43 protein-coding genes (2 of these 43 cut by a window edge) are annotated in these 57,671 nt (G+C 44.2%); 32 read left to right on the plus strand and 11 right to left on the minus strand.

The window, feature by feature from the left end:
- Positions 1 to 2,185, minus strand: partial view of a tetratricopeptide repeat protein gene (locus DV872_RS12405; protein ID WP_114630257.1) — the 5' portion only. Its footprint begins 1,574 nt before the window's first position; only the first 2,185 of its 3,759 coding nucleotides appear in the window; its start codon is at positions 2,183 to 2,185; its stop codon lies beyond the left edge, outside the window.
- 182 nt (positions 2,186 to 2,367) lie between these two features.
- On the opposite strand from DV872_RS12405, the gene DV872_RS12410 reads away from it, so the two are divergent.
- From DV872_RS12410 to DV872_RS12460, 11 genes are all read left to right on the plus strand, one after another.
- Positions 2,368 to 3,621, plus strand: a complete 1,254-nt coding sequence (locus DV872_RS12410) for a GAF domain-containing protein (RefSeq protein ID WP_147283162.1) — start codon at positions 2,368 to 2,370, stop codon at positions 3,619 to 3,621.
- On the plus strand, positions 3,618 to 4,352 hold the full coding sequence (locus DV872_RS12415; protein ID WP_114630259.1) for a hypothetical protein: 735 nt from the start codon (positions 3,618 to 3,620) through the stop codon (positions 4,350 to 4,352). Before DV872_RS12410 ends, DV872_RS12415 begins: the two co-directional genes overlap by 4 nt.
- Complete coding sequence (pelF, locus tag DV872_RS12420) at positions 4,345 to 5,763, plus strand: GT4 family glycosyltransferase PelF (protein ID WP_114630260.1); 1,419 nt, start codon at positions 4,345 to 4,347, stop codon at positions 5,761 to 5,763. Before DV872_RS12415 ends, pelF begins: the two co-directional genes overlap by 8 nt.
- A gap of 2 nt (positions 5,764 to 5,765) precedes the next feature.
- On the plus strand, positions 5,766 to 7,178 hold the full coding sequence (gene pelG, locus DV872_RS12425) for an exopolysaccharide Pel transporter PelG (RefSeq protein ID WP_114630261.1): 1,413 nt from the start codon (positions 5,766 to 5,768) through the stop codon (positions 7,176 to 7,178).
- Between the two features lie 139 nt (positions 7,179 to 7,317).
- Positions 7,318 to 8,349, plus strand: a complete 1,032-nt coding sequence (locus DV872_RS12430) for a hypothetical protein (protein ID WP_114630262.1) — start codon at positions 7,318 to 7,320, stop codon at positions 8,347 to 8,349.
- A 10-nt stretch (positions 8,350 to 8,359) separates the two neighbouring features.
- A complete protein-coding gene (locus tag DV872_RS12435) occupies positions 8,360 to 9,307 on the plus strand; it encodes a nitrilase-related carbon-nitrogen hydrolase (RefSeq protein ID WP_114630263.1) in 948 nt (315 codons plus the stop codon).
- Positions 9,308 to 9,325: 18 nt separating this feature from the next.
- Positions 9,326 to 10,387: a GGDEF domain-containing protein gene (locus tag DV872_RS12440; RefSeq protein WP_114630264.1), complete on the plus strand. Its 1,062-nt coding sequence runs from the start codon at positions 9,326 to 9,328 to the stop codon at positions 10,385 to 10,387.
- A gap of 43 nt (positions 10,388 to 10,430) precedes the next feature.
- The gene (gene prfA, locus DV872_RS12445; RefSeq protein ID WP_114630265.1) at positions 10,431 to 11,501 is read left to right on the plus strand and encodes a peptide chain release factor 1; all 1,071 of its coding nucleotides are present in this window, start codon (positions 10,431 to 10,433) and stop codon (positions 11,499 to 11,501) included.
- Positions 11,498 to 12,346, plus strand: a complete 849-nt coding sequence (gene prmC, locus DV872_RS12450; RefSeq protein ID WP_114630266.1) for a peptide chain release factor N(5)-glutamine methyltransferase — start codon at positions 11,498 to 11,500, stop codon at positions 12,344 to 12,346. Before prfA ends, prmC begins: the two co-directional genes overlap by 4 nt.
- The gene (locus tag DV872_RS12455) at positions 12,343 to 14,376 is read left to right on the plus strand and encodes a bifunctional (p)ppGpp synthetase/guanosine-3',5'-bis(diphosphate) 3'-pyrophosphohydrolase (RefSeq protein WP_230391546.1); all 2,034 of its coding nucleotides are present in this window, start codon (positions 12,343 to 12,345) and stop codon (positions 14,374 to 14,376) included. Before prmC ends, DV872_RS12455 begins: the two co-directional genes overlap by 4 nt.
- Before the next feature lie 67 nt (positions 14,377 to 14,443).
- The gene (locus DV872_RS12460) at positions 14,444 to 14,977 is read left to right on the plus strand and encodes a tRNA (cytidine(34)-2'-O)-methyltransferase (protein ID WP_114630268.1); all 534 of its coding nucleotides are present in this window, start codon (positions 14,444 to 14,446) and stop codon (positions 14,975 to 14,977) included.
- A 20-nt stretch (positions 14,978 to 14,997) separates the two neighbouring features.
- Here DV872_RS12460 and DV872_RS12465 read toward each other — a convergent pair whose 3' ends face one another.
- Complete coding sequence (locus tag DV872_RS12465) at positions 14,998 to 16,761, minus strand: formate--tetrahydrofolate ligase (RefSeq protein ID WP_114630269.1); 1,764 nt, start codon at positions 16,759 to 16,761, stop codon at positions 14,998 to 15,000.
- 163 nt (positions 16,762 to 16,924) lie between these two features.
- Positions 16,925 to 17,377, minus strand: coding sequence for an SRPBCC family protein (locus tag DV872_RS12470; protein ID WP_158546952.1), 453 nt, complete (start codon positions 17,375 to 17,377; stop codon positions 16,925 to 16,927).
- 274 nt (positions 17,378 to 17,651) lie between these two features.
- Between DV872_RS12470 and DV872_RS12475 the strand changes: the two genes are divergently transcribed.
- A complete protein-coding gene (locus DV872_RS12475) occupies positions 17,652 to 19,175 on the plus strand; it encodes a DUF1846 domain-containing protein (protein WP_114630271.1) in 1,524 nt (507 codons plus the stop codon).
- 48 nt (positions 19,176 to 19,223) lie between these two features.
- Here the strand turns inward: DV872_RS12475 and DV872_RS12480 are convergent, their stop codons facing one another.
- Both DV872_RS12480 and metG read right to left on the minus strand, forming a co-directional pair.
- Positions 19,224 to 20,261: a peptidoglycan bridge formation glycyltransferase FemA/FemB family protein gene (locus tag DV872_RS12480; RefSeq protein WP_114630272.1), complete on the minus strand. Its 1,038-nt coding sequence runs from the start codon at positions 20,259 to 20,261 to the stop codon at positions 19,224 to 19,226.
- A 3-nt stretch (positions 20,262 to 20,264) separates the two neighbouring features.
- A complete protein-coding gene (gene metG / locus DV872_RS12485) occupies positions 20,265 to 22,427 on the minus strand; it encodes a methionine--tRNA ligase (RefSeq protein ID WP_233516423.1) in 2,163 nt (720 codons plus the stop codon).
- 170 nt (positions 22,428 to 22,597) lie between these two features.
- Here metG and DV872_RS12490 point away from each other — a divergent pair, with 170 nt between their 5' ends.
- The 3 genes from DV872_RS12490 (at position 22,598) to hflC (ending at position 25,539) form a co-directional block, all read left to right on the plus strand.
- The gene (locus DV872_RS12490; protein WP_114630274.1) at positions 22,598 to 23,356 is read left to right on the plus strand and encodes a Fic family protein; all 759 of its coding nucleotides are present in this window, start codon (positions 22,598 to 22,600) and stop codon (positions 23,354 to 23,356) included.
- Positions 23,357 to 23,566: 210 nt separating this feature from the next.
- Positions 23,567 to 24,559: an FtsH protease activity modulator HflK gene (gene hflK / locus DV872_RS12495; protein WP_114630275.1), complete on the plus strand. Its 993-nt coding sequence runs from the start codon at positions 23,567 to 23,569 to the stop codon at positions 24,557 to 24,559.
- Complete coding sequence (gene hflC, locus DV872_RS12500) at positions 24,556 to 25,539, plus strand: protease modulator HflC (RefSeq protein ID WP_114630276.1); 984 nt, start codon at positions 24,556 to 24,558, stop codon at positions 25,537 to 25,539. Before hflK ends, hflC begins: the two co-directional genes overlap by 4 nt.
- A 593-nt stretch (positions 25,540 to 26,132) precedes the next feature.
- On the opposite strand, the gene DV872_RS12505 is transcribed toward hflC, so the two are convergent.
- On the minus strand, positions 26,133 to 27,572 hold the full coding sequence (locus tag DV872_RS12505) for a sodium:glutamate symporter (RefSeq protein ID WP_114630277.1): 1,440 nt from the start codon (positions 27,570 to 27,572) through the stop codon (positions 26,133 to 26,135).
- Positions 27,573 to 27,786: 214 nt separating this feature from the next.
- Here DV872_RS12505 and DV872_RS12510 point away from each other — a divergent pair, with 214 nt between their 5' ends.
- From DV872_RS12510 to DV872_RS12520, 3 genes are read left to right on the plus strand one after another with little or no spacing between them, the layout of a single operon-like run.
- Positions 27,787 to 28,164, plus strand: a complete 378-nt coding sequence (locus tag DV872_RS12510) for a response regulator (protein WP_114630278.1) — start codon at positions 27,787 to 27,789, stop codon at positions 28,162 to 28,164.
- Positions 28,161 to 28,775, plus strand: coding sequence for a hypothetical protein (locus DV872_RS12515; RefSeq protein ID WP_114630279.1), 615 nt, complete (start codon positions 28,161 to 28,163; stop codon positions 28,773 to 28,775). Before DV872_RS12510 ends, DV872_RS12515 begins: the two co-directional genes overlap by 4 nt.
- Complete coding sequence (locus tag DV872_RS12520) at positions 28,772 to 29,764, plus strand: GGDEF domain-containing protein (RefSeq protein WP_114630280.1); 993 nt, start codon at positions 28,772 to 28,774, stop codon at positions 29,762 to 29,764. The genes DV872_RS12515 and DV872_RS12520 overlap by 4 nt, the downstream gene beginning before the upstream one ends.
- On the opposite strand, the gene DV872_RS12525 is transcribed toward DV872_RS12520, so the two are convergent.
- The 3 genes from DV872_RS12525 to topA form a co-directional block, all read right to left on the minus strand.
- Positions 29,735 to 31,291, minus strand: coding sequence for a chemotaxis protein CheA (locus tag DV872_RS12525; RefSeq protein ID WP_114630281.1), 1,557 nt, complete (start codon positions 31,289 to 31,291; stop codon positions 29,735 to 29,737). The two genes, DV872_RS12520 and DV872_RS12525, sit on opposite strands and share 30 nt — an antisense overlap.
- 152 nt (positions 31,292 to 31,443) lie before the next feature.
- Positions 31,444 to 33,684: an ATP-dependent zinc metalloprotease FtsH gene (ftsH, locus tag DV872_RS12530; RefSeq protein WP_370446656.1), complete on the minus strand. Its 2,241-nt coding sequence runs from the start codon at positions 33,682 to 33,684 to the stop codon at positions 31,444 to 31,446.
- Positions 33,685 to 33,854: 170 nt separating this feature from the next.
- Positions 33,855 to 36,398, minus strand: a complete 2,544-nt coding sequence (topA, locus tag DV872_RS12535) for a type I DNA topoisomerase (protein WP_114630282.1) — start codon at positions 36,396 to 36,398, stop codon at positions 33,855 to 33,857.
- A gap of 135 nt (positions 36,399 to 36,533) precedes the next feature.
- Between topA and DV872_RS12540 the strand changes: the two genes are divergently transcribed.
- Together DV872_RS12540 and DV872_RS12545 are read left to right on the plus strand one after the other, a co-directional pair.
- On the plus strand, positions 36,534 to 38,081 hold the full coding sequence (locus DV872_RS12540; RefSeq protein ID WP_114630283.1) for an NAD(P)/FAD-dependent oxidoreductase: 1,548 nt from the start codon (positions 36,534 to 36,536) through the stop codon (positions 38,079 to 38,081).
- A 67-nt stretch (positions 38,082 to 38,148) separates the two neighbouring features.
- Positions 38,149 to 39,663 (plus strand): UDP-N-acetylmuramoyl-L-alanyl-D-glutamate--2,6-diaminopimelate ligase, encoded by a 1,515-nt coding sequence (locus DV872_RS12545; RefSeq protein ID WP_114630284.1) that lies wholly within the window; start codon positions 38,149 to 38,151, stop codon positions 39,661 to 39,663.
- A gap of 172 nt (positions 39,664 to 39,835) precedes the next feature.
- Here DV872_RS12545 and DV872_RS12550 read toward each other — a convergent pair whose 3' ends face one another.
- Positions 39,836 to 40,285 (minus strand): divergent PAP2 family protein, encoded by a 450-nt coding sequence (locus tag DV872_RS12550; protein ID WP_114630285.1) that lies wholly within the window; start codon positions 40,283 to 40,285, stop codon positions 39,836 to 39,838.
- A 100-nt stretch (positions 40,286 to 40,385) separates the two neighbouring features.
- Between DV872_RS12550 and DV872_RS12555 the strand changes: the two genes are divergently transcribed.
- From DV872_RS12555 to DV872_RS12600, 10 genes are all read left to right on the plus strand, one after another.
- A complete protein-coding gene (locus tag DV872_RS12555; protein WP_216664388.1) occupies positions 40,386 to 41,474 on the plus strand; it encodes a D-alanine--D-alanine ligase family protein in 1,089 nt (362 codons plus the stop codon).
- A gap of 47 nt (positions 41,475 to 41,521) precedes the next feature.
- A complete protein-coding gene (locus DV872_RS12560) occupies positions 41,522 to 42,583 on the plus strand; it encodes a 6-phosphofructokinase (protein ID WP_114630286.1) in 1,062 nt (353 codons plus the stop codon).
- A 51-nt stretch (positions 42,584 to 42,634) separates the two neighbouring features.
- On the plus strand, positions 42,635 to 44,725 hold the full coding sequence (ppk1, locus tag DV872_RS12565; protein ID WP_114630287.1) for a polyphosphate kinase 1: 2,091 nt from the start codon (positions 42,635 to 42,637) through the stop codon (positions 44,723 to 44,725).
- Between the two features lies 1 nt (position 44,726).
- A complete protein-coding gene (locus DV872_RS12570) occupies positions 44,727 to 46,100 on the plus strand; it encodes an HAD-IG family 5'-nucleotidase (RefSeq protein WP_114630288.1) in 1,374 nt (457 codons plus the stop codon).
- Positions 46,101 to 46,315: 215 nt separating this feature from the next.
- A complete protein-coding gene (locus DV872_RS12575; protein ID WP_114630289.1) occupies positions 46,316 to 47,491 on the plus strand; it encodes an ROK family protein in 1,176 nt (391 codons plus the stop codon).
- Positions 47,492 to 47,615: 124 nt separating this feature from the next.
- The gene (locus tag DV872_RS12580; protein ID WP_114630290.1) at positions 47,616 to 48,914 is read left to right on the plus strand and encodes an ABC transporter substrate-binding protein; all 1,299 of its coding nucleotides are present in this window, start codon (positions 47,616 to 47,618) and stop codon (positions 48,912 to 48,914) included.
- A gap of 154 nt (positions 48,915 to 49,068) precedes the next feature.
- Positions 49,069 to 49,989, plus strand: coding sequence for a carbohydrate ABC transporter permease (locus DV872_RS12585; RefSeq protein ID WP_171832096.1), 921 nt, complete (start codon positions 49,069 to 49,071; stop codon positions 49,987 to 49,989).
- Complete coding sequence (locus tag DV872_RS12590; RefSeq protein ID WP_114630291.1) at positions 49,986 to 51,095, plus strand: carbohydrate ABC transporter permease; 1,110 nt, start codon at positions 49,986 to 49,988, stop codon at positions 51,093 to 51,095. Before DV872_RS12585 ends, DV872_RS12590 begins: the two co-directional genes overlap by 4 nt.
- Positions 51,096 to 51,235: 140 nt before the next feature.
- Positions 51,236 to 53,662, plus strand: a complete 2,427-nt coding sequence (locus DV872_RS12595) for a glycoside hydrolase family 2 protein (RefSeq protein ID WP_114630292.1) — start codon at positions 51,236 to 51,238, stop codon at positions 53,660 to 53,662.
- Between the two features lie 158 nt (positions 53,663 to 53,820).
- Positions 53,821 to 54,777 (plus strand): chemotaxis protein CheX, encoded by a 957-nt coding sequence (locus DV872_RS12600; protein WP_114630293.1) that lies wholly within the window; start codon positions 53,821 to 53,823, stop codon positions 54,775 to 54,777.
- On the opposite strand, the gene DV872_RS12605 is transcribed toward DV872_RS12600, so the two are convergent.
- A complete protein-coding gene (locus DV872_RS12605; RefSeq protein WP_114630294.1) occupies positions 54,774 to 55,472 on the minus strand; it encodes an HAD family phosphatase in 699 nt (232 codons plus the stop codon). The two genes, DV872_RS12600 and DV872_RS12605, sit on opposite strands and share 4 nt — an antisense overlap.
- Before the next feature lie 98 nt (positions 55,473 to 55,570).
- On the opposite strand from DV872_RS12605, the gene DV872_RS12610 reads away from it, so the two are divergent.
- Positions 55,571 to 57,145 (plus strand): NAD(P)/FAD-dependent oxidoreductase, encoded by a 1,575-nt coding sequence (locus DV872_RS12610; RefSeq protein WP_158546953.1) that lies wholly within the window; start codon positions 55,571 to 55,573, stop codon positions 57,143 to 57,145.
- A 108-nt stretch (positions 57,146 to 57,253) separates the two neighbouring features.
- On the plus strand, positions 57,254 to 57,671 hold the 5' portion of the coding sequence (locus DV872_RS12615) for a glycosyltransferase family 4 protein (protein WP_114630296.1). Its footprint extends 860 nt past the window's final position; 418 of the gene's 1,278 nt are visible here — the first part of the coding sequence; the start codon lies at positions 57,254 to 57,256; its stop codon lies beyond the right edge, outside the window.

Raw genomic sequence — 57,671 nt, forward strand, 5'->3', positions numbered from 1 at the left:
GTTTCTCTTTATTCATGCTCCAGAGATAACTCTCAAAAAGACCGTAGCTCGCTGCCGGATCATCTTTAAAAAGATTACTCTCCAGATAGCGTCCGGCTTCTCCTGTCTTCCTTGAAAATAGAGCCAGCCTGGATAAAATATATCCAGCCAGGAAGGGTTCATCCCTATGAACCTGTCGAAGTTCACTCTGAGTAAAATATCTATCCCAGCTCCACTCGGATTCACCCAGAAGCTGTCTGAAGATATCCTCATCTCCCTTTTCTTTATCAAGAATAAGAGACAACTCCTCCATTAGATCCTGTTTATCAGAATCCAGGCCCATCATTCTGAAACTCCAGGTACTGTAATTATCAAAGGCATCAATATAGGCCTTGGTTGCAGCATCGGCCTTTTCCATCAAAAGAGGATCATCAGCTTTCTTTTCCTGTGCGGCAATGGCTTTTTCATATGTGGATTTGGCCAGGGTCAGTTCTTTCCCGCCCAGCAGGTAGGCTTCCTGGATCTGCTGAAACTGTTCCCGGAACTGTGACATTCTGTCCATAAGTGAAAGAAGTTCCATAGACTTGCTGTCAAATTCCTTCATACTCACATAGAGCTTGTTGATAAGAATTCGCAGAGAATGGTCTACAGCTTCTTCCCTGAGGCCATTCCAGAAATAGGTTTGAGAAAGGAGCTGTCGCAGAGGAATATTGTCAGGCTGTTCTGCAAGAGCATCAATATAGTCCTGCAGAATACCGTCTTTCATGTTGATCTTTTCATCATGAACCTTCATGTACTCGCTCAGTTCAGGGCTTTCCTCAAAAGTTTCATAAATTCGGGCTATTATCTGTTCCGCTTTTTTTGTATCTCCCATCTGCCTGTATGAGCTTTCAAGGGCCAGATAGGTTTCAAGATATTCGGGAGAAGACTCTATCTCATTCAGATAGATATTCTCAGCATACTGGGGATATCCGTTGACCGAGTGTATTCCCCCAAGATCCATGACCTTGTCATGAGTACCGGCACTCTCTTCTGCTTCCTTGAAAACAGTATCCGCATCATCACTCCGGGCCATCCAGAGGTATGTAAGCCCCAGGTTGACCTGAAGGTTCAAATCATCTGGAAACTGTTCCAGTCCCTGAGTGAAAAACTCGATTGACTCTCTGTAATTCCCTGTCCAGGCGGCTACCTTACCGGCTTCTGCCCAGTAAGCCGCATTATCGGGAGCAATGTTCAGGAGCTGTCTATATACGGTCAGTCCTTCTGTGACTTCACCGTTCCAGATCCTGTTCTTGGCTGTAAGCAGCAGAGGATAGGGATCTTCAGGATCAAGACTCACCGCCTTGTTGAGATTTTTAATTGAATTGATATAATCCCCAAGCAGGGAATACACCATGGATAAAATAATATAGGCATTTTTATTACCAGGGTCCTCCTTTATTGCCTTCTCATAATATGAGATTGACTGAAAGGGATTATCAATGGAACGGTCGGTTCTATTTTTAGGAAATACCGCAGGAACCAGGGTCAGCTCCTCTTCCATCAGATCCTGTCTGAGAAAAAAGAATGCATCTATAAAAAAGTAATAACGTCCGTCATAACGGCGCTTATCGGGTACTTCAAATCTGATACGGTGCACACCCTTTGTCAGATGCAGCTCCTCCACTTCCATCCAGTAATAGGAAGGGGTGTAGGCTTCAACAACGGCGACATCTTCCCTGAAGACAGGTACGGCTTCAGCGCCGTCCAGAACATAACGGAATGTACTTGAAAATGATGGAAAGACAGTATCTTCAGGTCCCGGAGGAGTTCCTCCATACCAGAAAGCATAATCTCCCTCTTCTTCAACATAAAATGCATATTCAGCAAAATAAGCCTGACCGCCATAGGGGGCATTCTGTTGAATAAGCTGCAGAGACTTATAACCTGAAGCTCCGTAGTTATAAACTGCAGAGGTTGCGAAGTTAGTGGAGACAGCCGATTCTCCTTCAAGGAATATCAGGCCCTCTTCACTGTTGGGATAAACAGGTGTCAATTTGATATCCTCAGGCCTCTTTTCTGCCGTTGAATCTACTTCACCCGTATCTTCTGCTCCCTCTATGGCTGTTCCGGGATCTTCCTGAGAAGTGACCAGCTGAGGCTGAAATAGATATAGAAACGTAATAAAAGTGATACACAGTCCGCTTTTAGAACAAAGAAATTTCATAACAACTTTATCTCCTGATTATTTTACAGTATAATCTACTTACTAATATGCACCTAAAGAAACGAAATTTCCTGCCGGAAACATTAATAACAGCTATCATTATCGGCGGCTTGTCTATATTTCCAATACTTGATTTTGGAATTAGCTCAGGCTTAATGCTGATAATTACCGTGTCTATCCTCATGTCCTTTTGGCATGGAAGGCTTGCGGGGCTCCTGACTCTGGGTATATCTCTTCTGATGTATTGCGGGGGGCAGATATTTTTATTTAATGAGATCCCCGAGCTGCTTCAAATATTCAATGTATTAAGCCTGGGAATACTACTGATTTATCTGGGCGGAGCTTTAAGAAAACTCCGTGAATATAAAATGACTAAAATCATGCGCAGATTCCGGCGGAACTCAGAAGAAAGGAATCAGCTCAGCAAAATATCACATGCCCAGCAGGATATTATTCAGGAACTGGAAGAGCGTGTTACACGTCAGAAAGACGCCATCAACCTCCTTTATGACAGGATTCATGAGATAGATTGTCTGGATACCAATCTAAGTATCTCCAAACTTCTTGATACTCTGACTCATTTCACTGAAGCAGAAGCACTCTCACTATGGGTTTATGATCCGTCTCTCAACAAGCTCCGTCTGAGAATGAGAAAAGGTGATGAACAGGAAGGCGAACAGCCGATCCTGGATCTTAAGGAATCCATCGAAGGTTGGGTATTCAGAAATAACCAGCTTTTTTCCATGAGAATGACCCTGGATTACGACAATCTCAATCAACTCAACAGCAAGAACAGCATCATGTGTTTTCCTGTTGTTCTTGATAATAAAACATGGGGAGTTGTCAATATTGAGTCCCTCCCCTTTATTAAATACAGTGAGTATACGGAAAACCTGGTACAGATTATCATCAGTCTGGCTCAGCCGGCCCTGAAAAAGGCTCTGGATTTTGAGAATCTGCTCATGGGAGAAGAGCAGCATGATATAACAGGTCTACCCCAGTTTACTCAGCTGTACCGTATTCTAGATAAGAATCGCTATGATGAATCAGGAACAATCAACTCCTCAAGCCTTATTTTAATAGAATTTCAGGAGTATCCGGAACTTATAGATGAATATGGTACTGAAAGGATTATTAAACTCCAGGCTGAGCTTTCCAAGAGTCTTGCGGATAAACAGATCAACAGTCCTGAACTGTTCCATTACAGGGATGATTCAAAAATGGCTCTGTATGTACCTCATATGGACTTTGACGGATGTTCACTCTTCTGTCTTGAGGCTCTTGAGAGTATCAATTCAAAGAGCTGGGATCTGGACGGCAAAAAGATATCTCCTGATGTAAACCTGGGCTATGCTTCGAGCGGTACGGGTGAAAAAATGGACCCCGATGATCTGATAAAAAGAGCAGAATTCCTTCTGGAGATTCAGAAGATATGAGCCGCCAGGACTCATATAGTTATATTCATAAACTACACACACTCTTTATTCCCCGGACTCCCAGTGCTGCACTGCAGGCGGCAAGAGCCGACATACTGCCCATAGAGGCATTTATTTACAAATCCACGGCTCTGAATCCCATACTTAAAAAACCCTATAACCTGGATGAAATTGAGTGGCTTTTATCCAAGAGGAACAGAGACCTTGAAACAAATCTCATACTTAAAACGGTCTTAAGTGAAATATCACGGTATGAAGATAAGGAAATTGCTCTATTTGCCGCCGAAAGTCTCAATGCAATTGAAAAAGACTACAACAGCAAGCTTATGGATCTGAAAGATAAAATAAAAGAAAAGAATAAAGCTGCAGATAAGGCAAAGGCTGCGGAAATATATTATCAGATGGCACTATTGAACTCCGATGAAAGTACCTTGAGTAATTTTTATATGAAAGAAGCCTACCTGATGCTTACAGGTATGGAGAATGATGATATTGAAAATGCAGATAACAGAATCCTTTTAATAAAGGTTCTGCTTAATCTGAAACTCTATGACCAGGCGGAACAATTACTCCCTGAGCATAAGGAGAGCCGTCTTCTAAGACTTGAAATTGCCTACAGTAAAAAGAGTCTGGCCAAAGTACAGAATATTCTGGAAGATATGAGAGAAGATTCTGAGCGAAGTGAAGAAGAACAGAAAGTTCTGAATTTCTGGTCGGGCAGCCATGACTGAAAGCACTGATAAAAGAATCTGCATTTGCATTGTTCTTGAAGGTTCCTATCCCTATATAACGGGAGGAGTCTCCGCCTGGGTTCATGACCTTATCAAGAATCTGCCTGAATTGGATTTCAAACTCTTTACCATCTCTCCTGAAGCAAATCAGCCCCTACGCTATGAACTGCCTCCCAATGTAATTGAGAGCAGAGATATCCTTATCGGAGAACCCGCAGGAACTGTGTTCAAATCTCCCCGCAGAGGAGCCAGGCTGATGAAGGAAATTTTTAAGTTTCATCAGATTATGGCGGAACACAAAGATCCCGATGTGAAGAAAATGTTCAGCATGATGCCGGAAAAGAGATTTCTATACCATCTGGCGGTTAAGTCTAAACTCGGCTGGAAAATGATCACCAACGGGAACAGAAAAAACAATCCTCTCTACCCTTTTTCTGATTATTACTGGGCCTGGAAGTCATCACACGACATGCTCTTCAGCATTCTGGGAGCAGAGGCCCCCGAAGCAGATATCTATCATGCCGTATCAACCGGATTTGCCGGACTGGCGGCTCTGGCAGCAAGACTGCGTCATAAAAAGCCTTTTCTCTTAACAGAACACGGCCTTTACCACAAAGAAAGAGAGATGGAGATCCGCAAGACAAGTATTGTCCGGGGATACCAGAGAGATATGTGGACTAAGGTCTACAACAAGATCAGCCGTATATGCTACAGCCATGCCGACCATATAACGGCCCTCTTTGAAGAGAACAGACAGAAACAGCTGGAGCTGGGTGCCCCTGCAGAAAGGACAGAGGTTATCCCCAATGGAATAGATGTTGAACGTTTTACCATAGACAGAGAACCCAAAGAGGGATTTCATGTTGGCCTGGTAGGACGGGTTGTTCCTATAAAAGATATTAAAACCTTTATCTCAACCTGCAAGATAGTCGCAGACAGGGTTCCTGAAGCCCGTTTTTACTGCATAGGCCCCACCGATGAAGATGAAGGTTACTACGAAGACTGTAAACTGCTGGTTGAAAACCTGAAGCTTCAGGATGTATTTGAGTTTACAGGGCGTCAGGATGTAAGAGATTATTACAAATTCCTGGACGTTCTGCTTCTGACAAGTGTACGTGAAGCTCAGCCCCTGGTTTTCCTGGAAGGCTACTGTGCAGGAGTTCCCGCCGTTTCCACCATTGTAGGAAATGTTCCGGAACTGCTCAACTTTGATGAACGATTTCTTGCCCCCTCCAAGGATGCAAGTAAACTGGCCGAGGGTATATTGCTTCTGCATAATAACCCAACGGAGGTAGAAAAACTCAGAGTCAAAAATTACCAGAGAGTACTGAATTTTTATGATAAAAAAGATCTCCATAAACGATACAGGGTCATGTACAGGGAACTTGCAGATATGGAGATAACAGAATAGTTATGGCCGGAATAGGATTTGAACTAAGGAAAGTAGCCTCTCTTGGAAATGCCAGAGGAATATTCCAGGCTTCCCTTTCGGGGATAATGATCGTTGCAGGTCCCTGGCTGATCTCCATACTGACAATTCTGATATTTCAGCAGCCGGTGATGGGGATACCCGAAGACTTCCGCAACCTGTTCACAGCCTCAACAGTCTATATATACTCCTCCACCCTGGTAATTAATGGAGGATTTCACTATATATTTACAAGGATTCTCTCGGATTATCTCTACAGAAATGAAAACCCCAAAGCCTTTGCCTACACACTGAGCTATATGCTTAAGTCAAGCCTTATTCTTATCCCTCTGGCCTTTTTTATGGTTGCAGTATTCTTTCAGGAAATCTCTATTCTTCACAAGACGGGATTTATCATTCTCTTTGTAACAATCAATCATATCTGGATACTGATGCTGACAGCCAGTGCCATGAAGCGGTTCAATCAGCTCCTCTTCGGCTATATTGTGGGAATGTCCAGCTCACTCCTTCTAATGCAGCTGGCAATGCACTTTCTGGGCAGTGAAGCTCTCCTTCTGGCCTATGCTATTGGTCAGGTGATCCTTTTCCTTATAGTTCTTTTTTATCTATGGGGTGATATGGGATGGGAACGAGTAACAAATAAGGGTGACTTTCTTAAATATGCAAGGCGCTATTACTATCTGTTTATCACAGGATTCGTATACTACGGAGCCCTCTGGGTGGATAAGTTTATCTACTGGTATAAACGGGGTGAGTCCATAGAATTTACATCCATGCGCCTGTATCCTGAATACGATATCATTGTCTATCTCACCAACCTGATGATGATCCCGGGAATGGTTTTTTTCGTAATCTATTCAGAAACTGAATTTTTCGTGACACTTAAGAAGTTTCTGGACAGTATGTCCAATAAGCCCTACCACGAAATGCATGCCAATCAGCATATTCTGGTCAGAGCCAACAAAAAAATTGTGACGGAGCAACTGGGTATTCAGGCAATCTTCACTCTGCTTTTCCTCACCTGGTCCGTAAATGATCCTTCAATGAGCCAGCAGCTTAGAATCATCATCCCCACAGCACTTGGAATCATGGTTCTGGGGCTCTTTGTCTGTCTGATAAATTTTCTTTTCTATATTGAGCAATACAAATTTGTACTGATCAGCTGCCTTATCTTTTTCTTTACAAATGTCGCACTGGCATGGTTCGGAGAGAGTGGAGATTTGATAACACCGGGAATATCCTCACTTGTAGGCTGTATTCTGGGTACAATAAGTGCGGCATTGTTCCTTTCCTACTCTCTGCACAATCTGGATAGAATCATCTATACAGCAATAACCAAGGGCAGATTGCGTGAAATCAAGGAAGCCCACCAGAAACTTTTGGCTAAAAGTCAATAAAATCACTGAAAATCATCAATAAAAGCATAAAAAAGTGGATTTTTTGTGTTTTTCACATTCTCAGATGTATAATTAAGTAAGTTCTTTATATAGAAAGAACTGTATTTAAAAAATGTAATACTGAAACACGGAGGTGTTTATGAACAAATTTACAAGTTTAATATTTATTACCTTATCCGCATTATTGCTTTTTGCAGGATGTTCTACTGAAGTGGAAGACACAGTGGGAACCGACTACCTTCTGGCCGGTTACTATATGATTGCCGGAGATGCAATTCCTCTAGAAGATGACGCTGTAGGTGCTTCCAGAGCAACAGCTCCTGTCCATCAAGCAGCATGGGAAACTATGTCATTTGCTCAATGGATCGCAGACAGTCCAGTAAAAATTAATAATTACCCAGAACGGGGACAGAAAACATATGTAACTGTAAAAGAAACAGGAACAGCAGATGTTTATTCTGTCTCTTCCAGAACTGAATACCCAAAGAAAGAAGATCTATTTGATCACTATCTTGAAGAATACTTTGTCAAAAACGAAGCTGATCTTAATTTATGGGATAATGATGATCCGATTGTGAATGCTGATGGTAGTACTGATTTTTATAATAGAGAAACAATGGAAGTCGTTTTCAAAGATGGAAGCGTACGGACTGAGTGGATAGCAGATTTACCGGCATTTGCAGGTGGATCAGTAGATTATGCTCCCTTCCCTTTGGATGGTGACTTAATTATTCCTGCAGAAGGTTGGACTCCTCCTGTTGCTGAAACATCGGATAATATTGAATATGGTTCTAAAGTCTATTATTACCAGAAAATTGAAACACATATTAGTTGGTTTTATAAAGAAAATAAAGAAATATTCGGTGTAAGGTATTATACCGAGGCGCAAAACCCTGATAATGATAAAATAAGCAGTTCAACTCTTACATTTGAAAATACCCTATCCAGAAAAGTTTCTTCCTGGGGAGACAGTGACTGGGGCGAAATTCTTGATTGGATATTCGGCGGCAGCAGCGGCGGAACAAGCGGAGAGACACTTGCAGAAACTGTTATCAGAGAACAGATTGCTGAAAATGGTAACAAAAGTGTAAAATCTCAAACCCGTGTTGTACCCACATTCGGAGATGCTTTTACAATTGATAAAGCCATCGAATACAATCTCTTAGACTAAGATATTGAATATGATATTCATGAGACCTTCCTCCTACAGGGGGAAGGTTTTTATTTCCCTTTTATTATTACTCTCCTCTTTGAATCTTTCTGCCCTGACTCCCGGTGATGAACTGGAAGTAGTTATTGTGCAGTTTGAGATGTCGGCGGAGATCGTCCAGTCCGAAGAGGCCTATACCTCTGCCATGCAGAAGGCTATGGATGCAGCCATGAAGGACGGTGATGCCGATCTGGTGATCTTTCCTGAGTATATAGGAGTGTTCGCCTCTCTTATCCCCTGGTTTAACTATCTTGAAGCAGACAGACCTTTTGAAGAGGTATGGTTTTCCATTCAGCAGACCAATCCTGAAATCCGTAATATCAAAGAACTCTTTATGAGGGAAGCGGCCCCTACTGATAGATATCTGAACACTATCTGGGGAAATCTTGCAAAAGAGCATGATGTGTATATTCTCAGCGGTTCCAGATTTAACAATGAGGGAAATCATCTTTTGAACCAGGCTGTGGTCTACTCCCCTTCTGGCAAGGCTGTCTACAGACAGAACAAATTCTTTCTTACAGACTTTGAGGTGGATATTGTGGGACTCAGTTCCGGTGATATCAGAAAAACCGGAGGGTTTGAAGTAAAAAATCATCATATCAATCTGACAATATGCCGGGATACTTTTTTGAAAGAGTGGGAATCCATTCATGATAATGGTGAGCTCTGGATAGATATCAAAGCCAACGGAGTTGAATATACGGAGGATCAGGTAGCCCTATTTTCCCGTGCTCTTCCTGCCAGACTGGTCAAAACTGATGTTCCCTATGGCATTACAACCTGTCTTACCGGTGATTTTCTTAATCTATTCTGGGAAGGTGAATCCAGTATCATCTATAATGATAAGGGTAAGGTCAGATATCTTGCAGTAAGCAGTAAAGATAACAGCTTTGAGATTATGAGGGAAACTTTTCCCTGAATCTGATCCGGAGGATATATGTACTCTGCCCCGGGAACTATAAAAAAAGCTTTTTTTCCTCTTTTGCTTCTCTCCACTCAATATCTTTCTGCCCATGAAGGGGATCGCTTTTTTATCTCCCCACAGATGAGACTCCCCTTATTGCTGGGATCTGTCTTCATAGTTTTAGTGATTATACTGCTCACATCCATGGCAACTCTTTTAAAGAGGCGTAATCGGAATTATAAGCTTCTTAGCAATGCCAACGAAACCATACTGATCTGTGATCCAGAGGGAAATATCAAAGAATGTATTACGGAACTGACTTGTGCTGAAAATCTGAAGGAGATATTCGGGGATAATAATGTATGGGAAATCAATCAGGCTCTGAAATCTGTATGCAGAATGGATGCGGATAGGATCATAAAACTTGTTATCAGTTATCAGGAAGATAACGGAGGTGACTGTTTTTCACAAATTGTGATGCAGAATATGCTCAGTAGCAAGGAGATAAAGGGCATTTCTGTTATCATAGAAGATATTACCGAATCAAAACTTCTTGAAAACAGATTGATCCGTTCAAGAGAGATGGCTTTTCATGAAGCCAGGCATGATCCTCTGACTTCCATCCCGAACCGCCTGTATTTTAATGAGGCCGTAAAAAAGAGATTTGCACGGCTTGAACGTCATAGTGATGAGACCCTCTGTCTTCTGATGCTTGATCTGGATCATTTTAAAGATGTCAATGACAACTGGGGTCATGATGTGGGTGATGAGGTTCTTATAAAACTAACCGAAATATGCAGTGAACTGATCCGTGCCAGTGATGTATTTGCCCGTTTTGGAGGGGAAGAGTTTATCTGTTATCTGGATGATCTGCCAGAAAATGCGGGTCTTGATGTTGCTGAACGTATGCGCCAGAGTGTTGAAGAGTATAAGGACTGGCCTAAGGGTGTACATTTGACAACCAGCATCGGTCTTGCAGAATACAACGGGGATATTCGCCCTGAGGATCTTATTAAGAAAGCCGATATCGCCCTCTATAATGCCAAGGCAATGGGGAGAAACAGGGTGTCCGTCTACCTTGCGACTGAGGACTAAATCTGATATAAAAGATGGTTACACTGTCAGGAGTTAAGACTATATGCTGAAAAAACTGGAAGGCCTTAAAGGCCGATATAATGAATTGACCAAACTGATCTCAGATCCAGACCTGGTAAAGGATCAGAAAAAATATAAAACCGTAATGCAGGACTACACCCATCTGTCAGAAATAATGGAAGCTGGCAAGGAATATGAAGAGATGCTGAACGGCCTCTCGGATGCCCGTGAAATGCTTTCTGATGAGAGCGATCCGGAAATGAAAGAGATGGCTAAAGAAGAAGTGGCTTCTCTTGAGAAAGACGTTGAAGAGATGAAAGCTAAGATTACACTCCTTATGGTTCCCAAAGATCCTCTGGACGGTAAAAATATAATTATGGAGCTCCGTGCCGGAACAGGCGGTGACGAGGCGGCTCTCTTTGCAGCGGATCTTTTCAGAGCCTACTCACGCTTTGCCGAATCCAGAAACTGGAAGGTTGAGATAATGTCAGCCAACGAGAGTGAACTGGGGGGCTTCAAAGAAGTTGTCTGCTCCATCAGCGGAAAGAGTGTTTATGCCGAACTTAGATATGAGTCGGGTGTACACAGAGTACAGAGAGTTCCCGCCACCGAATCAGGGGGCAGAATTCATACATCTGCTATTACTGTAGCCGTTCTCCCTGAAGCGGAAGAAGCAGATATCAATATCAAGACAGAAGATCTGAAGATCGATGTATTCCGCTCATCCGGTCCCGGTGGTCAGAGTGTAAATACCACTGACTCTGCGGTTCGTATCACATACCTTCCCACGGGAGTTGTTGTTATATGTCAGGATGAAAAGTCTCAGATCAAGAACAAGGCTAAAGCTATGAGAGTTCTCCGCTCCCGTCTTCTTGAAGCAGATGCTGCCAAGAAAAATGCCGCAAGATCGGAAGCCAGGCGAAGTCAGATCGGTTCAGGTGACCGCTCCGAGCGCATCAGAACTTATAACTTTCCCCAGAACAGACTAACCGACCATAGAATCAATCTGACTCTCTACAAACTGGATGCGGTGATGCAGGGTGATTTCACAGAAACATTCAATGCCCTGAAGATGAGTGCTCAGGAAGAGGCTCTTAAAAAAGAGGAACAATGACAGCTGTTCATGAAATCAGCATAAGGGAAGCTCTGATCGCAGGCTCACAGCGGCTGGAAGACTCTGAATCTCCCTGGCTGGATGCCTGTCTCCTTCTTGCACAGAGGCTGGGCTGGCGTAGAGAGAAGCTTCTTGCTTCTTATCCGGATTTTCTGGATCAGGCTGTCTATTCCGATTTCATGAAACTGATTGATAAAAGAAGCCAGGGATTTCCCGTGGCCTATATTACAGGAAATAAAGAATTTTACGGCCGTGATTTTTATGTAGAGCCAGGGATTTTATGTCCCCGTCCGGATACTGAGATTCTTATTGAAGAAGCCCTGCAGCAGATTGAATCACATCAGTATAAGAGAGTGCATGATCTTTGTACGGGCAGCGGCTGTATTGCCCTTACCCTCGCTCTGGAAAATAGAGAGCTTAGGGTCAGCGCCTCTGATATTTCTGAGACCTCAGAAAAAGTCTTTAATAAAAACAGAAAATCACTTCAGGCTGAATCAGTCAGTTTTAAACTCACATCACTTTTTGACGGCATTGAGGGTCCCATAGACCTGATTGTAACAAATCCACCCTATCTTACTACAAAAGAAACTACTGACCGGATGGATCAGAGATGGAAAGAACCTTCTCTGGCTTTGGATGGTGGTAATGATGGTCTCGATCTGATACGTATTATTATTGAACAGGCTCCATCTCTCCTCAGTGTAGAAGGTATGCTGATGATAGAAGCCGATCCCAGGCAGATGGACAGCATGGAAAGACTCCTTGAAGAAAACAGATTCACCTCGATAAAAAGAGTCTGTGATCTGGCCGGAGATGAGAGAGTCATCCTGGGAAACAGGTCATGACGATGTCCACCCTGATAACACCCGACAAAGTTGAACGGCTGATCCAGGAATTCACCGATGAGCTATGTCACTTTACAGAAGAGGAGCAGTCACAGATTCTCAAGGCCTGCCGCTGGGCACAGGAACTCCATTCCCAGCAGAAAAGAGCCAGCGGTGAACCATATATAATCCACCCTATACATGTGGCCAGGATTCTACTGAATCTGCAGATGGATGCAACCGCAGTAACTGCGGGGCTGCTTCATGATATTCTGGAAGATGCAGATGTAAGCAGGCAGGAGATTAAAGAGCGTTTCGGCCCGGAAGTTCTGCATCTGGTCAATGGTGTAACAAAAATAAATATTGTCAACGTAAAGAATAAGTCGGTACAGGAAAGAGAAACCATCCGTAAGATGATTCTCGCCATGGACAAGGATATCCGTGTAATTCTGATTAAACTTGCAGATAAACGTCATAATATGAACACCCTCCAGTATATGAGGGAAGACAAACAGAAGAGGATTGCCCGTGAGTGTCTTGATATATACGCTCCACTGGCAGGTAAACTTGGTATTTACTCAATTAAAACCGAGTTGGAGGATCTCTCCTTAAGATTCCTCAAACCCGAAGTGTACAAGGAGATCAAATTCTTTCTCAGTCAGAAGAAAGAGGAACGTTTCGAATTTCTTAAACAGATTCAGGACGATATTATTTCTGCAGCCGCTGAAGAAGAGATCCAAATCCAAATAAAAACCAGAGCCAAACATTTTTATTCCATCTATTTAAAGATGAAGAATAAGGGTAAAGAGCTCCATGAAATATATGACTTTCTGGGAATACGTATTCTGTGTAAGACTCAAACCCAGTGTTATACCCTTCTGGGACTGGTACATCACCTCTATAAACCTCTGCGAGGCCGATTCAAAGACTATATAGCCATGCCCAAAGAAAACGGTTACAGAAGTCTGCATACAACCGTAATGACCTCCTCCGGAAAGCCTCTTGAGGTACAGATCAGAACTGACAATATGAATAATACCGCCGAATACGGTGTTGCGGCTCACTGGGCCTATAAAGAGGGTAAAAAATCTTCCGAACTGGACAGCTTCAATTCAAATCTTTTAAAGAAACTTAGAGATATCAACAGTGAGGGCTACGGTTCAAGTGACTTTATGAACAGCCTTAAAGAGGATGTTTTAACAGACACCATTTTTGTGTTTACACCAAACGGAGATACCTTCGAACTGCCCAGAGGATCAACTGCAATTGACTTTGCCTACCATATCCATACGGATATCGGAGATCACTGTCTTAGTGCCAAAGCTGATGATAAGATTATTCCACTGAACAAGGCACTGAGAAATACACAGACCCTAACTATTCAGACCTCAGCCAATGCACACCCTCATTTGAACTGGCTCCGTTTCGTAAAAACCACCAGAGCCAAGTCTAAGATTAGAAACTGGCTGAACAAACATGACAGCAATATTGTTATCGACCGTCATATTGTTGCCAAAAAGACCCATACTCCGACACCTCCCCCCCCCCAGCCTAAAGCTGGTGGAGAGGAAAGACCTATTCAGAATAAGATGATGGACAGCAGCAAAGTCGGAGTAAGTATCAATAAAGAAAGAAATATCCTGATCCACCTGGCGGGTTGCTGCAATCCCACTCCCGGTGACAAAATTATCGGTTTTATCTCAAGAGGCCGGGGAATCATAGTTCACAGAGAAGATTGTGGTAACCTGAAGGGTATCAATGACTTTGAAGAGCGTAAAATCGATGTCGAGTGGGAAAATTACTCAGATAAAGCCACCCAGAGATTCAAGGTCAATGCCCGCTATGTGGCAGATCTCTTCTCAGAAATTGAGGGAGCCATCCGGAAATATAGCGGTCACCTTATATCAGGAAGTATCAATGAGACAGATCGTGGAGATCTGGAAGGTTTTTTTACAGTAGAGATGAACAACTCAGATGATTACAAAAAAATAGCCAAGAGCATACGTACAATTCCGTCTGTTCTGAATATACAAAAAGTCAGTCAGTTTTAGCTCCTCCAGCTCTTTATGAGACTGTAGTGCCCGGCAGATAGAACTTAAACTTTAAGAGGATGAATAAATGAGTCTAAATATCGTTTTACTGGAACCAGAAATACCCCAGAATACTGGAAACATTGCCAGAACCTGTGCCGCCAGCGGTGCTGCACTCCATCTGATTGAACCTCTTGGATTTTCGGTGGATGAAAAAGCAGTGCGCAGAGCAGGACTGGATTACTGGACAAAGCTCTCCCTGTTTGTCTATGCCAGTCTTGAAGATTTCTTTGAACAGAATCCGGCGGGTCCCTATTTCTACTGTACTACAAAGGCTCAGCAGACCTATGCCGAAGTTGAATACCCTTCAGGTTCCTACCTGATATTCGGTAAGGAGTCTGCAGGAATTCCAGAAAAAATACTTATGGAACATCCTGAAAGGGCTATTCGTATACCAATGAAACCGGAAATGCGCTCACTGAACCTTTCAAACGCCGTCGCCATAGTAGCCTATGAGGCTCTGAAACAGCATGAATTCAAAGGTATGGAGACTGAGGGTGAACTGCACCGCCATAAGTGGGACGAAGCAGTTCAGCCTGAGGGAACAGAAGTTAAGAACTGATTCTGATCCTATGATTCTGGTCAGAAAAGCCCTATTACCCTACCCGTTTTAGTATCAATATCTATCCCCATAAAGGCAGGCTTACTTCCCAGTCCAGGCATGGTCAGGATATTTCCAGCCAGAGGATAGAGAAATCCCGCACCAGCAGAGAGTCTTATATCTTCGATGGGGAATACATAACCTGCAGGGGGAACATTCTTCCAGTCCGGATTATGGGATAGGGAATATTGAGTCTTGGCCATACATATAGGCAGCTCTCCATAACCCATATCCGTATAGGTCTGAATCTTTCTGTCAGCCTCGGCTGAGTATTCCACCCTGGCAGCATGGTAGACCTCTTTGGCAAGTATTCCGATTTTCTCTTTTACAGGGGTCTTAAGCTCATACAGAGGATGAAAACGTGCAGGTGCTTCACAAGACTTGATAACAGCTCTGGCAAGATCTGCAGCCCCTTCACCACCCAGTTCCCAATGCTTTGAGACAACCGCATCATCGGCACCAACAGCCAGTGCTTCCTCCCTGATCAGTTTCCACTCTTCAGGATCATCTGTGGGGAATGCATTTATTGCCACAACAACGGGTACACCGAATTTTGCAGCCGTTCTGATATGGGCTTTCAGGTTTTCACATCCTACCCTCAGGAGCTCGGGATTCTTTTCCTTGTACACTGGATCAAGGGGCTTGCCCGGAGTAACCTTGGGACCGCCTCCATGCATCTTGAGAGCTCTTACAGTAGCTACCAGTACTACTGTATTGGGCTTCATGCCGCTGTTCCGGCATTTTATATGAAAGAATTTCTCCATTCCCACATCTGAACCGAAGCCGGACTCTGTTACAAGATAGTCAGCCATGCGGATTCCCATTTTATCGGCTATGACAGAGGAGTTTCCATGAGCGATATTGGCAAAGGGACCTGTATGGACCAGAGCCGCCTGCTCTTCCATGGTCTGCATCAGATTGGGCATGAGGGCATCCTTTAACAGGACTGTCATGGCACCGGCAACACCAAAGTGTTCAGAAGTAAGAGGATTACCCTTCTTATCCATGGCCATAACCACACGGCCGATCCTCTGTCTCATATCCTTCAGGTCTTTGGAGAGGGAAAGAATGGCCATCAGTTCGCTGGCCACAGTAATGTCAAAACCGCTCTGCCGGAGAGGCCCGTCCCCCTTTGCTCCCATTCCTACCATGATATTGCGCAGAGTTCTGTCATTGATATCAACGACACGCCGCCATAGTATGTTATAAATATCCGGATTTATCCGCTCAAGGCCCTGTTTAGCCAGAAAAGCATCGCCCCAGCGGCTTTCATGATAGATCCTGGCATCCACTGCCGCAGCTCCCAGATTATGGGCGGCTGTCACCGCATGTATATCACCGGTCATATGAAGGTTAAACTCTTCCATGGGGACAATTTGAGAATAACCGCCGCCGGCAGCTCCGCCTTTAATACCAAAGGTGGGACCCATTGAGGGCTGACGAATAGCACAGATTGCCTTATGTCCAAGATAAGCCAGACCTTCTGTCAGACCTATTGTTGTAGTTGTTTTACCTTCTCCCAGGGGAGTCGGAGTGATAGCTGTAACATCAATATACTTGCCTGCCGGTCTTTTGCTCAATTCCTTGATTGCATCAAGTTTAATTTTTCCTTTATCATCACCGTAGGGAATAAGTTTATCCCCGGGCAGGCCGTATTTTTCAGCAATTTCACGAATGGGTTTAATTTTTGCTGACTGTGCGATTTCAAGATCAGAACCGACGGGTGATTTGCGCTTTACAGACATGATAAAACTCCTTAATGACGTATTCAATAATCATAATACATATCATCAAGGCATAGAGAACTTATTTTATATTTGATCGAAGAAAGAGCCTATTTCCAATAGGTCAGAACCTGTGCCGCTATATTAAATGACACAATGGAATATCCAAGATTATTCATGGGATTCAATTGCCTTCAACTGCGTTTTTGATATCAGTCAAATCTTCCATTAAGGATTTTTTTGTAGCAGAGGCAAATATCCAACCTGTCAAGGCTGTCATTACTTTTGTAAAGAATTTGACAAGTTCAGCACCGAATGTCATGGTCAGTTCACATACATCATCCTTCTGGTTCAAATCAAACCTGGTAGTGTACACGGCTCCATGACTTTCGGCCCTGGTTGTATAGAAATTATTCTCTTCAGAATTTGTAATCCACATTACTTCTGTCGCAGTCTGACCGAACATGGTTCTCGTTTCTCTCCATTTCAACCCGGTAAACCCCTTCTCGGGTTTCTCCAGAATTTCAATTTTCTGAATGCCCTTTATATTGTTTACAGATCCCTCAATATCGCAAATAATTTTCCAGACATCTTCTTTAGTTCCATTGATTTCAATACTTAATGCTATTTTCTTCATATCCTGACTCTCCAGATTAAATATCTTATATATATTATAATACATTTTTTATAAGATTAGAAATTACATCTTATCGGGGTTACTATGTATTCTGGATTATTAAAACAACATGGGGATGGAGACTCCCCCTTCTCAATATTTCACCATGTTTTTATTTCATTTGCAGTTTTCCCTCACCCTGGATCGTGGTAGACTCGAGATTGGAATTGAAGGGAATACAGACTCCTTTTGTTCTCCCAATATGTGACAGTTTGAAATCTCGGAGGATCATTTTATGCCCAAAAAAATAGCTTTTGATACAGAAAAGTATCTGGAGGAGCAGACTGAAGCCATTTTGGAACGGATGAAGAAATTTGACAATAAACTCTACCTCGAATTCGGGGGTAAGCTTATTTTTGATTACCATGCCTCCAGAGTTTTACCCGGATTTGATCCCAATGTGAAGATGAAGCTTCTACAGAAACTGAAAGACCAGACAGAAATTATTCTATGCATATATGCAGGTGATATTGAACGGCGGAAGACCCGGGCGGATTTTGGGATTTCCTACGATGCAGACGCCATGAAGCTTATTGATAATCTTACCCAGGACTGGGGGTTGGAACTCAACTCCGTGGTGGTAACGCGCTATGAAGATCAGCCTTCTGTAAAACTGTTTATCAACCGTCTGAAGCGACGTGGAATAAAGGTAACCATCCATAGAGCCACCAGGGGATATCCCATGGATATTGATCTCATTGTCAGTGATGAGGGGTATGGTGCCAATCCTTATATAGAAACGACAAAACCCCTGGTGGTGATCACCGGTCCGGGACCAAACAGCGGTAAACTGGGCACATGTCTGTCTCAGCTCTATCATGAAAACCGGAAGGGGCTGAAGTCTGGTTACTCTAAGTTCGAAAGTTTCCCCATCTGGAATCTGCCTCTGAAGCATCCGGTTAATGTGGCTTATGAATCTGCCACAGCCGACCTTAAGGATGTAAATCTCATCGATCCCTTTCATCTTGAGGCCTATGGTGAAATTGCCATCAATTACAATCGCGATGTTGAGGCTTTTCCCCTTCTCAAACGAATTCTTGAAAAAATATCAGGTGCAGGCTCTCTTTATCTATCTCCAACTGATATGGGTGTAAACCGAATCGGTTTTGCCATTGTGGATGACGAGGCCGCTGTCATGGCGGCAAAACAGGAGATTATCCGTCGAACCCTTCGGTACTCATGCGAATATATGAAGGGGCTGGGAAAGAAGGAAACAGTAGAACGGGCGGAACTGATAATGCAGAAAGTGGGTGCCTCACTGGAGGATCGAAGGGTCGTTGGAGACGCCAGACAAACAGGCCTTGAGGCACAGGAAGATGAAAAAAAAGGGAATAATGGCACCTACTGCGGCGCCGCCCTGGAATTAGCCGATGGAACCATCATTACAGGTAAAAACTCTCCCCTTCTTCACGCTTCTTCGGCAGTAGTGTTAAATGCCATAAAAAATCTAGCCGGACTGCCCCGGAAGATCCATCTGATCTCTCCGGTTCTTATTCAGTCAATAAGTGATCTGAAAAGAGAAATAAAAGGGAGCTATGCCATAACTCTGGACCTGGAAGAGACTCTTATAGCGTTGGCGGCATCCATATCCACCAATAGCAGCGCTTTTCTTGCGGTGAAACAATTAAAGAAACTGAAAGGCTGTGAAATGCATCTTACTCACATTCCACCTTCAGGAGATGAAGCAGGTTTGAGAGACCTGGGCATAAACCTGACTTCTGATCCGATATTCTCTTCCGAACGTCTGTTCAGTCATTAGACTGAAATGGGAAGATAAAAATCTTTTTATACCCGCAAACCCGCAGGGCTAGCGTTTCTTCCAGACCTTATAATAATAGTGCCTCGCCTTTTCAAGCCATTGATACAGCAGATAGAGCAGGCGACTGTAGGGATAATCCCAGGCTCCGGGTCTGTGACGGACCTCGCCTCCGAAACCTGTTTTAAATCGGTAGAGTCCCGCCATGGGGTGTTCAGGGTCGTCAGTGGGGGGAATGCCGAACATATCATAGGCTTTTGCTCCGGCGGCACAGGCATCCTGAATGGCAATGGACTGCAGGGCATATGCCGGCATGAGGTTACGTTTTTCATTGGATGAAGCACCATAGAGATAGACTGCTTCAGCTCCATTTAAAAGAACGATTATCCCCGCAAGAAGCTCATCTTCTGTATAGGCCAGATAGAGAATAAGTTCTCTTCCCTTCTCTGCTTCAAGAAGTTCAAAAAGACGATCGTAGTACAAGAAGGGATGGATGGCGATCTTATCCCGCTGGGAGGTGATACGATAGAGTTCATACCAGTCTTTCAGCTTATTCCGGCCCGCTTTTTCTACGGTGACGCCCTTCTTTTCAGCAAGGCGTATATTATACCGTGTCTTTTTATGCATATCCGGCAGGAGGCTGTCATAGCCGCCGGTGAGATCCAGAACCACAGTATCAGGGGGCTGGATGTCCAGAGGAGCTTTTTTGAGGCTCTCAGGATATGCAGGGGCTGCTTCATCAATAGTGGAGAATTCGGGCAGATCATATCTGATAAAGAAACAGAACAGAGGCAGGATGCCTCTGAGTTCCCGGGAGAGCTCCACAAGAAACTGTTCCCTGTTATCTGCTCCCGAAGCGGCATCGGGTCCACCGGGGACATAGGCCAGAGCCAATCCGCCGGGGAGAGTTCGGATTAGAATAAGAAGGGTTCCCTTCTCTACTCCCCGCTGCCATTTTACAGCCTCGGCCTTCCATCCGAAACTTCCTTTCTGAGAGGCCCAGAAAGGGGTCTGAAGGAATCCATTATATTCTTCCCGGGGAGTAAGCTCCCTTATGGAGATGCGTTCTGCTATAAGAGTATCAGCCAAGGATCAACCAACCTCGCCGTCTACAACTTTTTCAGCCTTTACGGGCTGAGCCTTGATGCAGAGAGCAGTTTCACCGACCTGAACCGCATGGTCCTTAACGGTGATGGGAACTTCAAAGAATCGGTCAATCTTGATCTTCTTACCGGGAACTTCAAGAGATTCTGAATCTCCTTCAAGTAGAACACGATCACCGGGCTGTCCAGTTGTGGGGAAGAGAACTTCCATATGCTCTTTGTTCTCGGCTGCCAGAAGCATTCCGTTGGACTTGATTCCACGGAGTTTGGCTGGCTTGAGGTTGAAGGCAAGGATAATGTTCTTTCCTTCCAGATCTTCGATTGTGTAATGCCCTACAAGACCGGAACAGATGGTTCTGTTCTCCTCTTCTCCGGCATCCAGGGTAATAACGTATAGTTTCTCAGCATCGGGATGCTGTTCAGCTTTAACAATCCTGGCAACTCTCAGGTCAATTGTGCTTCTGAAGTCTGCTTCGGGGCCTGCCTGCTCTTCAGCGGCGGCTCTGTCGGCCTGTGACCCGGCAAAGCGGACCTTCTGCTCTTCAATAAAATCATCTTCCAGTTTCTTGAACAGGATCTCGGGTGTTCCGATGGTTCCGATTCCTTTTATCTCACAGAGGTGTTCCCACTGCAGATCGCTGAGTCCAAGCTGGGAAGCGATTCGGTCGGAGGTTTCTGGTAGATAGGGGTGAACCAGAATAGCCAGGTCACGAACAAGATAGAGGAGGTTCATCAGCAGGCTTGCAGCTGCCTCGGGATCATCGTTTCTGGTTCTCCAGGGTTCTCCTTCCTGGAAGGATTTGTTACCGAGGCTTGAGAGCTGAAGGATCTCTTTGAAAGTATCACGCAGTTCGGCACGGTTGAGTTTTTCTGTAATAACAGCTTCTCTTTCTTTAACTTCTTTCCAGAAGGCTTCATCAATCTTTCCTTCGGGGATTTTGCCGTCGAAGAAGCGATTTGTGAAAGTCAGAGTTCTGTTGACCAGGTTACCAAGGTTACCTATAAGCTCGGAGTTAACCTTTTCCTGGAAGTCCTTCCATGTAAACTGGGTATCAGATTTTTCGGGTCTGTTGTAGAAGATATAGAATCTCCAGACATCGGCGGGAATGCCGGTTTCCTGACAGTCTGTACCGAAGACTCCGATTCCCTTGCTCTTTGAGAACTTGGTGTTTTCGTAATTCAGATATTCACTGGAAGACATGTGGTGAAGCATGGTCCAGTTTTCCCCGGAGCCAAGAAGGGTTGAGGGGAAGATGACAGTATGGAAGGGAATATTGTCCTTTCCGATAAACTGAAAGAGTTTTACATTTTCGGGGTTCTGCCACCAATCTTTCCAGTCGGGAGTGTGACAGGCGGAGATGGAGATGTAACCGATGGGTGCATCAAACCATACATAGAATACCTTGTCTTCAAAACCCTCTTTTGGAACAGGAATTCCCCATTTAAGGTCACGGGTGATGGCTCTTTCTTTCAGACCGTCACGTATCCAGCTTTTGGTCATCTGAACGGCGTTTTTTGCCCAGAACCCGTCCACTGAGGCCTCTTCCATCCAGGCTTCCAGCTTGGGGAGAACCTTGGGCAGATCGATGTAGAGATGGTCTGTGCTTCTAAGCTCGGGGGTAGCACCGCAGGTTCCACAACGGGGTTCAATCAGTTCTGTAGGTTCCAGAAGTTTTCCACAGTCTTCACACTGATCTCCTCTGGCATTTATGGATTCACAATGGGGACAGACACCGTGTACATAACGGTCTGCAAGGAATCTGTCACAGCTATTGCAAAAGAGCTGTTCAATTGTTTTTTCGTTGATCAGACCGGCATCATCAACCTTCTTAAAGAGCCCCTGAACAATCTCAGTCTGCTGGGGAGTGGATGTTCTTCCAAAGTAGTCAAACTCAATGTTAAACCAGTCGTAGATATCGCTGTGAACCTTGTGAAAGCGGTCACAGAGTTCTCTTGGAGTAACCCCCTCTTCCAGTGCTTTAGTCTCTGTGGCAGTACCGTATTCGTCGGTACCGCATACATAGAGTGTTTCATAGCCGTACTGACGGCAGAAACGGGCAAAAACATCGGCAGAAAGAACCTGTATGAGATTTCCCAGATGGGGAATGTTATTAACGTAGGGAAGTGCTGAAGTAATGAGTCTTCTTTTCACGGTGCAAACCTCGCATGCATATATATTTATTCGGAAGTTCAGAATCGACTTACGATGAACTTTCATTCAATCGGATTATGATACGGATGGAGCAGGGAATTGTCAATGCTGTCATTTAATTGGCGTCTGCACTATTATTTATGGAATGAAGACCTTCGGAGTGAAAAATCATGTCTGAAAACTTCAAAGCTCCTCCCCTCACAGACACATTGCTGGAACTTGAAATCGAGATAAATCAATCCATTCAGATACTGAATGACAAACAGCAGTACCACGGTGATCATTTTCTCAAAATTAAAGATAAAATAGAGATAATGCAGGCCTCACTGGAGATTGAAGGGAGCAGTCTGACTGTGCAGCAGATAAAATCTATACTTGCGGGGGATGACGTAGAGGCTCCTGAAAATGAAGTAAGGGAGATTATCAATACGGTCATGGCCTATGAGGGAATGGATAGATGGTCGCCCTACAGCCAAAAGAATCTTCTGGAAGCCCATTGGATTCTTATGAATAATCTGCTGAACAGGCCCGGCTGTTTCAGAAGCAGTGCCTCTGGAATATCCCGGAATGGTCAGATACTGCATGTTGCACCTCCTGCGGGGATGGTACCCTTCCTTATAAAGGAACTTTTTGAATTTCTGAAAAATCTGGAATATTCGGAACTGATCAAGAGCTGCATTTTCCACTATGAGTTTGAATATATTCACCCCTTTTCTGACGGAAACGGGCGTCTGGGCAGGCTATGGCAGACCCTTTTTTTAAGCAGATGGAATGATCTGTTTCTTGAGGTCCATATTGAGAGCGCCATCAGGGACAGGCAGAAGGAGTACTATGAGGCCTTCAACCGCTGCGGCAGGGAGATCCATTCGGGAGTTTTTGTTGAGTTTATGCTGGAACGGATATTGGAGACATTACTCTCTTATATTTAAACGTAAACCCGGCGGCGTTGATGCGCCTGAAAGTTCAGCATGGGAAAACGATTATCCTTGACCTGAAGGGTCGGGTTATTTAAGTTTAAGGGGATGAGATTCGGTAATTATGTTGTCGGGGCTCTAATCAAATGAATCAAGGCCCTTCGGCCCTGAATAAAAAAAACACTGGAGCGGTAGTACCGTTCTGGAAGAAAAAGGAGATGAGCCATGCCTGAAAGAGATGTCTCTCCGGAAAAAGGAAAGATCAATCTGCCTATGAAACCCAAGTTCATCTGGATCATATTGATTGTTGTTATTGCTGCATTCAGTATTATGAGTGGTGTTTATGTTGTAGACCAGACAGAAGAGGCCGTTGTGCTGACACTGGGTAAATACAACCGCACCACAGGTCCAGGTTTGCAGTACAAGATTCCCCTGGGAATTGAGCGTGTCTATAAAGTACCTACGAAAGTAATACAGACAATGCAGTTCGGTTTCAGAACAGACAGCGCCGGTATCACGACTATTTATTCACAGAAAGACTACTCCAACGAGTCTGTTATGCTCACCGGAGACCTTAACATCGTCGATGTATCCTGGATTATCCAGTATAGAATCACCGATCCAAAAGCCTGGTTATTCAATGTAAACAACAGGGAAAAAACTATCCGTGATGTATCCCAGTCTGCAATCAACCAGCTGGTTGGTGACAGAGCTATTCTGAATGTTATCGGTTCTGAGCGAACTAACATTGAGGATGCTGGAATACAGATGATTCAGCGGATCATTGAATCCTATGGTATGGGAATACAGGTAACTACCGTTAAACTTCAAAATATCGTTCCTCCCGAGGGGGAAGTTCAGGATGCCTTTGAAGACGTCAACAAGGCCATTCAGGATATGAATCGTTTTATCAACGAAGGTAAAGAAGCATATAACAAGGAAATTCCCAAAGCCACAGGTCAGGCTCAACAGCTTATCCAGATTGCAGAAGGTTACGCTACTGAACGTGTAAATGAAGCAACCGGTGATACAGCCCGTTTTGTCGCTGTTCTTCAAGAATATAGAAAATATCCTGCCGTCACCCGTGACCGTCTCTATTACGAAATGATAGAAAAAGTCTTTATCCAGGGTAGTAACGCGGATATTGTTGATAAAAATCTTAAAAACTTTGTCCCCTTCAAATCAGTGGGCGGACAGACAACAGGAGGTGCACAGTGAATAAATCAATAAAGATCCTTATCACACTTCTTGTCCTGGTTATTCTGATTGCGTTTCTCGGACCCTTTTATATCGTTCCTGAAGGGGAACAGGCTCTTGTTACCCGTTTTGGTAAGATCGTTAAGGTTGAGACTGATGCCGGTATGAAGATCAGGGTTCCCTTTGTGGACAATGTATCCCGCTATTCCAATAGGATTTTAAGCTGGGACGGAGATCCTCAGAGACTCCCTACTTCTGAAAACCAGTTTATCTGGGTAGATACAACAGCACGCTGGAAAATCAGTGATCCTGCTAAATTCTACGAATCCGTAACTTCCATGAATCAGGCTTATGCCAGACTTGATGATGTTATCGACTCTGCCGTACGTACCATTATTGCCCAGAATCCTCTGGCAGAATCTGTACGTAGTTCAGACCAGATCATCAATTCTTCTGCAGCCAGTCAGGAAGCACAGCTGATTACTGACGAAGAGGGAAGCGGACCAAATTTCTCCATAACTACGGGAACAAACTTCCCCCGTATCAAGATGGGCCGTGAAGAGATTTCCAATCGGGTTCTGGCCAGGGCCAAGATTACAGTTCCTCAGTATGGAATTGAACTGATCGATATTGTTGTCCGTCAGATCCGTTACTCCGATGACCTGACTCTGTCGGTTTATGCAAGAATGATTACAGAGCGTAATCAGATTGCCCAGGCTTACCGTTCCTACGGTGAAGGTCAGAAGGCCGAATGGATGGGTAAACTTGAAAGAGAGCAGAAATCTATTATTTCCGGAGCCTATGCCAAGTCTGAAGAGATCAAGGGACGCGCCGATGCCGAGTCTACCAGAATCTACGGTGATGCATTCGGACAGGATGTGGATTTCTACAACTTCTGGAAGTCTATGGAATCTTATCAGAATACCCTGCCCTCTCTGAGCAAAACATTGACAACAGATTTGGATTATTTCCGCTATCTGTATAATTCTTCAGGCCGTTAGGCTGAAGATAGATTCCCCGGGACTTCTCATTGAAGTTTAGTAGGGAATGACTTTAAAACCGGGGTTAAAGCCCCGGTTTTTTTATTTGCAAAATATAAGGCCGCATGAATTGTTATTTTTTAACTACAAGGACAATAGCACTGCATACAGGACTGTGGATGCAGCCGAAAGTGATATTGTATGTGATATCACATTTCCGGTACTGCGGATGCTGCTGAAAGTGATATCGTATGTGATATCACATTTCCGGTACTGCGGATGCTGCTGAAAGTGATATCGTATGTGATATCACATTTCCGGTACTGCGGATGCTGCTTAAAGTGATATCGTATGTGATATCACATTTCCGGTACTGCGGATGCTGCTGAAAGTGATATCGTATGTGATATCACATTTCCGGTACTGCGGATGCTGCTGAAAGTGATATCGTATGTGATATCACTTTTAGAGCCTTATTGGCTCTTGGATGGCTGCGGGAGGAACTTTACATAAAAAAACCGGAACTGCCTGGTGGGCAACTCCGGTCAATCTTTATTCACATTATTTCTATTCTAACCATTCTATTCAGACTGACTTGATTAAATTTACAGTAATTATTTATTTTTCACCTTGAGGTGTTTCTGGTGAAGCCAGAGGTCTGCTGGTCTGTTGAAGCGGTTTTTGCCTGACAGGAAAAGATAGAGGACAAAACAAAACAGTACATAGAAGGCGTATATACCTAAAACTATATATGTCTGAACCAGAGAGCCTTTCAAGGCACCGTAGGCTGGCATATTGGCCGTAATGATAATGGGTATAACCATCAGGAAAACCATTCCTGAGGCATACATGTAGTCCTGTGAGGCGGGTGTTTCAAACTCGGGGTCGATAATTCTTAGCAATGCCAGGCCAGTGGGTAGTGTTCCTGTAACACATCCATAGATTAAAATGGCTCGATAGAAGCTATGATCTTCAAATATCCGGCTGGAGAGCCAGATATGGGTTACGATCGTGATAAAACCGGAAACTCCGGCAATTATGAGAATTGGAATCCAGTAATCACGGAGTACGGCTACAGAGATGGCTCCCACAGATGCGGCAACCATAAAGTCTACCGAAAAACCGGCAATACGGGTCATTCTCTTATCATCAATGACATATTCCATATTAAAAACCTGGATAAAGTGTTTTACGATCATTGCCGTAACGGCTGAAAAGATAAACATAATACCCCAGAGATTAACTGCCAGCTCTGCTCCAAGTGGTCCGGCAAAGGCTAGAAGCCAATTCAGAAGTCTGAGGAGAAGATAACTTAACAGGTATGTTCCGAGGATAATAGCAGCATTGAATGAGAGGGGATCTATGGCTTCTGATGAGGTCTTATTCTCAACAGTATCATCGGGAGCATCCTCCCCTCTTTTGATAACACCGGCCCGTACAGTTGCCTTTTCAAGTCCGGAAATATGATCAGGATAGATCCACTTCTTGCGAAGACCGAAATTGATCAGGAATATCCCGCCGAAACAGGCAAGAAGAAAGCCCAGAGCTCCGAAGGTTAATCCAACAGAAGCAAGTCCTTCAAATCCCATATCCTCCCAACCGCTGCCGATGGCAAAGGCCTGACCGGGTCCAAGAGAAAATCCTAAAGTAGCGAACAGGCCGAACCCCGGAAAGAGTGAGGGGAAAATTGTATGTATCATAATAAGGGTCAAGATGGTACCGACAAAGCACTGTAGACCGTACTGAGCCACAAGTGATGTTGCCATTGATAAAACGGCTTTTTTATCAGATTTCACCTTTTTACCAATCCTGAGGATCATTGAAATAAATGAAATATTCAAAAAATGAAAAACCATATTTTCAAGAGACACTGTTGTCCAGCCCCAGAGCGGGCCGATCCAGTTATAGAAAATAAGCAGGATAAAACCTGCAGTCAGAGAATTGGGAATCAAATATTTCTGAAAAAAACTGACCTTGGAACGTATTAATGTTCCCAGCAGCAGAGCAATTGAAATAATTCCGAGATCAATTAGAAAAGTCCAATGAAAGTTCAATGAGTGCCTCCAGCGGCAAAGGAGAACCGCTTAATATCAATTTACTACAATATAGGTTTTTTTGTCAAAATAATAGCATTGTCCTGATAAAATCAGCTTTGAGCTAATACAGCTGACAGGGATGATGATATAATCACAATGAGCTGCAGATTTTGAATTCAGGCAGCTGATCACTTAATATTAAATAAAAAGAAAAGATAAGGCCGGAGGAATTATGTCCCTTTCCAATAAAAAAAGAATACTGATTGTTGACGATACAAAGCTTGGAAGACTCAGTGTCAGAAAGATCCTGAATGAACTCGGGATTGAACAGATAGAAGAATGTTCCAATGGTGAAGAAACCCTTGAACTATTAAAAGAAAAAGATTTTGATCTGGTATTGATGGACATTTTGATGCCCGGAATCGGGGGGATAGAAACACTTAAACAGATAAAAGAATCAGGATATAAATCAAAGGTTTTAATGGTCTCTGCAGATATCCAGGATGCGACCAAAAAGAGATGTGAAGATTCTGGTGCAGCAGGCTTTATTAATAAACCTGTAAATGAAAAAAAATTAAAGCCGGTTCTTGAAGAGTTGAGTATTCTATGAGTTCAGAAAAAGTAGAAATGAAGGATGATCATCTTGATTTTCTAGTAGAGCTTCTGACCATAGGAGCAGGAAGAAGCTCCGAGATACTCAGTGAAATGCTTGATACCTATATCCAGCTCTCCATTCCGTCTATCAGGCAGATTGATGTTAAGGATTTAAGCAATACAATTCCTGAATATCTGAATCAGGAAGTTTCAGTCATAGACCTGATGTTCAAGGGTGATGTAAGTGGAGAAAGCAAGCTTATCTTTCCGGCCGAGAGTGCCAGGATACTTGGAAATCTACTCCTTGATGCTGATGAGGATGAAGATTTTGACAGTGCAAAAGTAGGTGTTCTCACAGAAGTAGGGAATATTGTTCTTAACTCAATTATGGGAACAATATCAAATTACCTCAAGATTAACTTTGATTATCAGATTCCTGTTTATCAGCATAATTTCACACGAAACAGTCTTGATGACCTGAGGAAATCAACAGATACCCTCCTCCTTGCGGATACACGTTTCATTGCTGAAAAGTACAGTATTCAAGGTGATATTGCACTCCTGTTTACTATGAAATCAATGGAAGATCTGACTAAGCTGATGGATAAATATCTGGAAGAACTATGATAACACAATATGAAATGCTTTATGCTCTTCCTCAGGGTATATTCTGTATGGATCAGAACTATAAGATTTTATTCTGGAATAAGCTGATTGAATTCTGGACCGATATACCAAGTGCTGAAGCCGAAAATAAAGATGCAAGAGATTTATTTCCTGATCTTAAAAAGAAGTTCTATACTCTTATGATTCATCAACTATTTGAAGTCGGCTCTACTGTTGTTTTCTCCTATCAGCTGCATAAGAACCTGTTTAGATTCCAGGAAGATTCAAAGAATATTCTCTGCATTCAAAGTCAGGTTGTTCGCAGTCACTCTCCTGAAAATCCAAATAACCTGATAGCTGTTTTTTCACTCCAGGATATCAGTGGTCTTATCACTCAAATCCAGCAGTATAAAGAGGTTAAAGATCAGGTTCTGGAACTTCTTGAAAAAATGAAAAAAACAGAAGAAGAGTTGCGCATTACTAATGATGAACTTCAAAAAGCTGCCAGTACAGATCCTCTTACAGGCCTGAAAAACAGACGATCAATGACAGAAGTTCTTGATGCTGAAAAGAGGCGCCACAGCCGTTACGGTGCCATATTTTCAGTTCTAATAGCAGATATAGATGATTTTAAAAAGTTCAATGATACATATGGTCACGCCTGTGGAGATTTTATACTTAAGTATCTTGGAGAGATATTTCACAGAATCGTCAGACCGACAGATTCAGTCTGTCGTTGGGGTGGTGAGGAATTCCTGTTCCTCCTGCCGGAAACAGATGTGAATGAAGCCGGCAAGATGGGAGAGCGCATTCGAAATGAAGTGGCAGCTGAAGTCTTTAATTTTGAAGGATACAAGCACAAGGTTACAATGACATTTGGAGTCAGCTGTATTGAACATGAAACAAGTGTGACCCGGATTATCGGCAATTCGGATGAAGCCCTCTACTATGGGAAAAATCATGGCAAGAACAGGGTTGTGCTATACCCTGAACTCATTGATAAGACCTGATATATTCAAAATAATAACAGGTTCACCTGATCCGAGAACTGAGCTGCCCTGCATCCAGACTTCCTTCTTTAACAGAGGATGGAGAGGTTTCACAACTGTCTGTAGAATATCGACGACCTTATCACAGAGAATTCCGCAGCTGCTGTTCAGATGTCTCACTATAACAATATTTCCAGCGTCCCCTTCCAGGTTCATGACTCGCTTTAAATTCACCAATGGTAGAACTTTTCCATTCCATTCAGTAGAACTTAGTTCCAGACTCTGATTGATGGATGCGGGGTCAATATGAATACATTCAATAACATCCTCGGAAGGAATTATATAATAATTGTCTTCCATCTTAATCAGAAGCCCTTCAACAAGAGCAAGAGAGAGGGGAAACTTCATGATAAAGCTTGACCCCTTACCCGGTTCAGACTTTATGACAAGACTGCCTCTGAGATTTTGGATGCTCTCTTTAACAGCAGCCATCCCCATTCCTCTGCCGCTAATATTCGAAACTTCACCGGCAGTTGAGAAACCGGGTTCAAAAATCAGCTCACCCAACTCTTTTTCTGATGTGATATGCTGCCATTCAGGATTACTTAGAGCACGTTTCCTGATTTTCCTATAATCCAGCCCTTTTCCATCATCAGAGATGGTTATGAATATTGCATCATTTTCATGATGAGCATTCAGTTTTATGACACCTTCAGGATCTTTACCGCATTTCTTTCTATCCTCTGGAAAGTCAATGCCATGGTCTATGCAATTACGAAGAAGGTGTGTGAGAGGATCTGAGATTCTCTCGGCAATTGTCTTATCCACTTCTGTCTGCTCGCCTGAAATTTCAAGGCGTATTTTTTTACCGGTATCTTCTGCAAGATCGCGTACAGTACGTTTAAATCTGTTCATAACAGAGGAAAGGGGAATCATGCGCATTTCAAGAGTTTTATTACTGAGCTGATCTATAAGTCCCAGTAAAAAGGAAGTCTTTGTGCTCAGCCGGCTGTCCTGCATTTCATTGCTCAGCTGCCGGAATGAATCACCCGAAGTCAACAGTTCACCAGTAAGATTCAGTAGTTCATCAAGCTTGGCTGAATCTACACGGAGAGTATTCTGATCATTAATCCATCGCTCTTTACTCTGATTAGTTGAAAAAACTTCTTCCTCAACAGCATAAAAATCATGATCCAGCAGCTCTTTGAAATCTGCGATAGTATTTATATCCAGGGATGATTCATTCTCCTGATTTATAACCTTACGGACCATATCCACCATTTCAAGAACTGCTCTGACAAATAGTTTTTTCTGAATAAATGGCCTTGTCATACAGGATTGAAAAAGTTCTTCACAGCTGTGAACCAGCTCTTCCAGCTTGTTGAATTCTATTATTCCCAGGCTTCCTTTAATAGAATGAGTCTGATGGTATGCCTGTTTAAGGACTTCAGATTCCCCATTTCTTTCATAGGAGAGGATCGATTCTTCAAGGGTATCTGCTAATTCCAATGTCTCTGATGTAAAAACATTCCAAATTTCATCATCCATTATTTATCATCCATTATTCATCATTCCCGTTTATATAATCAATTATAGTTGTTAATAAGTATAAATATAAAAAAAAGCAGAAATCATTTCTGATTTCTGCTCTTCAATATCTTAAGAATTTTCAGATTTGTCTGAGTATAATATAAAAGATTTTATTTATCTTTTTTATCATCCTCTATTGTTTTCTTTTTTTCTCCAGCCATCTTGAGAGGAACCTCACGGGTATAGGGATTTTCGGTTTTGTGCTCAGAGCTTACCGTGGGTGGCTCATTCATTTCAGCCAGTTCACGGGCCTTGTTTCTAGCAATGATTGCATCATTCCTTTTCTGTCCCTTTTCAGCAGCTCTTTCCGAGACCTTCATGTCTCTTTCTTTACGGCTGACCAACTCGGCGGTACCCTTCTCATTTTTCTCGATAAGGGCAAGGAATTCTTCTGTGGAAATCACTTCTTCATCCATCAGATGATCAGTAACGCCCTCAAGAAGATCTCTGTGTTTAGTCAGAAGATCAAAAACTATCTTGTAGCGTTCATTCATCAAACGGGAGATCTCCTCATCGATATACTGCTGAGTCTGCTCTGAATATTCCTTAACTGCTCCACCACCTTCAAGATAGGAACCGTTACGTTTAGTCAGGGCCATATTCTTAAACTTACCGCTCATACCATATTCGGTAATCATATTCCGGGCAATGTCTGTGCTCTTCATGATATCGTTGGAAGCACCAGTGGAGATTTTGTTAAATACAATCTCTTCGGCGGCACGTCCTCCCAGAAGAATATCAATCCTTCCTATCAGTTCATCCTGAGTCATCAGAAAACGGTCTTCTGTTGGTGTCTGCAGGGTATAACCCAAAGCACCCATACCGCGGGGAACTATTGAAATTTTCTGAACAGGGTCCGCATCGGGGGTAAAGGCAGCCACAAGAGCATGTCCTGTTTCATGGTATGCTACGATTTCCCTTTCTCGGGGGTTGATCAGTCTGTTTTTCTTTTCAAGACCGGCAATAGTCTTTTCTATAGCCTCATCCAGATCTTTATGAGTAACAGCATTTCTGCCGCCTCTTACAGCCAGAAGGGCCGCTTCATTGACGATATTTGCCAGGTCTGCACCTACAAATCCCGGAGTTGCCTTAGCTATTTCTTTCAAATCCAGATCAGGATCCAGTGTTACATCTGCAGAGTGAATCTTGAGAATTGCTTCTCTTCCCAAAAGGTCGGGTTTATCAACAAGAACCTGTCTGTCAAAACGACCGGGTCTGAGAAGAGCAGGGTCAAGAACTTCGGGTCTGTTGGTAGCTGCCAGGATAATAACACCTGATGTAGAGTCAAAACCATCCATCTCAACAAGCAACTGGTTCAATGTCTGTTCACGTTCATCGTTGGTACTCATGGCACCCGCACGACTCTTACCTATTGCATCCAGCTCATCAATAAAGATGATACAGGGAGCCTTTTCACGGGCCTGTTTAAAAAGATCACGTACACGGGCAGCACCTACACCGACAAACATTTCGACAAAGTCGGCTCCACTCATACGGAAGAAGGTAACCTCGGCTTCACCGGCAACGGCTCTGGCCATCAGGGTTTTACCTGTTCCCGGAGGTCCTACAAGGAGTACACCCTTGGGAATTTTACCTCCGATTGCGGTATATTTATCTGGGTTTTTGAGAAAATCCACGACTTCAACAAGTTCGTCTTTAGACTCCTCACAACCCGCAACATCTTTAAATCTTGTATTCAGATCCTCTTCGGCTACTATTTTAGAATTGTTTTGACCAAAGCTCATAACATTTGAGCCGCCCATTCCGCCGCCCATTTTTTTAAATATCAATCTCCATATCAAGAAGAGAAAGAGGAGTGGAACAACCCAGCTTACAAGAATTTCAAGGAAGTAATTCCTTTTCTCCTGCTCTGCATAATACTCAATATCCCGGCTCTCCATAAGAGGAACAAAGGTAGGATCATTAATGGGAACAGTTTTAAACATGTTTCCCTCAGCCTGGGCAGTCTTACTGCCATTCAGACGCTGAGTTAAAGAATCCATAACCTGGCTGGCATATTCATCTGCCGTATAGGTCATACCGTAATAAAAAGACGGGGTCATCTTAACCCTTTTAATATCACCGTTCTCTACTTTTTCCTTAAATACGGAAAACTCAATAACCTCATCGGGGGTCTTGAGAAACATGAAGTTCAGTACTGCAAGAACAACTATTACAAGGAGAAAATACCAGAAGGAAAAGCGGTATTTACCACCCTTTCCGGTTTTCATATCTTTAATTCGTTTTTCCATGTTTTCAGGCTTAAATTGCTCCTGGAGTTTTTTCTTCCAGTCGTCATTATTGTTATTGCCCTGGGCATTCGTTTTCTTATCATCAGGTTCATTACTCATCAATTACTCCTGCCCTTTGAAATAGGGCTAAGTTATTATGCAATACACTTACTGTATGCAGAAAAACCGATATCAATAAAATAAGTATTCCCTGCAGGGAAGTAAAGATAAAAAAAATCCTGCAAGCCAAATTAAACTGACTCTACAGGATATTCTTCCACCTCTGTGGCTTATTCTTTTTCAGAAGATTTATCTTCCTCTGATTTCTTCTTTGCCGGAGCCTTTTTGGCTGTGGCTTTCTTAGCTGGAGCCTTTTTAGCCGGAGCTTTCTTAGCCGGAGCTTTCTTGGCTGGAGCCTTTTTAGCCGGAGCTTTCTTGGCTGTGGCTTTTTTAGCTGGAGCTTTCTTCGCCGGAGCAGCCTTTTCGGCACCCGCGGCACTCTTATCCTCTTCTCCAGGAAGAGGTTTTGCATTCCGGCATTTCGGGTAACCAGTACAGGCCAGGAAGGGACCACGGCGTCCCATCTTTACTTCCATGGGCTTACCGCACTTCTCACAGACTTCACCTTCAACCTTGGGAAGGATGATAACTTTACCGTCCTTGTCGATGGGCATGGTATTTTTACAATCAGGATAGCCGGAACAAGCCAGAAAAGGCCCTCTACGTCCCATTTTAACTTCCATTGGCTTACCGCAGAGATCACAGTCTCTTTTTATCTTGGGCAGTTCAACGGGCTTTCCTTCCTTATCTACAGACATGGTTGTCTTGCATTCAGGATATTTGGAACAGGCCAGGAATTCCTTGCCGAAGCGGGACTTCTTCAGAATCATATTGCTGCCGCATTCAGGGCAGGGGACAATTTCTGCGGGTTCGGCGTTTTCATCTTGTTCATTTTCACCGGGCATAGGTATCAGACCCTTACACTCGGGATAGGTGGAACAACCCAGGAAAGCACCGTTAACAGAGTAACGCAATACCAGAGGACTTTCACAGAGAGGACATTTCTCATCTCCATCCCAGGGGCGTCCTTTGAGGGGTGCTGCATCTGTCATGGCTTTTTCAAGCTTGGCTTCAAAGGGCTTGTAGAAATTATCCACAAGTTCGACCCAGTTGGCCTTACCCTGCTCCACTTCATCCAGACTGCTCTCCATATTGGCAGTAAACTGAAGCTCCATAATGTCTTCAAAGTTACCGATCAGAATATCGACAACCGCCATTCCCAGCTCCGTAGCATGGAAGGCCCTGCTTTCCAGACGGACATAACCTCTGTCATTGATGGTCCTGATAATAGGAGCATATGTTGACGGACGTCCGATTCCTTCCTTCTCAAGAGCCTTGACCAGACTGGCCTCGGAAAAACGTGACGGCGGCTTTGTGAAGTTCTGGGTAACATCCAGTTTATCCATATCAAGAGGTTCATCGGCCTTAACATCAGGAAGATTCTGATACTTATTGTCTTCTTTCTTGTCGCTGTCGGGAATAAGAACTGTGTGTCCGGGAAAACGGACTATTCTACCCTTGGCTTCCAGTTCGGCCTCTCCTGCTCCGATGGTCACTGTTGTGATATCAAAGCGTGCGGGGGGCATCTGGGAAGCTACAAAGCGGCGCCAGATCAGTTCATAAAGACGATACTGTTCACGGGTAAGATAGGGTTTAACCCTTTCCGGTGTCAGTTCTGTTGAACTGGGACGGATAGCTTCATGCGCATCCTGTGCATTTTTTTTAGAACTGTATTCCTGAGGCTTTTCAGGCAGAAATTCGGGATCAAAATTATTTGCTATATAATTCCGGACATCTTCCATGGCCTCGGGGGCAATTCTTATAGAGTCGGTTCTCATATAGGTGATAAGACCCTGTGTCTCACCTTCAATCTCCATACCTTCATAAAGTTTCTGAGCCACAGACATGGTCTTTGTGGTACCGAATCCAAGGTATGTGCTCGCACCCTGCTGCAGAGTGGAAGTGATATAGGGAGGACTGGGACGGCCTTTGGCTTCCCTGGTCTCAATTTTCAGAATGCTGAGATCATTGCTTTTAATATGCTCTGCAACTACTGCAGAAGAAGCCTCATTTGAGGCGTCAGGATTTCCCAGTTCGAATTTTTTACCCTGCCAGCGGACAAGGGCTGCTTCAAACTGATCCTTTTTTGATTCAGGTGGGGAAACCAGAGCCTTGATTTTCCAGAACTCTTCGGGAATAAAGGCCTTGATCTCTCTCTCCCGCTCTACGACGATACGTACAGCAACAGACTGAACACGACCCGCACTGAGGTTCTTTGCGACTTTCTTCCAGAGGAAGGGAGAGAGGCTGAAACCTACAAGACGGTCCAGGACACGCCGTCCCTGCTGTGCGTTTACACGGTCCATATCGATCTTATGAGGATTCTCAAGAGCCTTGAGTACGGCACTCTTGGTAATTGATGAATAGGTAACCCGGTGAGCTTCTTCATCACTAAGATTCAGAGCTTCCTTGAGATGCCAGGCAATTGCCTCTCCCTCACGGTCGGGGTCAGGTGCCAGATAGATTTCGTCAGCCTTGGCTGCAGCATCCTGCAGTTCCTTAACTGTCTTTTCCTTACCCTTGATAATGATGTAATCGGGTTTGTAATCATGTTCTATATCAATTCCCAAAGCCTTCTTTCCACGGCCGCTGCTGCTCAGGTCGCGGATGTGTCCGACAGAGGCCTTGACTGTGAAATCTTTGCCGAGAATTTTCTTTATTGTTTTTGCTTTTGCGGGACTTTCCACGATCAAAAGCTTCTTTGTAGCTGCCAAAAGAGCCTCCAGATAAAGGGGAATTAAGTTTTACCTTTGGATACATACATAATCAAGGATTCCTATATTGTCAAGTTCTTCTAATAAACAGTTTTGCCCCCTTGCCCCTGTTGGAAGGGCAATTTATGATAAAATATGGGCAAAACAGAACTTAATATCAATATTTCCACCGATTACAAAGAAGAGGATCTTGACCGGCAGATCCGCCTTAAACTCCGCATTAATAATCTGCAATACAGAATTATAAAGAAGAGCCTGGACAGCCGCAGAAAAGACCGGATTCACTGGCAGATCAGAGTACTGGCTGAATCTCCTGAGATAAAAGAGAGCCCTCCATCAGGGACTACCGCAGCTTCAGCTCTGGAGATTCCAAAAGTACCTGGAAGTCCAGAAGTTGTTATTGCCGGTTCGGGTCCTGCGGGGATATTCCCGGCCCTCTTTCTGCAAAAGGCGGGCTTTAAAGTAACAATCCTTGAGAGGGGAAAAAACGTAGATGATCGTGCTGCAGATATCGAAAAGCTTGAAAAAGAGGCTCTTTTTACTGAAAACAGCAATTACAGCTTCGGTGAAGGGGGTGCAGGAACCTTTTCTGACGGTAAGCTCACCTCCCGAAGCAAACATATAAAGAAGGAGCGCCGTTATATTCTGGAGGAGTTTGTCCGCCACGGTGCCCCGGAAGAAATTCTATACCTGGCACATCCTCATATTGGAAGTGACAGACTTCTCCCGGTTGCCCGCAGTATGCGGCGTGAGCTGGAAAAGCTTGGGGGAAAGATCGAGTTCGACTCGTCAGTGAAAGATCTGGATATTAAGGACGGGAGAGTCAGAGCTGTCATTACTGATAACGGCAGTCTTGAGGCAGATTATTTTATTCTGGCCACGGGACATTCGGCATTGGATACATTCAGAATGCTAATTAACAGAGGAGTTCCTTATATATCAAAAAACTTTGCTCTGGGATTCCGGATGGAACACAGCCAGGAGAGTATTAACCGGATTCAGTGGGGCTGCCCCTCCCTTGAGGGCGTCAAAGCCGCCGAATACAGACTGACCTCGGGAAAGGCTGATCTTCCTGTATACAGCTTCTGCATGTGTCCAGGTGGAAAAGTGGTACCTGCAGCCACCTTTTCGAACACTAATATTGTTAACGGGATGAGCTATTACGACAGAAGCGGTGCCTTTGCCAATGCCGCCCTGGTTGCGGGAGTTCCGCCCCGGCTGATAAATGAGAATGAACCCGATGCTGCACAGAGTCTGAACTGGCTGGAGGCTCTGGAACAGAAATTTTATAGAGAGAGCAGTGGCTACAAGGCTCCATCCATGACAATAAAGGATTTTCTAAAAGGAGAATCCGGTTCGAAACTTCTCCCCACTTCCTATGAGCCGGGACTGTTGCCCGCTGATCTTGGAAAACTCCTTCCCTCCCCTGTAACAAATGCTCTGCGTCTTGGACTGGAGGATATCTGCCACCGGATGCCCGGTTGGGAGGAAGGACAACTCATAGGCCTCGAGAGTAAGACGTCCAGCCCTGTTCAGGTTCTTCGGAACAGAGACAGCGGTCTATGCGATGGTTTTGAGAATCTTTTTATTTGCGGAGAAGCCTCAGGATGGAGCGGCGGGATCATCAGTTCGGCCTCTGACGGGCTGAAAACAGCCCTTAGTATCAGCTGTTCACTGATTTAGGAACCAGAAGAGACGCTTTCCTCAGGTTTTACTTGATAAGCGTCACCCCTGCTGATACCATTAGCCTATGAAGACAATTCAAAGTATTTTTAACAAAGTAGACACAGTAGAAATAAACGGCAATCAGGAACTGATGGTCGATTCACTGGAGTATGATTCACGTAAAGTAAAAGAAGGGACTCTGTTTTTCGCATTGGAAGGAGTCCATACAGATGGTCATGAATATATTGAAATGGCCGTTCATCAGGGTGCTGCAGGGATTGTGCACTCCCGGGATCTGGATGAGTTCACAGAGGGCGTCTGTTATATAAAAGTAAAGAATACTAGAAAAGCCCTCTCTCCCGCATCCGCTGCCTATTACGACTTCCCTTCATCAAAACTGAAGGTGATCGGTGTTACAGGTACTGACGGAAAGAGCACAACCGTTTCCTTTATTCATCAGCTCCTTGAAGCTGAAGGAATGAAGGCTGGATTTCTCTCAACAGTTAATTACAAAACAGGGGATGTAGCCAAAGCCAACCCCTACAGACAGTCTACACCCGAAGCTCCCCATATCCACCAGCTGCTGAAAGAGATGGTGGACAACGGAATGCAGTATGCTGTTCTGGAAGCAACCTCTCACGGTCTCTCCCCTAAAAACTCCCGCCTGGCGGATGTAGAATTTGATGTGGCCGTTCTGACCAATGTGACCCACGAGCATCTTGAGTTCCACGGTTCCATTGAGCAGTACCGCCTGGATAAGGCCAATCTCTTCAAGATGATTGCAGAGTCCTCTTTTGCCGACTCCTTCGGTGTTGTCAACGACGATGATCAGTGGGCAGAAATCTATATGGATGCTGTCGGGGAGAAACCAGTTTTTCTCTACAGCCTGAAAGATAAGGATGCCGACCTGTGGTGCAGCGATTATAAGAGTGATGCCACAGGCATTGCTTTCTCCCTCAATGTTCCCAACGGTAAAAAAGAGAGCCGTCTGAATATGCCGGGGCTCTTCAATGTAGAAAACGCCATGGCAGCTCTTGTTGTGGTTTCCGAACTTATGGAAGAAGATATTCTGGAGCTTGTTGATCATCTGCCTTCATTGACCGGTGTGACCGGAAGGATGTCACCTGTTACGGGAGACATGCCCTTCTCCGCTCTGGTGGACTATGCCCACACACCCGGTTCCTTTGAGAAGCTTCTGCCCCTGATACGCAGCGATGTAAAGGGAAAACTGATTGTTCTTTTCGGCTCAGCCGGAGAGCGGGATGTGGAAAAGCGCTCGGAACAGGGTGAGATTGCCGATGAATATGCGGATATCATTATTCTGAGTAATGAAGACCCCCGGGGTGATGATCCGATGGATATCATAAATGATATTGCAGAAGGTATTACCTCAAAAGATCTGAATAAGAATCTATTTCTTATTCCCGACAGAAAAGAAGGGATGAAGAAAGCAGTTGAACTGGCTGAAGCCGGGGATATGATTCTTACTCTCGGCAAGGGACATGAGAGCTCAATAATCTATGATGACGGTCCCCGTCCCTGGAATGAGTCAGAAGTATTGAAAGAAGTGCTCACCGAGGCGGGCTATAAAGTAGATTGATACTAAGATCCGGTCTTCCGGGTTTGATTAGAATAGCCACACATTTGAATAGCCACTCATTAGAGTGGCTTTTTTATTTATGCATAGTGGAATGCGGGGGAAATTATTCTTTAGATCAAGTTGTTCAGGAGTTTGTTCAGAAGATTTACTGCTGTATTTCGCCTCTGTATTTTCAGATTTTCCCCATACAGGCAAATCCGATAAAAATACCAAGGAGGGTTCCCATAAATACCTGAGGATAGGTGTGACCCAGCAGAGTCTTCAGAGCCTTGGGTTTATCACCCTCTTCAAAAAGATGAGACATTTCCTGAATCAGACTATTGAGTATTTCAGCGTGCCGGCCTGCTGCCCGGCGAACACCCGTTGCGTCATAAATAACAATTGAGCCGAATACAATAGAAATGGCGAAGTAAGGGCTGTTTAATCCATACTGGATTCCGCATGAAGTTGCTAAAGCTGCAACTGCTGCCGAATGGGATGAAGGCATTCCACCGGTCTCTGTAAGACGGTCCCAGGCCATACGTCTCTCCATCACCAGAATAAGTATAACCTTGGCAAGCTGTGCCACAAGCATTCCCATAAATGCAGAAAAAATCAGGGGATTGTAAGTGAGAAAATTCATTTATCCTCCGAGGATCTGCTGTTAATAAAACAGCGCGTAACAACATTACCATGCCAGAGGTGACTTGAGAAGAGGAATTAATCATGTTAATCTGTGAAACATGAATAAAATATCCGTCGCTCTACTATACGGCGGCCGTTCAGGAGAACATGAAGTTTCCCTCCGATCTGCCGCATCTGTCTATAAACATCTAGACCGTGAAAAGTACTATATTCACCTTATCGGTATCAGCCGTGAGGGTGTCTGGTATCTACAGAACCCTCCGGGAGAAATTGAAGAGATCCTCTCGATTGAAGAAGATTCACAGCAAATGCTCAGCGTTGTACCAGGCAAAGGACTTAGCTCAAATAAAGGTCCCATAGCGGTAGATGCGGTTCTGCCCATTCTTCACGGTACTTTCGGTGAAGATGGAACCCTTCAGGGACTCCTTGAGATAGCCGACCTTCCCTATGCCGGGGCAGGTGTAGGTGGAAGCTACCTGAGCATGGATAAGGATATAGCAAAAATAATATGGGAACATCATAATCTGCCTGTTGTTCCCTTCAGAAGTGTCAGAAAAGCAGAGTGTGAGGCTGAAAATTTCAGCTGGACCGCCCTTCTGACTGAAATAAAAGAGAAGTTCGGCATGCCCCTTTTTGTTAAACCCTCCCAGTGCGGCTCCTCTGTAGGTGTCTCCCGTGTGGATAACGAAGATAAATTTCAGGCTGCCATGGAAGAAGCGCTGCGCTTTGATAACAAGGTGCTTGTGGAACCTGCTGTTAATGCCAGAGAAATTGAGTGCTCCATACTGGGAAACGAGAATCCCAGATCTTTCCCTCCCGGAGAACTGAAGCCCAGTCATGAGTTTTATGATTATGAAGCAAAATATTTAGATCCCGATGGAGCCGCACTTATCGTGCCGGCAGATCTTGAAAAAGAAGATGCCCGCAGGGTGCAGGAGATCGCTGTAAAAGCCTATGAAGTACTTGGCTGCAGCGGTATGTCCCGGGTGGACTTCTTTATGGATAAGAAAACAGGAGAGCTGTTTCTCAATGAGATTAACACCATACCCGGTTTTACGAGCATCAGTATGTTTCCTCTTCTCTGTGATGCGGGAGGACTTCCCTATCCCGCTCTACTGGATGAGATGATCAATCTGGCCCTGGACAGATTCAAAAAGAAAAGCGCTCTCAGTTTCACACTGATGTGATTTGCTAACTATATCCTAACTTTCTATACTTAAAATCTGGAGACATTATGTCACAAGGCACAAAAAAGATTGGAATACTTACAGCAGGAGGCGATTGCCCCGGTTTAAATGCTGCAATCAGAGGGGTTGGAAAGACTTCTATTCTCAAATACGGAATGGATGTCTACGGCTTTTCCTCCGGCTACCTCGGACTGATCAATAATGAGTACAGACATCTGGATGAGAAGTCGTTATCCGGAATATTGACAATGGGAGGGACCATTCTTGGAACCTCAAGGGAAAAACCGTTTAAACACGAAGAGTACGAAGAGTATGTTCAGAGCAAACCCGACCGTATTCTGGAGAACTGCGATAAACTGGGCCTTGATGCCCTTGTATGTATCGGCGGAAATGGAACCATGAAGACTGCAGGAAAACTGCAGGAATTGGGCCTCAATATAGTAGGCATTCCCAAGACCATCGACAACGATGTTTGGGGAACAGATATGACCTTCGGCTTTGATACGGCTGTAAATATCGCCACCGAAGCCATCGATAGAATGCATACCACAGCCAACTCTCATAAAAGAATTATGGTTGTAGAGGTTATGGGTCATCATACGGGCTGGCTGTCACTCTACTCCGGTGTTGCCGGAGGGGGAGATGCCATTCTTCTTCCTGAAATCCCCTGGAAAGCTGAAACACTGAAAGATTACCTTTTGAAACGTCTTGAAGCGGGAAAACCCTACTCTATCGTTGTTGTAGCAGAAGGTGTGAAGGTGCCGGGAGTGGGAATGAAGAAAAACAGAATTTCTGCAGGTGCTGCTGTGGCCCGTCTGATTCAGGATATGACAGGCATAGAAACCAGAGAGACGATTCTGGGGTATATTCAAAGAGGTGGAACCCCCTCTCCCAGAGACAGGGTGATTGCCACAGAACTCGGCTCATACGCAGCAGGTATGGCAGATTCCGGAGAATTCGGCCGAATGGCTGCGTATCATGGAAATGACCTGACATCAGTTCCCCTTGAAGAGGTAGCCGGAAAGACAAAATTTGTCCCTGCAGATCATCCTCTTATTAAACATGCCCGGACTATAGACACCTGTTTCGGTGACGGTCTTGGACGCTGATCAGATACATGTATGTATTATTTAGAAAATTAAATTGATAAAAGGAAAACTATGGCCCGCCCCTATACCGTAAAGAAAAGAGATTACCCTTTTTTTAATAAAGAGATCAGCTGGCTTTCCTTTAATGAGAGAGTTCTGCAGGAAGCCGAAGACAAAAGAAATCCTCTGGGTGATCGCTTCAAATTTCTGGGAATCTACTCTTCAAATCTTGATGAGTTTTTCAGGGTTCGTGTTGCCATGACCCGTCGGATGTGCCAGATGGGAAAAGAGGGAGCTATAATGCTTCGGGAAGACCCTGCCTCTGCCATGGCAAATATTCAGAAGGAAGTGGCCAGACAGAGAGAAAGCTTCAACACAATACTTCAGAATATGTATGCTGAGCTCGAGGTAATGGGAATAAGGCTTCTGAAATACAAACAGCTGAATAAAGAGCAGAGTTCTTTTATAAAAGAGTATTTTGAGAGAGAGGTCCGTCACAAGATCTTCCCCATAATGGTGGATGCACGTTACAAACTGCCCGAGCTGCAGGACAAAACACTATACCTTGCGGTGGAGATGAAAAAAACAATCGGCCAGGAAGATAAAATCCGCTACAGTATCGTTGAGATCCCGACAAAAGTTCTTCCCCGGTTTATCAAACTTCCCAGCAAGAAAGATGAACAGAATGTAATGCTTATTGATGAAGTGGTCCGTGCAGGACTTCCATCAATTTTCAGAGACAGCCATTATCACAGTTTCCATTCATGGAACTTCAAGGTTGTACGGGATGCGGAACTGGATATTGATGATGACGATATCTCACTCAGTTATATGAACAAAGTAAACCAGAGTGTCCAGAAGAGACATCTGGGAGCACCAATCTGGTTCCTCTATGATCAGACCATGAATCAGGATCTGCTGGATATGTTCCTCAGAAAAATGAAATTCAGAAAGTATGATACGGTTACCCCTGGAGGCAGGCATCACTACTTCAGCGACTTTATGAAGTTCCCCAAACTGGTGGGACTGCAATGTTGTGAAAAATATGAACCTCTGCAGCACAGACACTTTCCCAAGGGTGTAAAAATCTTCCAGGCGATCAAGGCTAAAGATACACTTCTCTATTTTCCGTATCACAGTTTTGATACGGTGATCGATCTACTGCGGGAGGCTTCCATCGATCCCCACGTGGAAAGCATTAAAGTAACACTCTACAGAGTGGCAAACTTTTCATCCGTTGTGAATGCCCTGATCAATGCCAGGAAGAATAGAAAAGAGATTCTGGTTATCCTGGAGCTGCAGGCCCGTTTTGATGAAGAGAATAATATTTTCTGGGCCAATGTACTTAAAGAAAACGATGTAAAAGTAATTTTTGGTGTGGAAGGTCTCAAGGTTCACTCCAAACTTCTCCTTATCAGCAGAAGGGAGAAGGGAAAAACCGTCCGCTACGGTGGTATAGGTACGGGTAACCTAAACGAGGATACCGCCGGCCTCTACACAGACTGTTTCCTTATGACTTCCCATAAGGAGATTCTCGAGGAGGTGGACGCCCTCTTCGATTTCTTCGAAAACAACTACCGCTACCGACGGAACAAGCACCTGATGATATCCCCCAACGGCCTCCGTTCAGGGATTACCGAGCTTATCGACAATGAAATTGAATTTGCCAAAAAAGGTGAGAAAGCAAGCATCAGGATAAAACTGAACAACCTCAGCGATGAAGGGATTATTCAAAAGCTTTATGAAGCCTCCCAGGCAGGAGTCAAAATCCGCCTGATCGTACGGGGCCGGTTTTCTCTGGTTCCCGGAGTTGAGGGATTCAGTGAAAATATCGAAGCCATAAGTATCCTGGATCAGTATCTGGAACATGCCCGTTTCTTTATTTTTAGAAACGGGGGAGACAACCGCTGCTATATCACTTCGGCAGACTGGCTGGGACGAAATTTAGACCGCCGGGTTGAAGTAACCTGCCCTGTATACCGTAAGAGTCTTAAGGCAGAACTTAAGAGTATCTTTGACATACAGTGGTCTGATAACAGAAAGGCCAGAATACTGGATAAAGATCTTAAAAATGAATATGTAGAAGCCGGGGATGGAGACGAAAAAATCCGCTCCCAGGAAGCCGTGTACAAATATCTGATAAAAAGAACCGCCCGGAGTTAGAATGCCCGTATTTATCAACCGAGTACTGAATATGAAAAACATCAAGGTTATCGGCTTTGATATGGATTACACCCTTGTCCGTTATCATACTGAAGCCTTTGAAGAGCTGACACACAGGCTTGCTGCAGAACGTCTTTCTGAAAGTCCGGAATATCCCATCGCAGTAAAGGATCTGAAATTTGATTTCCAGAGAGCCATTGTGGGACTGGTCATAGACAAAAGAAACGGAAACCTCCTGCAGGTAAGCCGTCACGGCAAGGTAAAGATAGCCTTTCACGGCCTGGAACCCCTTGATTATCATAGGATGCAGCATATCTACCAGGAGACGGCCATCGATCTGAGAGATCCCGACTTCCAGAGCCTGGATACCAGTTTTGCAATCTCCTATGGAGTACTTTTCAGCCAGCTTGTGCAGATGAAATCCGAAGGTGCCGACCTTCCCGCCTATCATGATCTGGCGAATGATGTAAACCATGCCATCGACATCCTTCATCAGGACGACAGTTTAAAATCCAGAATCAGGAATGATTTTGAGCGTTTTGTTGTTAAAGACCCCCGAATAGCGGGGATGCTGGAGCGATATAAGGACTACGGCAAGAAGCTGATGATCATCACAAACTCTGATTACGCCTACACCAGAAAGCTGATGGACTACTCCCTCAATCCCTTTCTAAAAAAGTATAAGAACTGGCGTGAGCTCTTTGATATTGTTATCACATTTGCCGACAAGCCCCGGTTCTTTGAGCAGAAGGGTCGTTTCCTTAAGATAGATCCCGAATCTGAAACCATGATCAATCATACTGACGCTGTGGACAGCGGCATCTATCAGGGTGGAAATTTTTCCAAACTGCAGAAGGATCTGGGATACTCGGGCAGTGAGATTCTCTACCTGGGTGACCATATTTATGGTGATGTTGTCTCTATCAAGAAAAGCTGTAACTGGCGTACCGCTCTTGTTCTGGGAGATCTGGAAGATGAGATTAAGGGAATCAGAGAGTCCAGAAGCATTCAGGAAGAGATTAATAGCCTTATGGATAAAAAACTCAAACTGGAGAAAGAGATCAACAGCCTTGACTCCCGACGCTATGAGGGAGAAGCAGTCTCCCGAAGCAGAATAACAGCCCTCTTTGACTCGCTGGACAAACTCAATTCCAAGATTTCCGAACTTCTGGGACAGTATAAAGCTTTCTTTAATCCCTATTGGGGGGAAATTCTCAGAGCGGGCTTTGACGAGAGCCGATATGCCGAGCAGGTTGAAAAATATGCCTGTGTCTACATGACTAAGGTATCAGATCTGTATGACTACTCACCCAAGACCTATTTCCGCCCCTACAGACGCACCATGCCTCACGAAGACCTGAACCTTCTAGACTGATAATTAGGTCATTCCCGGTATGTTTGATACCCATGAATTACATTGGTTAAAACTTTACCTAAACCATCCACAAAATCTCAATACAGTGTTAGGGCTCTAGAACACCTTCTTATCGATTTTTTTGATTTTTCCAGTTGACGGATAACCCACGGCATGTAACAATACCCTTGGTTGGTTCATGGCGCAACTAACCAATCTTTTAAATTGAGGTCCCTTTGAAGCTTAACGCTGTACGTAGAAACAGAATTGTAAACACTTCCAGAATCATACGTGAAATATGGACTGCCCGTTCTATCTCACGTGTAGATCTTTCTAGGAAACTGGACCTCAATAAATCAACGGTTACCAATATTGTCAGCAACATGCTGGATAATAAACTTGTACTGGAAACAACAGAAGGACCCTCTACTCCCCAGGGAGGAAGAAAGCCTGTCCGACTGGAAATCAATCGAAATTACGGCTACATACTCGGTTTTGAAATCAGACCCGAATCCTATACTGTTGTTGCCGTGGATATCCTTGGTGATATCCTTTTCTCCAGAACAGAATCCATAGATATCAGTTCAAAGAACTTTAAAGAGATTTTCTTCAAACTGCAGGATGATCTTGAGAAGGAACTGACCTGGATCGGTCGTCCCCTTATAGGTATCGGAATTGGATGCTCTGGAATTATCGATGCCCCGAAACGAATTATCCGGGCATCCATCCCTCTTCATTTCACCGAACCCTTTGATTTCTACAAAGAAATAGCCTGCCATTCAAAAGTACCCGTTTATATTGATAATGATGCCAACAGCTGTGCCTGGGGAGAACTTACATTCCACCGGACACAAAATCTGCAGAACTTTCTGTTCTGCCTGATAGAGTTCAGGGATATTGCCAAGTCAAAAGCCCCCGAACAGACAGCCATCGGTATGGGAATCGCCATAAACGGAAATGTTTACTATGGCAGAAACAGCTCGGCGGGTGAATTCAGAAGCATCTTCAGCAGCAAAGCCAAGGAAGCAGGGCAACTCTCACTGAATTACGCAAAAGACTCCCCCATCATGGAGGAGCCGGAGATTATTGAACATTTCATCAGGGAACTCTCCCAGCATCTTGCTCTCTTTGTGAATACATTCAACCTGAGCCAGGTATTTCTCGGTGGAGATCTGGGACCCCATATGACTGAGCGTTTCAGATCTGTACTGAATGAAGAGATCAGAAAAAACTGGCCCTATGACGATCAGGTCGACTGCGAAGTCCGTTTTTCCACTCTGGGAGATAAGTCGGTTGCCTATGGTGCCGCAGGACTTGTAATGAACAGGATCTTTATTGACCTGGAAGTTCTGGAAGCCGAGGATGTAGAGCGTTTCGGATCGCTCGAATTAGTTGGGAATGACGCACTCTGAACTGCCTGGGCAGTAGGGAAAGCGATATTTCATAGAATTAACAGAATTGCACAGCAGATCTGTTAGAAACATTATTTTGGAATTCCGGCCTGATCGGCCGTAATATTTTTAGGAGGATTTTCTAATGAAAAAAGCATTACTCTCATCTTTGATCGTAGCTGTTATCATCAGTTCTCTTTTCCTGACTGGATGTCAGAAAAAAGCTGAAGCTGCCGCCAAACCCGAAAAAGTTGTAATTAAAACCATGGCTTATGGTGACAACTCAAATGCTGAAGGTGTTAGCTGGGTAAGAATCGTGGACTCTTTCCATGAGGCCAATCCCAACATCACACTTGATTACGAACTTCTTTATGATGAAGCATACCACCAGAAAGTACAGGCAAGACTCGCATCAGGCGACATTCCTCACCTGGCTTACATGGGTGCCGACGCACGCTGGGGAGCTCCCTGGAAAGAAGCTGGTCAGCAGTTTGACCACAGAGACATCATTGACAAAAACATGTTTGACGTAAGCCTGATCCCTTCAATGGGACCCAATGGAGAGATCTTTGAGATTCCCCTTGGAACATCAAACCTGACAACAGTTCTTTATATGAACAAAGCTCTTGTTGAAGAACTGGGTTTTTCACAGCCCAAGACTTATGATGACTTGAAAGCCATGGTTCCTGCCGCACAGGCAGCCGGTCTTCAGGTTGTTTCTATCGACGGTGCTGACGGATGGGCATGGGGTTCATGTCTGATGTCTGCTATGATCTCCAGAACTTCTGGAGACGCAAACTTCGTATCCAAGTCTTATGATGGTGACAAATCTTTCACAGATCCTGCATGGGTAGCCGCTCTTGGTTATATTGAAACTATGGTAGCCGACGGTGTTATTGATTCTAAATCTGTACTGGTAGACTACGGTTCAAACATCTCCAACTACAGCAACAAAAAAGCTCTGTTTATGGTACAGGGTCAGTGGGCTGCCGGTGGAATCGAGAATCCCGAAGTAGCTGATAACACTGTAATGATGGCATGGCCCAAAATGCCCGGTGAAAAATCTGCAACCAACGACAGTGTTGCTGCAGCTATCCAGGTTGGTTACGGTTTGACAAAAGCCGGTGCAGCTGAAGCAGCCGTTTCTGAGGCAGCCATGAAGTTTATCAGTGCTTACTACAGTGAACCTGAAACTACTCAGAGACTGAGAGACGGTGCTATCGTAGCTCCTATCCTTAAAGGATATGCAACTCCCTCTGACCTGCCTAAAATCATTGCCGAAAAGGTTAGATTTGCTCAGGGTGTAAAAGTTCAGGTTGAAGTAATTGATGCTTTCCTCTCGGGTGCTCCTAACGACGCACTGAATGCCGGTATGCAGAAAATTGCTTCCGGTCAGGCTACTGCTGCTGAAATTGCTGCAGAAGTTGAAGGACTGCTCCGTTAATTCTATAATTTAGAATAACCATGCTCAGGGAGGATGAAAATCCTCCCTGTTTTTCCAAAAGCCGGTATCCTTTCCTATGAAAAAAATACCGGCAGTTTTTGACGAAAGAGCTTTCCACAGTACAGCCCGAAAGCCCCTTTTGAGGAGTAATTAATTGAATTTACGTGATCGAAAAGCACTTGTGACGTATCTGGGAATGATAGCGCCGGGCGTTTTGATTTATCTGTTCATCGTTGCCTACCCCATTTTCAACTCAGTCTGGCTCAGCCTGACTGACTACAATCCCAACAGGGGAGGAGAATGGAACTTCCTTGGACTGTATCATTACAAAGCCATGCTTGCGGACCCGAACTTCTGGCATTCATTCAAAAACAATATGATAGTTGTTGCCGTATCCGTATTCGGACAGATACCAGTAGCCTTTGTGCTGGCCTATATACTATATAGAAACAAAGTTAAGGGCGGACTCTTTTTTCAGTCCATGGTTTTCCTGCCCCAGTTTCTTTCTACCATTGTTATCGGGATTCTATGGAAAAGACTGTTTTCCGCAGACGGACCCGCTTCAAGACTGATCCAGATCGTCACAGGCGATTCTACGGCTCAGTTTGATTTAATGCTGAGAGCAGATACGGTTATGTATCCCATAGGCTTTGCCCTTATCTGGATGTATACCGGATTTTATATGATTATTTTCCTGGCCAACCTGCAGAAAATGAATAAGAGCATGATTGAAGCTGCTAAAATTGACGGTGCAACAGAGCCTCAAATCTTCGGCAGAGTTATTCTGCCCCTACTCACAGGTACCATTCTGGTATCAACAATTCTGGCAATTGCGGGATCACTCAGAGGTTTCGACCTTATATTCGCCATGACAACTCAGGGTCTTCAGCGTAATAATGCAATGGTACTGCCGATTTTCATGTATCAGACAGCCTTCCAGGACTACCGTAATGAAATGCGTTTTGCCTACGGTTCGGCAATCTCCAATGCAATTGTCGTAATCTCAGTTGGCCTGATCCTCGTGAGTAACTGGATTGGAAAACGTTTTGACACGGATGAGGATGTTGTAGGATGACAAACGAAATAATAAGAAGAAAGACTCCCGGAGCCTTTATCGGAACAATATTATCCTACTCAATTTTCATCTTATGGGCACTGATTACAGTTGTACCTCTGGGATGGATGTTTTACTCCTCATTTAAATCCAATGAAGAGCTCACAAGGGATATTTATGCTCTCCCTCACGACCTTTTCGACAACTATGAAGATGAATACATAGTTGTTGCTCCCGCTCTGAATATAGTCCCCGACTATGACACTAAGAAAGATACAAGAGAGCGTCTGATGATTGAATCAACATCCATCAGCCCTACCAGACGTCTTATGATGCACTTTCTTGTAAAAGAAGATCTGCCAACTGAAATTGCCAGCCGGAAACCGGGTGATTTTGTTATTGTAAATGAACTTCCGAAAAAGATGCAGAAGATGATCCACCATAAAACTGTATGGTTTAACTACAGATCCGCCATTCAAAGGGCCGGCCTGGGCGGTAAGTTCATAAACAGTATAATTTATGCCGGTGTATCAACCTTCCTGATAGTTATTTTCGGCTGTATGATTGCCTTTGCAATCAGTAAGATGCAGTTTAAGGTACTCTCCAGAATTATCACGGCTCTTATCGGACTGGGGTACCTTTTAAGCGTCAACTCGGTAATTATCCCTTTGTTTCTGCTCCTGTCTAAAGTAGGACTGACAGATACACATCTGGGAATTATCATGGTTTATGTAGCATTCGGTATGCCCCTTTCAGTACTCCTGGGTACTCAGTTTATGCGGGGACTGCCTAATTCACTGGTTGAATCCGCCTATATTGACGGTGCTTCTGCGTTTAGAACATTCTGGAGCATTATTATTCCCATGACTGTGCCTGTAATTATTACCATCAGTATTATCTCTGCTCTGGGAATCTGGAATGAGTTTCTCCTTGTTCTGGTACTGTCCAGCTCTGACTTTACCAAATCTCTGCCTGTAGGAGTCTACTCCTTTACAAGCCTTACCAGTCAGCAGCTGGGCTGGCAGCTTGCAGCCCTGGTAATCGCAACGATTCCTGTTATGATTGTTTATTTCACTTTTAATAAACAGATAACCAAGGGAGTTGTTGCAGGTGCTGTTAAGGGATAAAATAACTTAGAACTTAAATCAGGGGTACCGGAAGTTTCCGGTGCCCTTTTTTATCTACCCACCGGAGGGGGGAGAGGCAGGCCCGGTCGTTTGTGACTGGGCGTCCTTCCGGAGGCTACAGATAAGAATAAGGAAATAAAATGAATAAGATAAATCTTGCGGGGACCTGGAGCCTCAAATCAACTGACCACAAAGTCAGTACTCAGATAGAACTTCCCGGCGATATCTACACGGCCCTCATTAATGCTGAAATTATCCCCCATCCATATAAAGACCAAAACGAACTTGAAACCCAATGGGTTCACCAGCTTGACTGGATTATGGAAAAAACAATAGAAATCTCTGAAATTCCCTCGGGGAGTCTTCAATATTTCCATGGGGAAGTTCTTGATACGGCAGCCCGGATTGAGGTCAATGGAATTGAAATAGGCAGCAGTGACAATATGTTTGTTCCCGCCTGGTTTGATACTGCAGATGCCTTGAAGACAGGAAAAAACAGTTTCAAAATTTATATAGATTCTGCCGAGAAAACGGCCGTTAAAAGGGCGGAACTCCACCCCTACATAATACCGGCACAACCCGCACCCGTAGAATCACCTGCACGAAACTTTCTGAGAAAGGTTCAGTGTCACAGCGGATGGGACTGGGGTCCCTGCATTATGACAGGGGGTGTTTATCAGAGCATCGAACTGGATTTTACGGATATCCGTCTTGAAGGACTCAATTATGACCTTGAGAAGAGAGGTGATGACTGGGAGCTGACCGTAAAAGGAACTGTTTATGCCGGATCAGATATGGAAGCACTCCTTCAGATATCTGTGGCCGATGCGGTTCTGGAAGAGGCTGTGCCATTGAATGAAGGGATCTACTCTCTTGAAAAAACACTTCTTGTAAAATCACCTGAGCTCTGGTGGCCCAACGGAGAGGGAGAGCAGAGACTATACGATCTGAATATCAACCTGGGAGATAGAAAAGAAAAACTCATCGTTGGATTCAGAACCCTCGAAGTGGTGAATGATGAAGATGCAATCGGGCTTTCCATGTACTTCAGGGTCAACGGACGGGATATTTTTGCCAAGGGTGCCAACTGGATTCCCACGGATGCCCTTCCCTCATCCCAGGATGAAGATAAAACTACCTACCTCCTTGAATCTGCGGCTGCAGTCCATATGAACATGATCCGTGTATGGGGGGGAGGTCAGTATGAAACTGAACATTTCTACAATAAATGTGATGAACTTGGACTCCTGATCTGGCAGGATTTTATGTTTGCCTGTTCCCTCTATCCAAGCAATCCTGAATTCCTGAATTCAGTAGAGAATGAGGTAAAAGCACAGATTCCAAGACTTAAAAGTCATCCCTGTATGGCACTTTTCTGTGGAAACAATGAAGATCTGGGAGCCTTGACCTGGTATGAAGAGGCCAGGAAGAACAGGGACCGTTATCTGGTGGATTACGACCGTCTGAACGAAGGAGTTATCGGGAAAGCCGTAAAAGAACTGGCACCCGGACACAGCTGGTGGCCAAGCTCACCATCAGCCGGAGAGGGTGACTACTCAGACTGCTGGCATGACGACAGCCGTGGAGATATGCATTACTGGTCTGTATGGCATGAGGGCAAACCCTTTGAAAGCTACTACGACATCCTACCCCGCTTCTGCAGCGAGTTCGGATTTCAGTCCTTCCCCACATACAATATGGTCAGTGAATATGCGGATGAAGATATGCAGAACGTCACAAGCCCCGTGATGATGCATCATCAGAAGAATCTAAAGGGGAATGAAATTATCATATCCACCCTGAGCCGATATTTCCGATTTCCCCATGGGTTCAAGGACTTTATCTACCTCAGTCAGGTACAGCAGTCCTGGGCCATTCAGACTGCGGTGGAATACTGGAGAAGTAACCGTCCCACCTGTATGGGAGCACTTTACTGGCAGCTCAATGACAACTGGCCTGTGGCCTCCTGGGCATCAATTGACTATTCAGGAGCCTGGAAACTTCTACACTACGGAGCAGCCCGCTTCTTCAATCCCCTCCTGATTGCCGGGTGGATGAAGGATGGAAATATCACAGCTGCTGCCGTAAACGACAGAGCCGAAGATATAAAAGCAAAGGCCAGACTGATATTCAGAAATTTCAGCGGGGAGATCCTGCGGACTGTTGAAAAAGAGCTCGACCTTAAGGCCGGATCTGCACAGCAGTTTTATACTGAAGAACTTGAAGATGAGAAGAGCAGACAGAACTCCTATCTGGAACTTGTTCTGGAAACGGAAAAAGAGACCCTTAAGAATACCCTCTTCCTCCACGTTCCCAGAATGTGCAGCCTTGAAGAGGCTGATGTTCAGATGAAGGTCAACAGCATTGAGAACGGTGAAAGTAAATACACAATAGAACTGAAAACCGATAAACCAGCCTTTTTTATCCACTTAAGAGGTCAGAAAGGTGATGTATTCTCTGATAACGGTTTCCATATGGGTCCGGGAGAGATAAAAGTGATCGACTTCAGCCCTGCAGATGAAAAAGTCATTGACCCTGAACTGACCCACCTGAGGAAAAGTTACTGAAAGCTGCTGCCGGGCTTGTCCCGGCAGACAGCCGGGATTTATCTCAGCGGGAATAAAAAAAACCATCCCGCCATCTGTATCTGTTGTATTTTAATATCTTTAAGAGTAAGAATAGATTATTATTTAAGATATATCATATTTCCCCGGGAGATTTAATTATGCCAGACAATACTCAGATTAAAAGCAAGGTCCTTACCTTTGATACAGACATTACGGTGCTCCCGAAACTCCGGGCCATTTTCGATGCGAATAATCTGACAGGAATGCGCAGCGTGGGAGATCCTGCCATAGCGAGTATTATCCTGGAGAAGAATATCCACTTGGGTGCCCTCTTTGTAAATAATCAGGGAGACTGGCTGAATCTGAGCCGGGAACTGAAGAAGCTGCGCCCCGAACTCCCCCTCTTCCTCCGTGTAGAGGAGAAAAAAGATGAAAAAAAACTATCCTTTGACGATGCACTGCTCTTTGATGGTGTTTTTCATATCAGTGAGGAAGAACGGATAGTGAAATATCTTAAGACCCATATTTTCATCAGGGACTATCCGGTTGAAATGATCAGACACATACAGGAATTTTCACTGAATGCCTTCAAATATATGATTCCTGAAGCAAGTGTACACTGCCCGGCACCTCTGGTTATAAGAGACAAGGTTATATATGGTGAAATTACTTCATTGATTCCTATTACAACTAACTGGTGCCGCGGCTATTTGATGCTGCAGACCAATATGAAAGAACTCCACTCTCTATTGAAAAGGACTCAGAATCCCGCGTTCAATGGAACCATTGAAGAGGTTATACCTCCAGTGATTGCTGAACTGACAAACCTTATGTGGGGTGGATTCAAGACTGTATTTTTAAAGGAAGGATTCCTGGAAGAGACAGGTCCGGATATTCAGGTACCCATACTGATCAATCATCAAAAAAAGAATATTTCTTTCGGCGGTGATATTCCCCAGCTCTGTTTTGGATACATATTTAAAGATCCCCTGGGACTGAATAATCAGACAAAGATAGTACAAAAATTTATCTTCAACCTGAACTGGAATCCGGACCTTGTGAAAGAGTACGATTTTAAATCTCTTGTTGAACAGGGCAGTATAGAGCTGTTCTAAGGCCTTTCCGGTCTGAAGACCGGCCAGGATCGTTTGCCCGCTATGGTGGAAAGCTCATCTCCCGGATGTACGCATACGGGATACTCACAGGACTCCAGCAGGGGCAGATCGTTCAGGCTGTCGGTGTAAAAAGCACATTCCGCCCATGAAATACCCTCCCTGTCCAGGTAATCCTGTGCCCAGTGTACCTTTCCATCCTGAAAACAGAGAGGCATCTTCATCCCTGTTATTTTATCTTCTTCATAGATATAGGAACTGGCCAGACATCCGTCCAGCCCGAGAATATCTTTAAATGCTCCGCCGATTATTTCATCCTGAGCAGTGATCAGAACATTCCTGATACCCCTTTCCCTGTTTTCTTTAAGAATCTCCCGGACAGCAGGATAGACAAAACGGGCCTCTGTATGTGAGGCAAAGGATTCTGCCATTTTTTTATAGTCTTCAAGTTTCAGTGAACGGGCCCTTTTCAGATGATACTCACGGTAAGCATCAGGAGTGAGGGTATGGCTGTAATAGAGACGGGAGATTTTTCTAAGACGCAGCAGATCCGACAGCCCTTTATGACTCCTCCGGCTACGCCAGAGTGCCCAGAGAAGATCGGTATCCCTGTATGTAATAGTCTCATCCAGATCAAAGAATGCCAGTTTGATCCCCTCGGGAGGACTCATTTCTGCAGGAACGCTTTTTTTACTCATGGTCGTGATTATATATTAATCCTTGACAGTATGAATATCTGCCCCCTACCATCTTCTAATATAAAGAACGGAAGATTAATAATAGAAGGATGTACAGAATGGCAGCAATCAAACTGGAAAAAGAGTCTATTAAATCCAACTGTAAAATGGATGATAAATACGATCTTATTATCATCGGCTCCGGTATATCCGGCCTGACAACGGCCCTTCTATGGCAGAAAACACATCCCCATGAAAAAATTCTGATAATCGAAAAAGAGCCTTATCCCGGCGGATATGTTACATCCTTTGAGAGAGATGGATTTGTTTTTGAGACAACCCAGCTCTTCCCTGATGTAATTGATATCATGAAATATATGGAGATAGACCTCCCCCTGAAACAGTATAAAAATGATTTTATGCGGCGTTTTATTGTGGAAGGAGAGACGGTCAGAGAGTACCATCTACCTGCAGGAGCGGAGAATCTGAAAAAAGCATTGCAGAAGGAATTTCCTGAAGATGCTGACAAGATTGCAGGACTCTTCGATTACTCTGTGGATCTTTTTAAACAGGTTCGGAGTCTTAAGGCCAATTCTAATTTTGCAGATAAACTTAAAATTCCCTTTTCCGCTCCCAAGGTAGTAAAAAACCTGAATATGACCTATTCCGAACTCCTTGATATGTTCAAGATTGATAACCCCTCCCTCCGGGAGCTGATGGAAACCTTCACCTCCTTTGCAGGAGTACCCCCGGGAAAAGCCTCATCAATCCTGACAACAGGAGCCATGCTCTCTTCAATAAGCCGCTGTTTCAGACCCCTGGGATATTTTGACGGATTTCCGGCAGCAATGGCATCAAATTTCCAGAAAAGAGGGGGAGAACTGCTTCTTAATACTGAAATAAAAGAGATCGTAATCGAAGAAGGCGCCGCCACAGCTGTAAAAATCGGCAATGAAACAGTGAAAGCCGCCAGAATTATAACGACCATAGATCCTATGGTGGCCATGCATAAACTTGTGGGAGACGAAAATCTTCCCAAAAAATATCTGAATAAACTGGATGGCATTATCATGTCATCCTCCTCGTTCAATGTCTCCCTGGGTCTGGATAACAGGATCGATATGTCCAAACTGGATATGGATTATCCCTATATCGTTCTTTCAACAGAACTGGGTACCACAGACAGGCTCTTCGATGCATTTTTAAAGGGTGAAAATGGATTCAGCGAGAAATGCTTTCATCTTGGTGTAATCTGCCCCTCTCTCACAACCGGTGGAAAAAATACAATAACAATCAGGGCGGTTCCTTTTGCTCCCGCCGACTGGCTGGAACTGAGAAAAGAAGACCCGAAGAAATACAAAGCGGAGAAAGATAAATGGGCTGATTTTTTTATCGGAGTTGTAGAGAAGTATATTATCCCCGATCTTCGTAAGCATATTGAGGTGATTGATACAGCCAGTCCGGCTAGCTATGCACGGTATTCGGGATCCCCCACCGGCAGCCTCTACGATATGGCATCACTGGTTACACAGTTCGGTCCGAAACGGCTCTCCATGAAAACCCCCATTAAGAATTTGTATCAGCCGAAGTTCTCCCACGGAATATACGGAACCATGTCGGGTGCCGTGCAGGTTGTTGATCTGCTGATGGATAGAAAGTTCAACGGAGGGGACTCTCTTTTTCACCCCAGGTGAAAACCGGCGGGTAAAAACCTTTGTCCGGAATCTGAAAAAGAAAATAGAGGAAGCCAGAGAGTTTATAATCTATAATATAATTTATGATAATAAAACAGGAGTTCTTCTATGAATAAAAACATTGGATTTATATCATTCAGAATCGCAGGAACCGATGGTGTAAGCCTCGAAATAGCAAAGTGGGCGGAAGTACTTATTGAGCGTGGAAATAAGTGTTTCTACCTGGCCGGAGAGTTGGACAGACCAGCCGAAATATCTATGGTATATCCGGAGCTCCATTTTCAGCATCCTGAAACAAAATCCATCTATGTACAGTGTTTTAATCAGAAAAAAAGACCCGAAGAATTGACAGGCGCTCTCCATCAGAAACGTCAGGAAATAAAAAAAGTTCTTTATGAATTTGTAAAAAAATTTAATCTCGATCTGATCATCCCCCAGAATGCCATAACAATCCCCCTCAACATTCCACTTGCCATGGCGCTCACAGAATTTATTGCAGAAACCAATATGCCTGTCATAGCCCATC

The sequence above is a fragment of the Oceanispirochaeta sp. M1 genome (genome assembly GCF_003346715.1).
In the GTDB taxonomy this organism is placed as follows: Bacteria; Spirochaetota; Spirochaetia; order DSM-2461; family DSM-2461; genus Oceanispirochaeta.

Bases quoted from the DNA above. Each gene is read 5' to 3' on its own strand.
- DV872_RS12610 (WP_158546953.1), top strand. From the start codon at position 55,571: ATGGCAGCAATCAAACTGGAAAAAGAGTCTATTAAATCCAACTGTAAA.
- DV872_RS12440 (WP_114630264.1), top strand. From the start codon at position 9,326: ATGTACTCTGCCCCGGGAACTATAAAAAAAGCTTTTTTTCCTCTTTTG.
- DV872_RS12570 (WP_114630288.1), top strand. From the start codon at position 44,727: ATGCCCGTATTTATCAACCGAGTACTGAATATGAAAAACATCAAGGTT.
- hflK (WP_114630275.1), top strand. From the start codon at position 23,567: ATGCCTGAAAGAGATGTCTCTCCGGAAAAAGGAAAGATCAATCTGCCT.
- DV872_RS12415 (WP_114630259.1), top strand. From the start codon at position 3,618: ATGAGCCGCCAGGACTCATATAGTTATATTCATAAACTACACACACTC.
- ftsH (WP_370446656.1), bottom strand. From the start codon at position 33,684: ATGAGTAATGAACCTGATGATAAGAAAACGAATGCCCAGGGCAATAAC.
- DV872_RS12465 (WP_114630269.1), bottom strand. From the start codon at position 16,761: ATGTCTGTAAAGCGCAAATCACCCGTCGGTTCTGATCTTGAAATCGCA.
- DV872_RS12555 (WP_216664388.1), top strand. From the start codon at position 40,386: ATGAATAAAATATCCGTCGCTCTACTATACGGCGGCCGTTCAGGAGAA.
- DV872_RS12605 (WP_114630294.1), bottom strand. From the start codon at position 55,472: ATGAGTAAAAAAAGCGTTCCTGCAGAAATGAGTCCTCCCGAGGGGATC.
- DV872_RS12600 (WP_114630293.1), top strand. From the start codon at position 53,821: ATGCCAGACAATACTCAGATTAAAAGCAAGGTCCTTACCTTTGATACA.
- DV872_RS12410 (WP_147283162.1), top strand. From the start codon at position 2,368: ATGTCCTTTTGGCATGGAAGGCTTGCGGGGCTCCTGACTCTGGGTATA.
- ppk1 (WP_114630287.1), top strand. From the start codon at position 42,635: ATGGCCCGCCCCTATACCGTAAAGAAAAGAGATTACCCTTTTTTTAAT.
- DV872_RS12540 (WP_114630283.1), top strand. From the start codon at position 36,534: ATGGGCAAAACAGAACTTAATATCAATATTTCCACCGATTACAAAGAA.
- DV872_RS12525 (WP_114630281.1), bottom strand. From the start codon at position 31,291: ATGGATGATGAAATTTGGAATGTTTTTACATCAGAGACATTGGAATTA.
- DV872_RS12510 (WP_114630278.1), top strand. From the start codon at position 27,787: ATGTCCCTTTCCAATAAAAAAAGAATACTGATTGTTGACGATACAAAG.
- DV872_RS12515 (WP_114630279.1), top strand. From the start codon at position 28,161: ATGAGTTCAGAAAAAGTAGAAATGAAGGATGATCATCTTGATTTTCTA.
- DV872_RS12550 (WP_114630285.1), bottom strand. From the start codon at position 40,285: ATGAATTTTCTCACTTACAATCCCCTGATTTTTTCTGCATTTATGGGA.
- pelG (WP_114630261.1), top strand. From the start codon at position 5,766: ATGGCCGGAATAGGATTTGAACTAAGGAAAGTAGCCTCTCTTGGAAAT.
- pelF (WP_114630260.1), top strand. From the start codon at position 4,345: ATGACTGAAAGCACTGATAAAAGAATCTGCATTTGCATTGTTCTTGAA.
- DV872_RS12490 (WP_114630274.1), top strand. From the start codon at position 22,598: ATGTCTGAAAACTTCAAAGCTCCTCCCCTCACAGACACATTGCTGGAA.
- DV872_RS12470 (WP_158546952.1), bottom strand. From the start codon at position 17,377: ATGAAGAAAATAGCATTAAGTATTGAAATCAATGGAACTAAAGAAGAT.
- DV872_RS12520 (WP_114630280.1), top strand. From the start codon at position 28,772: ATGATAACACAATATGAAATGCTTTATGCTCTTCCTCAGGGTATATTC.
- DV872_RS12545 (WP_114630284.1), top strand. From the start codon at position 38,149: ATGAAGACAATTCAAAGTATTTTTAACAAAGTAGACACAGTAGAAATA.
- DV872_RS12435 (WP_114630263.1), top strand. From the start codon at position 8,360: ATGATATTCATGAGACCTTCCTCCTACAGGGGGAAGGTTTTTATTTCC.
- DV872_RS12430 (WP_114630262.1), top strand. From the start codon at position 7,318: ATGAACAAATTTACAAGTTTAATATTTATTACCTTATCCGCATTATTG.
- DV872_RS12475 (WP_114630271.1), top strand. From the start codon at position 17,652: ATGCCCAAAAAAATAGCTTTTGATACAGAAAAGTATCTGGAGGAGCAG.
- DV872_RS12595 (WP_114630292.1), top strand. From the start codon at position 51,236: ATGAATAAGATAAATCTTGCGGGGACCTGGAGCCTCAAATCAACTGAC.
- DV872_RS12560 (WP_114630286.1), top strand. From the start codon at position 41,522: ATGTCACAAGGCACAAAAAAGATTGGAATACTTACAGCAGGAGGCGAT.
- DV872_RS12455 (WP_230391546.1), top strand. From the start codon at position 12,343: ATGACGATGTCCACCCTGATAACACCCGACAAAGTTGAACGGCTGATC.
- DV872_RS12590 (WP_114630291.1), top strand. From the start codon at position 49,986: ATGACAAACGAAATAATAAGAAGAAAGACTCCCGGAGCCTTTATCGGA.
- prfA (WP_114630265.1), top strand. From the start codon at position 10,431: ATGCTGAAAAAACTGGAAGGCCTTAAAGGCCGATATAATGAATTGACC.
- DV872_RS12460 (WP_114630268.1), top strand. From the start codon at position 14,444: ATGAGTCTAAATATCGTTTTACTGGAACCAGAAATACCCCAGAATACT.
- DV872_RS12580 (WP_114630290.1), top strand. From the start codon at position 47,616: ATGAAAAAAGCATTACTCTCATCTTTGATCGTAGCTGTTATCATCAGT.
- prmC (WP_114630266.1), top strand. From the start codon at position 11,498: ATGACAGCTGTTCATGAAATCAGCATAAGGGAAGCTCTGATCGCAGGC.